Genomic DNA, 55,142 nt, shown 5'->3' on the forward strand with positions numbered 1-55,142 from the left:
CTGGTCAAGGAGGCGGGCATCTACCCGGCCGCCACCACCGCACAGACCGGCTCCGCGCTGGCCGTCCCCCCGGCGTTCTTCGCCAACCAGGCGGACTTCTACCCGAAGGCGGCCGAGATCGCCAAGGGCACCGCGGCCGCCGCCTGGGGGCCGAACGTCAACGTCGCCTACTCCACCTTCAAGGACGCCTTCGGCAAGGCCGCCCAGGACAAGGGCGACTTCTCGGCCGCGCTGACCGCGATGCAGCAGGCCACCGTCGCGGACCTGAAGAAGAACGGCTTCAAGACCGAAGGCTGACCGCCAAGTTGACCCAGGCCCGGGGCTGACCGAGCGTCAGTCCCGGGCGTCCTCCCGAACCCAAGGACCGCCATGGCGCCCCCGCAGCCCAGGCCGACCAGGCGACTCGCCCCGTACGCCTTCCTGGCCCCCGCCACCCTGCTGTTCTCGCTGTTCTTCGCCCTGCCGATCGGTTACGCGATCTACCTGAGCTTCCGCGCGGTGCGGGTCAAGGGCCTCGGCCTCGGCTCCGGTGCCCGCACCGAGATCTGGGCCGGCGTCGGCAACTACACCTCCGCGCTGAGCGACCCCGAACTGCTCGGCGGCGCCGGGCGGACCCTGGTCTACGGAGCGCTGCTGGTGCCCGCGATGCTCGGCGCCGCGCTGTTCTTCGCACTGCTGCTCGACACCCCGGCGATCCGGTTCGGCGCGTTCTCCCGGCTGGCGATCTTCCTGCCGTACGCGGTGCCCGGCATCGTGGCCTCGCTGCTCTGGGGCTTCCTCTACCTGCCGACCGTCAGCCCGGGCTACTTCCTGCTCACCAAGGCGGGGATGGACGGCCCGGATCTGCTGTCCGGCAACGGCCTCTTCGTGGCGCTGGCCAACATCGCGGTCTGGGGCGGCACCGGCTTCAACATGATCGTCATCTACACCTCGCTCCGGTCCATCCCGGTCGAGCTGTACGAGGCGGCCCGGCTGGACGGCTGCTCGGAGCTGAAGATCGCCCTGCAGATCAAGATCCCGATGGTGCTGCCCTCGCTGGTGCTGACCTTCTTCTTCTCGATGATCGCCACCCTGCAGGTCTTCAGCGAGCCGATGACGCTCAAGCCGATGACCAACGCGCTCAGCTCCACCTGGAGCCCACTGATGAAGGTCTACCGGGACGCCTTCATCCAGGGCGACATCCACTCCGCCGCCGCCACCTCGGTGGTGATCGCGGTCGCCACCCTGATCCTCTCCTTCGGCTTCCTCAAGCTGGTCAACAAGCGCACCGACGGGGGCAGCTGATGCGTACCAAGTCGACCCGGTGGATACCCACCCTGATCCTGCTGCTCGGCGCGGTCTACTGCCTGGTGCCGATCCTCTGGGTGCTGATGGCCTCCACCAAGAGCGGCCAGGAGCTGTTCACCACCTTCACCTTCGCCCCGGGCTCCGGCTTCCTGGACAACCTGGCCGAGCTGTCCTCCTACCGGGACGGCGTCTACTGGCGCTGGATGCTCAACTCCGCGCTGTACGCGGGCTTCGGCGCGCTGCTCTCCGCCGCGCTCTCCGGCGTCACCGGCTACGCGCTGGCCAAGTACCGCTTCCGGGGCCGGAACGCGCTGTTCAGCATCCTGCTCGCCGGGGTGCTGATGCCGCCGATCACGCTGGCCATCCCGCAGTACCTGCTGATGGCCGAGGCCGGTCTGGCCGACAGCTACTGGTCCGTCCTGCTGCCCAGCATCCTCAGCCCGTACGGCATCTACCTGGCCCGGATCTACGCCGCCGCCGCGATCCCGGACGAGGTGGTGGAGGCCGCCCGGGTGGACGGCGCACGAGAGTTCCGGCTGTTCCGCAGCGTGGCGCTGCCGATGATGGTGCCCGGTCTGGTGACCGTCTTCCTGTTCCAGTTCGTGGCGATCTGGAACAACTTCCTGCTGCCGTACATCATGCTCGGCGACGACTCGAAGTTCCCGGTCACGGTGGGTCTGTACTCGCTGCTCCAACAGGGCGCCAACGCCCCCGCGCTGTACACCCTGGTGATCACCGGGGCGCTGCTCTCGATCGTCCCGCTGATCGCACTCTTCCTGGGACTCCAGCGCTACTGGCGCATCGATCTGCTCTCCGGCGCCGTAAAGTCCTGACTGTCCGCCAGCTTCATCTGTTGAGGAACCACCCATGACGGAACCCGCGCCCCATGGCAGGACCGGCCGCACCCGGCGTCCGCCCACCATCCACGACGTCGCCGCCGAGGCCGGCGTCTCGCGCGGCACCGTCTCCCGCGTCCTCCAGGGCGGACACAACGTCAGCCCCGCTGCCCTGGAGGCCGTGAACGCGGCGATCAGGAAGCTCGGCTACGTGGTCAACCGGGCTGCCCGCAGCCTGGTCACCCAGCGCTCCGGCTCGGTCGCCTTCCTGCTCACCGAACCGCAGGAGCGCTTCTTCGAGGACCCCAACTTCGTGACGCTGCTGCGTGGTTGCACCGCCGCTCTGGCCGACCACGACATCCCGCTGATCCTGATGACGGCGGGCAACGAGGCCGAACGCCGCCGTGTCACCCGCTACCTGGCGGCCGGTCACGCCGACGGCGTCCTGCTGGTCTCCTCGCACGCGGGCAACCCGATCCTGGCCGAGCTCCGGCAGGCCGAACTCCCCGTCGTCTCCTGCGGAAAGCCGCTCGGCCACCGCGGCCGGCTCGCGTACGKGGCGGCCGACGACCGGGAGGGCGCCAAGGAGATGGTCCGTCACCTGCTGGACACCGGCCGCCGCCGGGTCGCCACCGTGACCGGCCCGCAGGACACCCCGGGCGGAGTGGAACGGCTGGCCGGCTACCGCGAGGTGCTGGCCGAGTACGGCATCCCGTACGACGACCGCCTGGTCGCCGAGGGCGACTACAGCCGCACCAGCGGCGAGACCGCCACCGACCGGCTGCTCACCCAGGCTCCGGACCTGGACGCCCTGTTCGTCGCCTCCGACCTGATGGCCGAAGGCGCCCTCACCGCCCTCACCCGAGCCGGCCGCACCGTCCCCGACGACGTGGCCGTCGGCGGCTTCGACGACTCCCCCGCCGCGCTCGCCGCCCGCCCCCCGCTCACGACGATAAGGCAGCCCTGGGACCGGATCAGCGAGGAGATGGTCCGCCTGCTGGTGGCCCAGATCGCCGGCGACGACCCCTCCACGGTGATCCTCCCGACCGAACTGGTGGTCCGCAGCTCCACCTGATCCGGCCAAACCTCGGATTCAGGGGCGGTTTTCGGACAGCGCGCGGTGTTGCGTGGCGGTAACACCTGTGTGCGGCAGGGGACTCACCAGGGAGGATCTGCGGGGCGGGGGTGGTTGGGCAGGATATTTTACGGCCGGTTCAGGTATGACGCGTGCACGCCGATGCTGCGTAGCCTCTCTGCTCGGCGGCCCCTCACCGCCCACCCCCACGGCTTCACCAGGAGAGCAGATGCGCCGTCCTGTCCTTTCCCTTGCCCACACCTCGAGCCGGCTGCTGAGCGTCGCCGCCATCGCCGGGCTGCTGACCGCAGGTCAGTTCGCCGTACCGTCCTCGATCGGTGCGCTGGGTGTGCCGAGTGCCGCCGCGTGCGCCTCCGACCAGGCCGGGGAGAACGCCTCGGCCCGCCAGGTCAAGGGCGGTCACGCCGCCGAGCCGAACGCGCTGACCGACGCCCAGGCCAAGGCGATGGACGCCGACCTGAACGCGAAGGTCACCCAGCTGCGGAAGTCGGCGCAGGGTCAGCAGCTGCTCGCGGGCGGCTCGCTGGCGGCCACCAGCATCCCGGTCTACTTCCACGTGGTGCACAGCGGCACCACCGGGAAGCTCACCTCGACGGACATCGGCAAGCAGATAGCCGTGCTGAACGCGGCCTACGGCGGCCAGGGCACCGGTAACACCGCGACCCCGTTCTCGTTCTCCCTGGTCGCCACCGACTACACCGACAACTCGAGCTGGTACAACGGCATCTCGCCGGGCTCCACGGCCGAGAAGAGCATGAAGAGCGCCCTGCGCAAGGGTGGCGCGAATGCCCTCAACATCTACACCGCCAGCCTCGGCCAGAGCCTGCTGGGCTGGGCCACCTTCCCGAGCTCGTACAACTCGAACCCGTCGGACGACGGCGTGGTCATGCTGGACACCTCACTGCCCGGCGGCTCGGCGACCAACTACAACGAGGGCGACACCGCCACCCACGAGGTCGGCCACTGGATGGGGCTCTACCACACCTTCCAGGGCGGCTGTAACGGCAACGGCGACTACGTCAGCGACACCCCCGCCGAGAAGAGCGCGGCCTTCGAGTGCCCGACCGGCCGTGACACCTGCACCAGCAAGCCGGGCCTGGACCCGATCAAGAACTTCATGGACTACACCTATGACTCCTGCATGACCCAGTTCACCCCGGGCCAGGTCACCCGGATGACCAACTCCTGGGCGTCGTACCGCGCCTGACCCTTCCGACGMCCGACGGGCGCCTCTCCTTCCGGAGGGGCGCCCGTCGGTCGTTGTTCGTTTCGCAGCCGTCTGACGGCCACCTTCGAAGGTCAGAGTTGTATGTACAACTTCTGCTCCGGAGGACGTTCCGATGACTCTTTCGCCGTACTGGCTGCGCGACAACTGCCCCTGCACCGACTGCCGCGATCCGCGCACGGGGCAGAAGCTGTTCCAGATCACCGATCTGCCCGCCGATCTGACGATCGGGCACTCGGCGGAGGCCGACGGGGTGCTGGCGGTGGAGTGGTCGGACGGGCACTCCTCGCGTTACCCGGCCGACTTCCTCGCGGGAGACGGCGGTGACGACGGGCGGACGGAGCAGGGCAAGCCGCTCTGGGCCGCCGCGGACTTCGCGGGCGGGCTGCCGGAGGCGGACTGGTCCGCGTACGTCGCCGAACCGGCCGAGCGGGCCGCGGTGCTGGGCGCGGTGCGGCGGTTCGGCTTCGCGCTGCTGCGGGAGGTGCCGGCGGTCGACCGGCAGGTGCTGGCGGTGGCCGGGACCTTCGGGTACGTCCGGGCGACCAACTACGGCGAGCTGTTCGACGTCCGGGTCGAGGCCGACGCCAACAACCTGGCCTTCACCAACGTGGCGATCGCCCCGCACACCGACAACCCCTACCGCGACCCGGTGCCCACCCTGCAGCTGCTGCACTGCCTGCGCAACGAGTCCGAGGGCGGCGACTCCGGCCTGGTGGACGGGTTCCGGGCGGCGGCCGCGCTGCGGACCGAGTCCCCGGCGGACTTCGCGGTGCTCACCGGTACGCCGGTGCCGTTCGTGTTCCGCGACCGGAGCACCGAGCTGCGGGCCGACCGGCCGCTGATCGAGGTCGACGCGCTGGGGCGGATCCGCGAGGTGCGGTTCAACAACCGTTCGATCGGCACCCTGCGGGGCGGTGACGTCGAGGCGTTCTACCGGGCGTACCGGCGGTTCGCGGAGATCACCCTGCGGCCGGAACTGCAGCTGGAGTTCCGGCTCGGGCCCGGCGACTGCCTGATCTTCGACAACACCCGCCTGCTGCACGCCAGGACCGCCTTCGAGCAGGACGGCGCCCGGCACCTCCAGGGCTGCTACGCCGACCTGGACTCGCTCGGCTCCACCCTCGCCCTGCTGGACCGGCGGGCCGCCGCGATCGACACGATCGCCGGGCTGTTCGCGGCCGAGGGCGCCGGGGAGTACCTCGGCGAGGCCGTCACGATGGCCGAGCACATGCTCCAGTGCGGCGCACTGGCCGAGGCGGCCGGCGCACCCGACCACCTGGTGGCCGCCGCCCTGCTGCACGACGTCGGCCACTTCGGCGGCTCCGGCCTCGAACTGATGGCGGGTCAGGACAACCGGCACAGCCACACCGGTGCGGACTGGCTCGCGCGGTGGTTCGGCCCCGAGGTGACCGGCCCGATCCAGCTGCACGTGGCCGCCAAGCGGTACCTGTGTGCGGTGGATCCCAGCTACCTGGCGCTGCTCTCCGAGGCCTCGGTCTTCACCCTCCAGGTCCAGGGCGGCCCGATGACGGAGGAGGAGGCCGCCGCTTTCGCCGCCCTTCCGGGGGCTGCCGACGCCGTCACCGTCCGCCGTTGGGACGACCAGGCGAAGGACGCCGACGCGGTCACCCCGGACTTCGACCACTTCCGGCCGCTGCTGGCCCGGCTGCTGGGCAGCTGAGAACCATTTACGGTCCAGGGGCTCGGGGCTCTGCTGACTTGCGGCTCCGCCGCGGGGCGAGGAGATCTGGCGCCGGGGTCACGTACGAAAGTGCCTGACCATTTACGTACGGATCACCTTGTACGGGTCGGCGTCGCCCCGCGGCGGAGCCGCCCACTAGCAGGGCCCCGAGCCCCTGGGTGGTGCACCTTGTGCCTAGTCGCTCTCGCGGGCGTGCCGTGAAAGGGCGGAGGAGGCCAGCGAGTTGTGGATGCTGAAGGCGACCGTGCCGGGGAGGTAGCGGTCCTGGGACCACTCGACCGGGGTGCCGGTGGGGTCGGTGGTGCGGCGCTTCTCGCGGAGCAGGGGGCTGCCGCGGCGGCAGGTGAGGAGGCGGGCGTCGTCGGCGTTGGCGGCGACCACGTCGATGGTGTGGTCGGCGTCGGTGAAGAGGACGCCGTGTTCGCGCAGGGGCTCGGTGTGGGAGACCACGTCCGGGGGGAGCTGGGCGACCAGCTCACCCACCAAGGGTGGGTAGACCGTCCGTTCCACCATCACGGGGGTGCCGGAGAGGGTGCGGAGCCGGAGCGTCACGTAGACCTCGGAGCCGGGCTCCAGGCGGAGCTGTTCGCGTTCGGCGGCGTCGGCGGGGCGGCGGACCAGGGACTCCAGCCGGCCGCCGGGCTCCTCGCCCATCGAGCGGGCCCAGTGGGTGAAGGAGAGCAGTTCGGAGAAGCTCTGCACCCGGGCGGTGCCGAGCACCACCCGGCGGGTGCCGCGACGGGAGGTGACCAGTCCGTCGGCGCGCAGCACGGCCAGGGCCTGCCGGACGGTGCCCCGGGAGACGCTGTACTGCTCGGCCAGGGCACCCTCGGCGGGCAGCCGGCCGGCGTCGCCGTAGGAGCCGGAGGTGATGGCTTCGCGCAGGTCGGCGGCCACCTTGCGGTAGAGCGAGCCGGCTGCGCGGTCCTGGTCGAGTGCCACGTGCGTCAAAGTCCTTCCTGGCGCGGTGTCCTGTCCACCCAGATGGTGCACGGACGCCACCGACTGTAGCCGCTGCCGATCACCGGACAGGGGTCGGCCGCCACCGTTCCCGCAGCCGCCCCCTGTACTGGGGCATCCGTTCACCTTCCCGTCACCGGACTCCGGCGTACTTACCTCCGGCAGCCAAGTTGGCTGGCCAACTTGGCACAGCGTCAGCTGGGCCCCCTCCCTCGCGAACTCCCCTTCCTCAGGAGATCCACCCGTGATCACGCACCGCTCCCGTGCCGCCGCCCTCGCGGCCGTGCTGACCGCCGCCGCGCTCTCCCTGTCGGCCTGCGGCTCGGCCGGCTCGACCGCCAAGTCCGGTGACGCCGCCCCGAAGGCGGGCACCAAGGAGGCCAAGGACGCCGCCTCCGCAGCCGACCTCGGCGGCCTGGACGCCCTGATCGCTGCCGCCAAGAAGGAGGGCAAGCTGCACGTCATCACGCTGCCCCGGGACTGGGCGAACTACGGCAAGATCATCGACGGCTTCAAGGCCAAGTACGGCATTGAGGTCGAGGAGGAGAACCCGGACGGCTCCAGCCAGGACGAGATCAACGCGATCACCTCCCGCAAGGGCCAGGACCGCGCCCCCGACGTGGTCGACCTGGGCAGCGCCTTCGCCATCCAGGCGGTCAAGGACGGCCTGCTGGCCCCGTACAAGGTGGCCACCTTCGACAAGGTCGCCGAGACCATGAAGGACCCGAGCGGCGCCCGGGTGAACGACTACGGCGGCTACATCTCGATCGGCTGCGACGCCAAGAAGATCCCGAACTGCCCGAAGACCTTCGCCGACCTGCTCAAGCCCGAGTACAAGGGCAAGGTCGCGCTGAACGGCAACCCGACCAAGTCCGGCTCGGCCTTCGGTGGCGTCATGGCGGCCGCGCTGGCCAACGGTGGTTCGCTGGACAACATCCAGCCCGGCATCGACTTCTTCGGCAAGCTGAAGGCGTCCGGCAACTTCAACCCGGTCGAGTCGACCCCGGCCACCATCGAGAAGGGTGAGACCCCGATCTCGATCGACTGGTCCTACCTGAACGCCGGTTACACCGACCAGTTCAAGCCCAAGGGCATCGAGTGGCAGGTCGCGATCCCGGTCGACGGCAGCTACGCCCAGTACTACAACCAGGGCATCAACAAGTTCGCCCCGCACCCGGCGGCCGCCCGCCTGTGGCAGGAGTACCTGTTCAGCGTCGAGGGCCAGAACCTCTTCCTGGGCGGCTACGCCAACCCGTCGCTGTTCGAGGCGATGAAGAAGGACGGCACCCTGGACGCCGCCGCCGCGGCGAAGCTGCCCGTGATCGAGAAGCCGTTCACCGTCTTCCCGACCCCGGAGCAGATCACGGCCGCGAAGAAGGTCGTGACCGAGAACTGGACCAAGGCGATCGCGGGCTGATCACCGAAATGACCACGGCTCCCACCCCGGTGCCGACCCCCGCCGCCACTGAGACGATCAGTCTTCCTGGTCGGCTTCGGCCTGCCCGCCGTCGCGATCGTGGTCGGCGCGTTCACCGCCTCCAGCGACGCCGAGGCCGGCGCCGGGGAGTTCACCACGGCGAACCTCACCGACTCGGTCCAGGGCGCGTACCAGACCGCCCTGTGGAGCAGCGTCAAGCTCTCCGCGCTGACCGCGCTGCTCGCCACCCTGATCGGCCTGCCGATCGCCCAGGCGGTCGTCACCTCCCGGTTCCGTGCGCTGCGCGAGGCGGTGCTCACCGCCTCCGGAGTGCTGGCCAACTTCGGCGGCCTGCCGCTGGCCTTCGCCTTCGTCGCCACCCTCGGCAACGCCGGTGAGATCACCGAGATGTTCGACCTGACCGACCACGGCTGGTCGCTCTACTCGTTCACCGGCCTGACCGTGGTGTACCTGTACTTCCTGGTGCCGCTGATGGTGCTCACCGTCACCCCGGCGCTGGACGGCCTGCGGGTGCAGTGGCGCGAGGCCGCGCAGAACAACCGGGCCACCGGCTTCCAGTACTGGCGGCACGTCGCGCTGCCGATCCTGTTCCCCTCGCTGCTCGGCGGCTTCGTGCTGCTGTTCGGCAGCGCCTTCGCCGCGTACGCCACGGCGGCCGCGATGGTCGGCGCCACCGTGCCGCTGATCAGCCGTTCGATCGCGGACGCGCTCTCCGGCAACGTGCTGGTCGGGCAGGGCAACCTGGCGCTCGCGCTCAGCCTGGACATGATCCTGGTCGCCGTCCTGGTGATGGCCGTCTATCTCCCCCTCCAGCGCCGGAGTGCCCGATGGCTCAGCTGACCCCGAAGAATCTCATGGGCCGTCTGCGCGTCTGGCGCGGCCTCGTCCTGCTGCTGGCCGGGGTGTACTTCCTGGTGCCGATGGGGGCCTCGGTCTGGTTCTCCCTCGACACCAACCACGGCATCGACTTCGCCGCCTACACCGGCCTGTTGAGTGCGCCGGGCTTCACCGACAGCCTGGTGCTCACGCTCGAGCTGGCCGCGGTCACGGTCGTGGTGCTGCTGCTCCTGCTGGTGCCCGCGCTGATCGCGGTCCGGCTCGGCTCGCCCCGGCTGCGCGCGGTGCTCGAAGTGGTCTGCACGCTCCCGCTGGTGGTCCCCCCGGTGGCACTCACCGCCGGTCTGATCGGGGTGCTGCGCTGGGGCCCGGACTACCTGATGGACACTCCGTTCTTCCAGACCATGGTGTTCATCCAGGACCCGAAGTTCCCGCTGGTGCTGGTGATCGCGTACGTGCTGATGTCGCTGCCGCTGGCCTACCGGGCGCTGGACGCCGGGCTGCGCGCGGTGGACGTCCGCACCCTGGTCGAGGCCGCCCGCAACTGCGGGGCGAGCTGGCCGCGCGCGGTGCTCACGGTCGTGCTGCCGAACCTGCGCGGCGCGCTGCTGAACGCCTCCTTCCTGACCCTGGCGCTGGTGCTCGGCGAGTTCACCGCCTCCTCGATCCTGGGCTACCAGCCCTTCGCGGTCTGGATCTACACCGTCGGCAACAGCCAGGGCCAGATGTCCGTCGCGGTCTCGGTGCTGAGCCTGCTGATCACCTGGGTGCTGCTGCTCCTGCTGTCCACGGCCGGCCGTGAGCGCCGTGGGGCCCTCCGGTAACCGGGGGACCCGAAAGACCACCACCCACTGACTCCTGCGGAGACAACCCCCATGAGCACCACCACTGTTGACAAGAAGACGGCCGTCGGCGCCACCGTCGAGTTCAAGGCGCTGCGCCGGTCCTTCGGGGCCACCACCGCGCTGGACGGTCTGGACCTGACCATCAACCCGGGCGAGCTGGTGGCTCTGCTGGGCCCGTCCGGCTGCGGCAAGACCACCGCGCTGCGCATCCTGGCCGGCTTCGAGTCGCACGACTCGGGCCAGGTGCTGGTGGACGGCGAGGACATCACCGGGGTGCCCGCGCACCGCCGGGACGCCGGCATGGTGTTCCAGTCCTACAGCCTCTTCCCGCACCTGAGCGCCGCCGACAACGTGGCCTTCGGCCTGCGGATGCGCGGTGCCGGCAAGGCCGAACGCCGCCGCCGGGCCCAGGAGTTGCTGGAGCTGGTCGGCCTGCCGCAGCACGCCGACCGCTACCCGCACCAGCTCTCCGGCGGTCAGCAGCAGCGGATCGCGCTGGCCCGCGCACTGGCCCTGCAGCCGCGCGTGCTGCTGCTGGACGAGCCGCTCTCCGCGCTGGACGCCAAGGTCCGGCTGAACCTGCGGGACGAGATCCGCCGCCTGCAGCAGGAGTTGGGCATCACCACCCTGTTCGTGACGCACGATCAGGAGGAGGCGCTGTCGATGGCCGACCGGGTCGCCGTGCTGCGGGCCGGGCGGCTGGAGCAGTGCGCCACCCCGTCCGAGCTGTACGCCCGTCCGGCCACCGCGTTCGTCGCGGAGTTCGTCGGCACCATGAGCCGGATCCCGTGCGTCCGCTCCGGCGACTCCGTGGTGCTGCTCGGCCGGCCGTTCGCGGTGGACGGCACCATGCCCTACGACGGCGAACTCGACGTCCTGGTCCGGCCGGAGAACGTCGGCCTGACCGCCTCGGCCACCGGCCCCGCGCTGGTGGTGTCCGCCTCGTTCCTGGGCAGCGTCACCCGGCTGACCGTACGGTTGGCCGACGGCACCGAGGTGAAGGCCGACCTGCCGACCGAGGCGGCCGCCGCGCTGCCGATCGGCAGCAACGCCGAACTCACCCTGCCCGACCGCCCGGTGCTGGTCGACCGCCGCACCGCCTGATCCACCACCGAAGGTACCGCCATGCCTGAAGCCCGTATTCCTGCTACCCCCGTCGCTGCTGTCGGCAAGCCCGTCCGCAAGCCCGCCGCCGTCCTGTTCGACATGGACGGCACCCTGGTCGACACCGAGCAGCTCTGGTGGCAGGCCGCCGTCGAGTGCGCGGCCGAGCTCGACCTGGTGCTGACCGACGCCGACCTGCCGGAGGTGCTCGGCCAGGCGGTCGAGCACACCGCGGCGCACCTGCACCGCACCAGCCGCACCACGCTCAGCGAGCTCGAGCTCGCGGTGCGGCTGAACGACTCGTTCACCGACAAGGTGGCCGCCGAGGTGATCCCCCGCCCCGGCGCGCTGGCCCTGCTGGCCGAACTGCGGGACGCCGCCGTGCCGACCGCGCTGGTCTCCGCCTCGCCCCGCCGGGTGGTCGACCTGGTGCTCGGCACGCTGGGGCGGGACTGGTTCGCCGTCACGCTGGCCGCCGAGGACACCCCGCGCACCAAGCCCGAGCCCGACCCGTACCTGGCCGCCGCCGCCCGGCTCGGCCTGGACCCGGCGGACTGCGTCGCGGTCGAGGACACCCCGACGGGGGTTGCCTCCGCGTACGCGGCGGGCTGCGCGGTGCTCGCCGTGCCGTCCGCCGTGCCGATCGCCGCCGCCGAGCGGATCACCCTGCTGGACAGCCTGGAGCAGGCCGACCTGGCCCTGCTGGCCGGGCTCACCGGGCCGCGCTGATGCCGTACCTGCTGCTGGCGCTGGCCATAGTCAGCGAGGTCTGCGCCACCAGCTGCCTCAAACTCACCGAGGGCTTCAGCCGGTTGTGGCCGAGCATCGGGGTGGGGCTCGGCTACACGCTCTCCTTCGTGCTGCTCGGCCGGGCGCTGAAGCACATCCCGGTCTCGGTGGCCTACGCCGTCTGGTCCGGCGCGGGCACCGCCGCCGTCGCGGCGATCGGTGTGGTGGCCTTCGGCGAGCAGCTCGGCAAGGCGCAGTGGATCGGTATCGCGCTGGTGATCATCGGCGTGGTGGTGCTCAACCTCCGGAGCAGTCACTGAGTTTGCGGTCTTCCCGTCGCTCCGCCATGTCCTGTTCACGTGAAGTCCCCCGGGACTAGAGTGAATTGGGTCAGTTGTACAGCCAACTCGACCCAGCCGCACCAGCGTTGGTGCGGCGGACAGGAGCTCCGTGGCGACCGGCAGCACGCTTGCACTCAGCACTCCGACCAGCCCTACCGAGGGTGACCGGCTCACCTTCCACTGGACCACCGATGTCCCCGACGCCAAGAACTGGGTCGGGATCTACGACGGCACCCGGCTCCCCGGCACCGGCTCCTCGCTGCTGTGGAAGTACACCCCGGGTGCCTCGGGTGACGTCCAGCTGGACACCTCGGCGCTGACCGGCGGCCCGTACACCGCGTACCTGCTGGCCAAGGACGGCTACGGCATCCTGGCGCAGAGCGCGCCGTTCAGTTTCAAGCCCAAGCCCGCCGCGGTCCGCCCGCACCTGGTGGTGGACGCGCTGACGGCCACCCCGGTCGCGCCCGGCGCGGCGGTCAGCGTGAAGCTCGGCGGCCTCTGGGTCAGAGCGGCCGGCGCGGTCACCTTCCGCCGTACCGGCGGGGTGTCCTGGCTGACCGTCAGCTCGGCCGGGCAGGTCACCGGCACCGCCCCGGCGGCCGCGCTCGCGGACCCGGCGGTGCTCACCGTCGAGGCCAAGGACACGGCGGGCAACACCGACACCCTCACCCTGCTGGTGCCGGTGCAGGCCGCCACCGCGCCGCTGCGGCTCAAGGTCGCGGCCTGGAACCTGGCCAACGCGGGCCTCGCCTTCACCGACCCGGTGGAGAAGCAGCTCCGGGTGGTGCTCACCCAGGGCCTGGACGTGGTCGCCCTGCAGGAGACGGCGGGCACCGCCGCGCAGACCCTGGCCACCGCACTCGGCTGGTACGTCCAGCAGACGGCCGGCAGCGTGGGCCTCCTCAGCCGCTACCCGCTGACCGCCGCGACCACCCCCGCACTGCCCGCCGTCGGCGTCACCGTCCAGCTGCCGGGCGGGCGTTCGGTCCGGCTCTGGGGCGCGCACCTGGACGAGACGGCCTACGGCCCGTACGCGATCCAGGACGGGCAGACGCCCGCTCAGGTGACGGCCGCCGAGGCCGCGTCCACCCGTGGCCAGCAGGCCACCGCGCTGGCCAACGCCGTCAAGGCCGACATCGCCACCGGCACCCCGGTGCTGCTGGCCGCCGGACTGGCCTCGCCCTCGCACCTGGACTGGACGGCCGCCACCGGACACCCCCTCGACTGGCCGGTGACGGTGGCCCTGCAGAACGCCGGGCTGACCGACGCCTACCGCGCCGTGCACCCCGACCCGGTGGCCTCCCCCGGCGCGACCTGGTCGCCGACCCGCAAGCAGCGCGGCAGCAAGCCCGAGCCGCAGGACCGGATCGACCAGGTCCAGTACGCGGGCCCGCTCACCCTGGTCGAGGCGCACACCCTGGCCACCGGCCGCCCGCAGCCCGACCCGGCCGTCACCGGCAACGAATGGCCCTCCGACACCGCCGCCGCCGTCGCGACCTTCGCCCTCTGAAAGGCCGTATCCGATGACCGAGTTCAGCCGTCGCACCTTCGTCGGGGCCACCGCGGCCGCCGGCGCCGCCGCCCTGGTCGGCCTGCCGACCGGTGAGGCCACCGCCGCCACCCCCGGCTCCGTCGGGCTCACCGGGACGGTCGCCGACATCCGGCACGTGGTGATCCTGATGCAGGAGAACCGCTCCTTCGACCACTACTTCGGCACCCTGAACGGTGTCCGGGGCTTCGACGACAAGCAGGCGCTGCAGTTCCCAGACGGCGGCAACGTGTTCCGCCAGCCCGACGCGGGCCGCAGCGACGGCGGCGTGATGCTGCCGTACCGGATGGACACCAGCAAGTACAACGCGCAGAACGCCGGCGGCCTCGCCCACGACTGGGCCACCGGCCACCAGGCGATCAACAACGGCGCCATGAACAAGTGGATCCCGGCCAAGGGCGAGCGGGCGATGGGGTACTTCACCCGCGCCGACGTGCCCTACCAGTACGCGCTGGCCGACGCGTTCACGCTCTGCGACGCCTACTTCACCTCGCTGGCCGGGCCGACCGACCCGAACCGGCTATACCTGTGGACCGGCACCTCGGGCCCCGGCGTGGACGGCACCACCGGGCCGTGGATCGACAACACCCCGGTCACCGACAACCCGGTGGCCGACTGGACCACCTATGCCGAGCGGCTGCAGGACGCCGGGGTGAGCTGGCGGGTCTACCACAACCCGAGCAAGGACGACCGGACCGGCGACTACGACGACAACGCGCTCTCCTACTTCAAGCAGTTCCACAACTTCCCGGCCACCGACCCGCGTTACATCAACGCGATGACCAAGTGGGACCTGACCGCCTTCGACCAGCACTGCAAGGCGGGCACCCTGCCCACGGTTTCCTGGCTGGTCGCCCCGTACCTGTTCAGCGAGCACCCGGCGGCCAACCCCAACTACGGGGCGCACTGGGTGAACACCGCGCTCCAGTCGCTGATGGCCAACCCGGAGGTGTGGAAGCACACCGCCTACGTGGTGATGTACGACGAGAACGACGGCTACTTCGACCACATGGTGCCGCCCACACCCGAGGCGGGCACCGCGAACGAGTTCACCCAGGGCCGGGCGATCGGTTTCGGCAACCGGGTGCCGTGCTGGGTCGCCTCGCCCTGGTCGCGCGGCGGCTGGGTCAACTCCCAGGTGTTCGACCACACTTCGGTGCTCCGGCTGCTCGAGGTGGTCACCGGCGTGCAGGAGCCGAACATCTCCGCCTGGCGACGGGCCGTCAGCGGCGACCTGACCAGCTGCTTCGACTTCGGCGCCCCCGACCTCTCGCTGCCCACCCTGCCGGACACCGCCGCGCTGATGGCCAAGGCGGACGCCGCCGCCAAACTGCCGTCCGTCCAACTCCCCGCCATCGGTGCCCAGTCGAAGCCCGTCCAGGAGCCCGGAGCCCGCCCGCACCGCCGCCTCCCGTACCGCCCGTGGGCCGACGTAACGGTCGACCGGTCCACCGGCAAGGTCACCTGTACGCTCGCCAACTCCGGTTCGGTGGCCTTCCCCTACATGGTCTACCCGAACATCGTTTACGCCTTCGCCGGCACCCCGTACACCGTCCCCGCCGGTGCCTCCGCGAACTACGTCTGGGACACCGCCGCCACCGACGGCCGGTACGACTTCACCGTGCACGGCCCGGACGGCTTCGTCCGCCGGTTCGCCGGTTCGGTGGTGCCGGCCGGGCAGGACGACGTGGCCGTCCCGGTGGTGACCGCCGCCGTCACGGGGTCCTCGCTGACCCTGACCCTGACCAACTCCGGCCGGACGCCCGCCTACCTCGCCGCCACGCCGAACGACTTCGGCACCCCGGCGCAGTCCGTCTGGGTCCCCGCTCAGTCCACCCGCACGCTGAACTGGGCGCTGGACCAGGGCCGTTACGACGTCACCGTGACCGCCGCGACCGGCACCCGCTTCACCCAGCGCTACGCGGGCACCCTGCACTGACGGCTAATCCGGGTGACCCGGCGAGCCCGGCCCACCTACGCTCGGCGGATGTACAGGACAGCCGGACTGCTGAACGTGGTGGACATCGAGGCGACCTGCTGGGAAGGCATGCCGCCGGTGGGCGCGGTGAGCGAGATCATCGAGATCGGGCTGACCGTGGTCGACCTGGACAGCGGGCAGCGGGTGGGGCGGCACCGAATCGTGGTGCGCCCCGCCCGCTCCTCGGTCAGCGCCTTCTGCACCCAACTGACCGGGCTGACCCAGGCCGAGGTGGACACCGGGGTGAGCTTCGCCGAGGCGTGCCGCCTGCTGGCCGCCGAGCACGACACCGGAGCGCTGCCCTGGGCGAGTTGGGGCGACTACGACCGGAAGCAGTTCACCCGCCAGTGCGGCTACCGGGTCGCCTACCCCTTCGGCCATCGGCACGTGAACGCCAAGGCGGTCTTCACCGAGGTGTACGGGCTGCGCAAGCGGCCGGGCATGGCGCAGGCCCTGGAGATCGCCGGCCTGCCACTGGAGGGGCGCCACCACCGGGGCGAGGACGACGCCTGGAACATCGGCGCACTGGTGCTCGACCTGGCGGCCCGGGGCGGCTGGCCCGACCCGCCGCAGGCGGGCTGATCCGCTTTCTGTCAGTGCCCCGCCGTACCATCCGCCACATGAGAGCTTCCGGCACCTTCACCGTAAAGAGCTTCGTCCCGGCCGAGCTGACGATCGATCCGGTCGTGAAGACCGCGCTGCCGGTCGGGGTCGCGATCATGGAGAAGCAGTTCGAGGGCGAGGCGGCGGGCCGTTCGACCACCGTGTTCACCGGCGCGTACGACCAGGCGGCCGGGGTCGGCACCTACCTGGCGATGGAGTCCTTCGAAGGCTCGTTGAACGGGCTGGTGGGCGCATTCAACTTCGTCCACTCGATGACCACCGCAGGTGGCGAGCCGACCGACCGGTTCTTCCTGATCGTGCCGTCCAGCGGCGCCGGTGAGCTGGCGGGCATCACCGGCGGCGGTGGTCTCCAGGTGGACGCCGACGGCACCCACCGGATCTGGTTCGACTACGAGATCGCCTGACCCCGGGCCAGGGCCGAGAGATCCTGCTCCGCCCCGCCGTCGGCCACGGCCGCCGCCACCGTACGAGCAGCGGCCTCGGCCACCGGCAGGGCGGGCCCGGCGGCCAGCGCGAGCCGGAGGTCCTTGGCGAGCACCGCGAGGGTGAAGTCGGCGTCCCCGTAGGACTCTTCGGTCAGCCGCTCGCGTTTGGCGGCGACCAGTCGGCCGAACTGACCGTCCGCCAGCAGGTCACCTCATGACTGGCCGTCACCAGGGCGGCGGCGAAGGCGGTTCCCATCCGGCCGAGCCCGCAGACGGTGACCTTCACGCGACCGGCTCCGGCACGACGGCGAACGCCTCGATCTCCAGCAGCAGTTCGGGCCGGAACAGCCCCGCAACCTGGACGGCCGAGCTGGCCGGGGCGTACGCCGGGTCGAGCGCCTCGTCCCAGGCGGTGCGGACGCCTTCCAGGTGGGCGATGTCGGTCACGAAGATGGTCAGCTTCGCCAGGTGCTCGAAGCCCGCCCCGGCGGCGGCCAGACAGTGGCCGAGGTTCGCGAAGACCTGCCGGGCCTGGGCCAACGCATCGCCCTCGCCGACCAGTTGACCCTTCTCGTCGAACGCCACCTGCCCGGCGACGAACACCTGCCGCCCGGCGCCGGAGACCACATGGCTGTAACGGCCGCTGGGAGCTACGCCGGCCGGGTCGCCGATTCGGTTGAGCTGGGACATGACGGGTCCTTCCGGAGGAGCCTACTGATACCGCGTCATCCTCGCCCCCGCACTGATCTTCCGGTAGCGAATATCCGGCAGCCCAGCCATGCGTCCACCGCACACCCTCCCGTGCATGGAACTCGCTGCCCTCCGCTCCTTCCGTGAGGTGTGCCGGCTCACCTCGATCAGCGCGGCCGCCCAGCCCCTGGGCTACAACCCAGTCCGCCGTGTCACGTCAGATCGCCGCACTGGAACGGCAGTTGGGCAGCTCCCTGCTGGAGCGGCACGCCCGGGGCGTCCGGCCGACCCCGGCCGGGCTGGTCCTGCTGGAGCACGCCCACGCGATCGTCACCCGGGCCGAACGGGCCGCCGAGGAGATCACCGCCGTCGGCCGCGACCAGGCCGCCCGGCTGCGGGTCGGCGCCGTCCCGACCGCAGCCGCCACCCTGCTGCCCCGCGCCCTCGCCCGCTACGCCCGGGACCGCCCCGGCGCCCGGGTCACCTTCGTCGAGGACGTCACACCCAAGCTGCTCCCCCGCCTACGCGAGGGCGAGCTGGACGTCGCGGTGGTCACCGACTACCCGCCGGGTCTGCCACGGCTTCCCGGGGTCGAGCTGGTCCGGCTCCTTGACGACCCCCCGACCCGCACCGTCCTGGCTGCCGTCCGGACCGGTGATCCGGCGCCCGCCACCCTCTTCCTGGACGCCCTGAAGGCAGTGGTGGCCGGCCGGTAGCCTGGGCCGATGGCGACCCTGCTGACCGACTACGACCTGGACCGCTCCACCGTCGTGGCGAACAGCACGATGAACCGCGAGCGGGCCCTGACCGGAGTCAACAGCTACCGGCGCAAACTCGGCTTCGACCCGGCCGAGTGGCTGCTCGGGGCCGGGCCCGGCCTCCTGGCTCGACCTGTGCAGCGGTGAGGGGCGCGCCCTGTTGCTCGCCGCCGACCGACTCCCGGCCGACGCGGTGCTGACCGGCGTGGACCTGGTGGGCCCGGTCGGCCACCGGTCCTCGGCCGCCACCGTCCGCTTGGTCACCGCCTCGCTCGCCGACTGGGCCCCCGGCCGCAGGTACGACCTGATCACCTGCGTGCACGGCCTGCACTACCTCGGCGACAAGCTCGGGCTGCTGGCCCGGATCGCCGACTGGCTGGGCCGGGACGGCCGGTTCGCCGCACAGTTCGACCCGGAGTCCGTCCGGCACTCCGACGGCGGCTCGCTGGCCCGCCCCGTGCTGGCGGCGCTCCGGGCAGCGGGCTTCGAGTACCGCGCCCGGCAACACCTGCTCACCCTGGACGGCGGACGCACCGTCAGGCTGCCGTTCGACTACCTCGGCGCGGACGACACCGCCGGACCCAACTACACCGGCCAGCCAGGCGTCGCCTCGTACTACCGCCCGTCAACTTGACCTGGCCCGGCCGCGCGTCAGGTCCGGCGCTCAGCCAGGGCGGCGGGCGGAACTCAGCTCTTGACGGCCTCCGCGATCTGCCGGGCAGCCTGGGCGGGTGTGAGGTGCGTGGTGTCGACGACCTCGGCCTCGGCGTGCAGCCAGCTACGGGCCGCCTCGGCGTAGGGCTCGAGGTACTTGAGGCGGAACCAGGAGTTGGGGCCGACAACAGTGTCGCCCGCGATGCGCTCGCGGAGAGTGTCCTGGTCGGCGTGGAGGACGAAGTGCCGTACCGGAATGGCGTGCTGAGCCAGGCCCGCGCTGATCTCGCGCCAGTACTGCTCGACCAGGACGGTCATGGGCATCACCAGAGTGCCGCCGGTGTAGTCGAGTACGCGGCGGGCGGTCTCGACCACGAGCGGCCGCCACGGCGGCCAGTGCTGGAAGTTGTCCGTCGCGGGCAGCCCCGGTGTGATGTCCATGAGTGTCTCGCCGACCTTCTCGGCGTCGAACACCCGTGAGTCCGGGATCAGCTGCTGCACGAGTGCACTGGTCGTCGTCTTCCCTGCACCGTGGGTGCCGTTGAGCCATACGATCATGGGGCCCAACGCTAGCGTGGCGCCGCCTCAGCTCGCCGGCCCGATCCCCTCCGGGAGGGCGGCCACCACGAGGGCGACGGCTTCCTCCGGCGTCTCGGTGCGCGCGACCAGCTCGCCGTCGTTCCGCACCCCGTACCGCTCCTCGTCGTACGGGCAGATGACGTGACCGGCCCGCGCCTTCCAGAACCCCTCGACACTGGTGGAGAACCAGAGGTTGAAGTGGCTGTTGACCGGCATCAGCCCGCGGAGCACCGGCTGGGCGTACGCCGCCGCCAACAGCGCGTGGGCGCGCGGGTGCCGGTCGTACGGCGGCATGTGGATGCGGTCGAGCTTGACACGCCACGTCAACTCGACGGCACCGAACGGCTCCCGCTCGTGGGCGAGGGCCCAGGGCCTGAACCGGACGAACGGGGCGCACACCCGGGTCTCCTCGAGCCCCGCGCCGCCCGCCCACGCCGCCGTCGCCCTGACCACCTCGGCCAGGTCCGCGGTCCACCCGCAGGCCAGGGTCGGACCGTTCGCCCGCAGGCTCACCTGGAAGGTCTGCCGCCGCTCGCCGGGCGGATACACCATCACGCGCCGACCGCTTCCCGCGTCGACGTACTCCGCGAGGCGCCCCCACCTCTCATCCGACTCGGGCAGGGCGAGCCCGCACTCCTCGGCCGTACGCTTCAGCGCAGCCCGGAGGACCCCGTCATCGTCCCAGCCACCCCCGCCAAGCCCCACCCTGAAGTCCATCACCCCTCCCTACTGGTCCAGTACTCCCACGACCAGGTCACTCCTGCACCGCAGCCTGCGCCTCGCGGAGGGTGGTGGCGATAAGTGTCATGTGCTTCCGGAAGCTCACGAGGTCGAGCACCGGGGAGACAGGGCTGATGCCCCCTTCCGGATGAAGCCGGACCCTTGCATTCGGCATCACGTCCGGTACTCCGCGAGGGTAGCCAGGATGACGGCGAGCACCGGGGAGTCGGCGGGCAGGGCGGCGGCGGCCTCGGTGGCGAGGGGCTCCAGCAGGGCCAGGGCGGCGGGGTGGCCCTCGGTGGCTCCGACGGCTTGGGCGTGGGCGTTGCGGAGCTGGAAGGTCAGGGGGTGGGTGCGACCCAGGGAGTCGGCGGCGTCGGTGGCAATGGCATGCAGGAGTGCGGTGGCCTGTGGCTGGTGCCAGGGCTGGCGGCGGTGCCGGACGGCGAACTGGCGGTAGGCGAAGGCCGCTCTGGCCCGCAGGCCCGGCTCGGTTCGGGCCGTGCCGTACGCCCGGTTGCGGGCCAGAGCCAGGCTGCCGCTGGCGTCGACCGTACGTTGAATCGGGATCGGCGCCACGTAGGCGGGTGACCGCTTCGCGGGCAACTGACTCAGATTGACCGCCAGTTGGCGGTAGATCAGGTCCAAATCGAGGCACGAACCGGCGTCCGGCACACCCTCCTCGAACAGCCGCAGCAACTCCTCGGCGAACCGGGTCAGCCCGAGCTCCTGGTTGAACAGCGCCTTGCGGCTCCGGTCCACCGCGGTGAGCAGGTGCAGATCCGCAGCGGCCGGCTCGTCCAGGGCCAGACCGGCGAAGCAGCAGTCGAGCACCGCCACCCGGTGGGTGGCCCGCTGCCCCATCGCGGCGAACAGCGCGTCGGCGGAGAGTGCGGTCCGTCTCAGCACGCCGGACTGGTCGACGGTACCGGGCAGCGCGAAATGCAGCCGCTCGGCACCACCACCGGTCACGCCGTGACCCGCGTAGTAGACGAACAGCGTGCTCGTCGCCTGGCCGGCCGCCCAGGCGATCCGGTCGGTCACCTCCCGGGCGCTCTGCGGATCGAACACCCGGATCACCCGATCAGGCTCGAACACCCCGTCGGGGCCGCCGAGATGATCGGCCAGCAGCTCGGCCGACCGGACCGCCTCCGGCATCGCCGACAGCTCCGCGTACGCCCCGACGGCGATCAGTACCGCCCAGGAGGAGGCCCGGTCGGGAAGCAGCGGCAAGGCGCTCACTCCGCCAGGAACTCCGCGACCTGGTCGAGCAGTTCGGCACTGTCCCGGGTGGAGTCGGCAGAGATCCGCAGCTCGGTGCCGTCCGGGCGGCGCAGCTCCAGCGACACGCCGCTGCGGCGCAGCCGGGCCTCCAGCCAGACGCAGAACGGGCCGATCACCAGCGGCCCGAGGTCGGCGGCGTACTGGACCGCGTCGGCGATGCCGCCCTGCTCACCCGGGCGGGGCGGGCGGATCCGACTGTCGGTCAGACCACGCAACTCGCTGTCCCGGTCGAGGTGTTGGTGGAGCGCCTCGGCATCCTCCCGGACGTCGTCGTCGGTGCCGTCGAAGGCGATGGTGAACTGGGACACGAGCAAGGACCTTTCAGAGCAGAGGGGAGAGACCGGGCAGCGGGCCGCCCTGGGTCGATCGTGGCGGTAGCGGCCCGGGCGGCGGCCGCTCGAACAGTCGGACGGCGCGCCCGGTGAACTCGTACGGGAGCCGAAACGCGGCCGCCGCCTCCTGACGGTCGACCAGTCCTGACAGCTCCTGCTCGACGTCGCCCCAGTCGCCCGGGTCCACCGGCGGACGGTGCGTGAGGGGCAGCGGGTCGAGCGCGAGGGTGGTGAAGTTCCGCCAGGCCAGGCCGCGTTCGGACAGGTCCGGGGTCAGCACCGCCCCGCCGACCTGGTCGGCGGCCAGCTGCGCGAGCCCGGCCGGCAGCGGCCCGGCGGCCGCCAGGGTGATCCGCAGCCGGAAGACCGGGCCGAGGTAGCGGCGGATCGCGTCGTCGAAGAAGTCGCGGCCCGCCTCGGCCGCCGGATCGCCCCGGCGGGCGCCCTGCCAGAGCGGGTTCCCGTCCACCGGGGCGGCCAGCCGGGCGTACAGCTCGGCGAACTGGTGGAACAACAGCCCGGCCTCGGGGAGTAGTTGGACCGGCTCCAGGGCCACCGAGAGTGCGGTGGGCACCGGCTGCCGGGCCAGCTCGGTCCAGAGCAGTTCCCAGGACCGGCCGCTCGGAAGGAGCGGTGCGGCGGTGGCGGCCTGGCGGCGGGGCGAGCTCGGCCGGGCGATGGTCCGGACGTCGATCCGCTTCCGGATCTCCCGCAGGTCCACCGCGGCGGGCGGGCTGCCGTCCGCCGTCAGCGCGGTCAACTCGACTGCCACATCGGCCGGTTCACCCGTCACATGGGCGGGCAGCATCCCCGCCACGTCCTTGGCGGCGGCCACCGCCACTGCCGGGGTCGGCGCGTCCGCCCTGGTCAGCAGGACGGCCCGGATCGGATCTGCGGGACCACCGGTGCAGCGCAGTTCGAACCGGCCGCCGGGGCGGCACAGGCCGGACAGCCAGGCCAGTTCGGCCGCCTCGGTCTCGGCCCGACGCTGCTCCTCACCGAGCCCGGTGTAGGCCCGGTGCTCGGCCAGCCCCGGCGCCGGAGCGATCCGCTGGGCGGTCCAGGCGGCGTACCCGCCCGAACCGTCGGCGCGGACCAGGACGCCGGGGCCCCACTGATCCACCGTCACCCCTGGCCGACCGGACCACCGGACCAGGTACCGGGCGGCCCGACCGGCGGCGCGGGAGGAGCAGGCGGGGCGACCGGGCCGTACGACGGGGCGGGCGAAGGCGGCGGCTGCTGAACCGGGAAGCTCCCGGTGGCACCCGGCGCCGGAACCCCAGCAACCGGAGCACCCGAAATCGGCACACCCGCCTGCTTGACCAGCGGGATCCGCCCGTCCGGGAACCCCGCACTCAGCGGCACCTGACGCCCCTCGATCGCCACCACCAGCCCCTCCCGGCAGGCCGCGTGCACGGCCTCGCGCATGGCACGGACCTGCTCGGTCCTGGCCATCGCCCACTGCAGGTCGGCCTTGCCGGTGAAGTTGCCGACGATGTCCCGGACGTACTGGCCGATCAGCTTGCTCGACCGCCGCGAACGCCACATCTGCCAGCCCAGGTACAGGCCGTTGCCGTAGGTGAAGACCGCGATGTGCGCGGTGCAGTCCCCCTGGCTCAGCACCAGCCGCTTCACCAGGTCACGGCCGCCGGGGCCGGCCGCCGTCCACTCGTCCTGGTGGGCCAGCGGGTAGCCGCGCTGCAGCACCACCATCCGGATCTGCGCGTACGCCGAATCACTGTCGGCCCGCTCGTGCAGCAGCACCCGCCACTCGGCGATCGGTTCGATCACCCGCTGGAACAGCAGCACCAGCAGGAAGGCGACCCACGAGGCGGGGATGGCCGACATCAGCAGGAAGACGCCGAAGCCGCTGCCGCCCTCGCTTTCGCCGTACCGGCTGCCGTAGCTGCTGACGGCGGAGTCGAACTCGCCCCCGGTCGACGCGATCAGCAGGCCCAGCACGCTGAGGCTCACCGCGACAACCGTGCCGACGATCCAGGCGGGCGCCACCAGGCCGAGCAGGGTCCGCAGGCCGACCCGGTCGTCGAGTGCCGTTTCGACCGGGGCATGGCGCAGGGTCTTGTCCAGATACGCGCTGTTGCCGTCGCCGCCGTCCCAACCGGGCATGGGCTGAGGCGTGCCTGTTCTGATCATGCGAGTCCCCCTGGCTGATCATCAGTTCTCTTTGGCGGTGGACATGTTCGCACATGGACGAGCCGTTGTCAGACGAACCAACCTCCCTGTCGGGACCGGTTGGTGACACCTGCCCCAGGCGTCCGGGACCGCGGGCTCCGCACGATGGGGGCAGTACAAAAACCCGACCGAACACCCGAGGAGGAGAGCGGCATGCGGCCGACCCCCACCACCACGGAAGTCGAGTACGCCGACGAGCTGATCGTCGCGGCACCCGGCGGTGCCTCCGACGTGTACGCGATGCACGGCGGCCTGGCCGTCGCGCGCTGGAAGTGCCTGGCCCGCAGGCTCGGCCTGGACGGCACCTGGGAGGCGATCGAGATCTCCACCCTGCCGCCCGGCGCGGAGTGCGGCGTGCACCACCACAGCCGGACCGAGGAGCTGTATTTCGTGGTCTCCGGCCAGGGGGAGCTGCTGCTCGACGGCGAGCTGCACCCGGTCGGGCCCGGCACCCTGATCACCAACCCGGTCGGGACCCGGCACCGGCTGAACAACCCGGGCTCCGAGGACCTCGACTGGATCGTCATCGAAGTCATCAGCCCGCCCGTCGCCGCCACACTCACGGGCGATCCGAGTCACTCCGGAAGGCACCTCATGAGCACCGCCACCGTCATCGACCTCGAAGCGCACGGTCCGGCCGACCTGACCACCCTGCTCAGCGGCCCGCTCCGGGAGGCCCGGCTGGTCACGCTGGAGCCCGGCGAGCAGGAGACCTTCCGGTCGGACGACCGCGAGCACACCCTGTTCGTGCTGAACGGCACCGGCCTGGCCAAGGCCGGGAAGACCGAGGTGGTACTGGCGCCCGGTACGGGTGTCACCCTGCCGCTCGGCAGCCAGGTCACTCTGCAGGCCGACGGGCTGCCGCTGCGGTTCTTCACCGCCAGTCTGGGGGTGCCGAACGCCAGGGACGGCCGCCGGCTGGACAACGGGTCGGCCGACGGGAGCGCAGCATGATCATCTCGCGGACGGGGCGCGCCCCGCTCACCCTGCGCGACAGCGCCGTACGCAGCACCGGGCAGTCACTGGCCCGCCGGGGCTTCTTCCACAGCGAGACGGAGGCGGTGGACCACCTGGTGCTTACCCCCGGCAGCCGGATCGACGCCCGGGGGCGGGCCGGCACCGAGGAGATCTGGTTCGTGGTCAGCGGCGGCGGCCGCCTGGTCTCCCCCGACGGCAGCACCCTGCCGCTGCGCCGGAACGCGCTGGCGGTCTGCCCGCTGGACAGCGGCGCGGTGCTGCACGCCGGGCCCGACGGGCTCAGCGCGCTGCTGATCGCGGTGGTGCCGCCGACCCTGACCGAAGCGATGCCGATCAGATTCCCGGCCGGCGGTTGACACCGGAAAGGGCCGGCCCGGGGCTCCCACCGCCCCGGGCCGCAGCAGCGCGGTCAGCGCCAGGTCGGGGTACGGCCGGCCGCGACCCGCCTCGGCCGGACAGAGCGTCAGGTCGGCGACCGACTGCCAGCCGAGCGCGTCCAGGATCCGGTCCTGGGTGGCCCGGGAGAAGCCGGTGGTGAGCACCACCTTGCGGCCCGAGGCGCGCAGTTCGGCGATCGCCTCGGCCGCGCCCGGCAGTGCCGCGCAGTGGCCCTCGTCGACCAGCCGGTGGTAGGCGGCCTCGAAGTCCAGGTTGGCCTGCTGGGCCCGCTCCTCCGCGCCGAACAGGTGGCGGAAGACCGAGATCTTCGACTCGCCCATGGTGGCCCGGACGTGCTCCAGCATCCGCTGGTGCTGGGCGCTGCCCGCCTCGACGCCCTGCCCGTCGGCGGCGGCCTGGAAGGCCCGCTCGACCAGACCGTCGTCGGCCACGGTGGTGCCGGCCATGTCGAGTACGACCAGAGAGATGTCAGTCATTGCAGAACTACCCTTACAGGTTGGCGAGTTGGGCGGTGGTCTCGGCGATCGCGGGCGAGCAGGTCATACCGCGCCCACCGGGCCCGGTGACCAGCCAGACGCCGCTGCGCAGCTGCTCCCGGTGCACCACCCGGGTGGTGTCGACGCACTGCGCGTACACCCCGGCCCAGCGGTGCCTGATCCGGGGCAGCGGCCGGCCGAGCAGCTCCTCGGCCACGGCGGCCAGGTGCTCGTACGGCTCCTCGACCACGTCGAAGTTGAACGGCTGGTCGTACTCGTGGGTGTCACCGATGGTCAGGCCGCCGTCCTGGCGCTGGACCATCAGCAGCTGCATCTTGTGCTCGGCCGCCACCGGGCCCTGCGGCTGGGCCGCACGCAGCTCCTCCAGTGCAGGTCCGGCGAAGGCGGGGTAGTAGCGGAAGCTGTCGCCGTCGGCCACCGAGGTGGGCAGCGACTCGCCCAGCGGATCGGTCTGCATCATCTGCAACCGGACCTTGCGGACCGGCAGTTCGGGGGCCAGCTCGCGGACCAGGCCGCCGAGCCAGGCGCCGGTGCAGAGGATCACCAGGTCGCCCTGGTGGGTCTGGCCGTGGTCGTCCCGGACGGCGTTCTCGCCGACCACCTCCCGGACCTCGCGCCCGGGCAGGAAGGTGTAGCGGCCGGTGGCCTCCAGCGCGGCGCGCAGCGCGGGCTGGGCGATCCGGGGTTCGACGGCGGCGTCCCGGTCGCAGTGCAGCGCGCCGAGCAGCTTGCCGCGCAGGGCCGGGTTGGCCGCCCTGGTCTGCTCGGCGTCCAGCAGCCGGTAGCCCCGGGTCTCGGCGTCGTCCCGCAGCAGGGCCTGCTCGGCCACCGCGAGTTCGGCCTCGGTACGGACCACGGTGAGCGAGCCGTTGCCCCGGAAGTGCAGCCCGGGCACCTTGGCGCCGATGCCCTCCCAGAGCTCGCGGGCCCGGAGCGCGACCGCCAGCTCCTCCCCGGCGGCCCGGCCGCTGACCCAGACCAGGCCGAAGTTGCGCACCGAGGCGCCGCGCGCCTCGCTCTCGCGCTCCAGGTGGACGACTTCGTGGCCGCGCTCGACGGCCTGCCAGGCGTGCATGGTCCCCAGCACGCCCGCTCCTACGACGATGACTCTCATGGCGGCCAGACTGAAGCCTCCAGGTGTCCTACGGACGTCCGACCGGCGGCGCGGAGATTAACCGCCCCTCAAGAGTTGTACAGACAACATCGGGCCGAACGGGCCGCTGCGGGCCCGGTCCACCAGCGGAGCGGCGCGGGCCGCCGCCAGCGCGAGCGGGATCGCCACCAGGATGCCGACCAGCGCACCGGCCACCACGTCGTGCGGGTAGTGCACCCCGATCCAGACCCGGGAGGCGGCCATCAGCAGCGCAGCCACCCCGCACACCAGGCCGAGCGTCCGCCAGGCGAACCAGAGCGCGGTCGCGGTGGCGAAGGCGATCACCGCGTGGTTGCTCGGGAAGGACCAGTCCCCCGGCACCGGACAGGCCTCCAGCGTGATGCTGCCGGGGATCTGCCGACAGGGTCTCTCCTCCTCCACCAGGCTCTTCAGCGCCAGGTTCACCAGGTAGGCGGCGGCCACGATCAGCGGGGCCGCCAGCACCCGGGCCATCACCACCGGGTCGGCCCCCCTGGCCCGCCACCAGCCGTAGAGCATGAAGAGCGCGAAGACCACCAGGCCGAGGTCCGACCAGGCCTCGACCAGCCGGTCGAACCAGTGCGGGGCGTCCTGCGCCCAGCCGGTGACCGTGGTGTAGAGGCCGCCGTCGATCCCGCTGCCGTCGTAGGCGAGCGGCGCGGACCTGAACGTCTCCTGAACAAATGGGATCACAGAGACAACTACTACCAGACGCCGAAGAAGATCCTGATTTCGGATCAAACTCTGACAGATCGTCTCCATACCGAACGGTCGAAAGATTTGCCAAGCCCCCCAATCAAGGGGCCGACGGTCGTAACCTGTCTCGGGACACCACGGGACGGGGAGGCACCGGTTTGCTGGAGAGTCATCGCGCGGTCCCGCAGCCTCGCCGGACCCCGGAGGCCCTCGACCTGGACCGCCAGCACGACCGGACGATGTCGGGAGACCCCGGCGCCCCCGAGCCCAGACCGGAGATCGGGGACTCCTGGGAGCGGCTGCGCCGGCTCGGGCTCGACCCGGAGCGAGGCCGGAACGCGTACCGGCTGAGCCCGGCCGAGGTCGAACACCGCCGCCGGGAGACCCACCTGTCCGAGATCCTCCCGGTGCTCCGCTCCACCCTGCTGCTCCCCACCAGCGGAATCCCGCTGATCCTGGCGATCAGCGACGGTGAGGGCCATGTGCTCTGGCACGAGGGGGAACGCCCGCTGCTGCGCGTCGCCGACGGCATAGGCTTCGAGACCGGCGCCCGCTGGGTCGAGGACGAGGTGGGCACCAACGGGATCGGGATGGCGCTGCGGGTCCGCCGCCCGATGCAGGTGCACTCCGCCGAGCACTACCTGCGCAGCCACCACGACTGGACCTGCGTGGCCGCCCCGATCCACGACCCGCGCACCGGGCAGCTGCTCGGCGCGGTCAACCTCAGCGGCCCCGCCCGCACCATGGCGCCCTACCTGCTGCCGCTCGCCGCCACCGCCGCCCGGCTGGCCGAGGCCGAGCTGAAGGCCCGTCAGCTGGAGGCGCTGCACCAGCTGCGCACGGTGGCCATTCCACTGCTGGCCCGGGTCGACCAGCCCGCCATGGTGGTGGACAGCGCGGGCTGGACGGCCGCCGCGATCGGCCTGCCGCCGGTCCCCCGGCTGCGGCTGCCCGCCGAGGGGCTCGGCTCCTCGCCCCGGCTCTGGCTGCCCACCATCGGCGAGTGCGCGGTCGAACCGCTGGCCGACGGCTGGCTGATCCGCCCGCTGCGCGGTGGCACCGACCCGGACGGTCTGGCCGAGCAGACCGAGGGCGCCACGATCACCCTGGACCTGCGCCGCAGCACCCGGCCCGAGCTGGGCGTCCGCGGCGCGGTGGGCAGTTGGTCGCACGCACTCAGCCCCCGGCACGCCGAGCTCGTGCTGCTGCTCGCGGTGCACCGGGACGGGCTGAGCGCCGCCCAGCTCGCCGAGGCGCTGTTCGGCGACCGGGCCAGGACGGTCACCGTCCGGGCCGAGGTCTCCCGGCTGCGGCGCTACCTGGGCGGGCTGCTGGACCACCGGCCCTACCGGCTCAGCCGGTCCGCCGAGGTCTCGGTGCTGCCTCCCGGCGACCCGTACGACCTGCTGCCGACCTCCTCCGCCCCGGCCGTCCGGAAGCTGCGGGCCGACCTGCTGCGCGGAGTGCTCAGATGGCCGGGGGCCGGGTGCGTCGGCTCCTGCCTGCCCGGAGAGTCTCAGCCCTCGGCGAGCAGTGCGGCGAGCTGGTCGTCGGTCGGCCCGGCGGCCGCCTCGTCCGCGGCCGAGACACAGGCGTAGGTGCGGTCCAGCCAGTCCTTCACCCTCGGCTTGGAGACCTCCAACAGGGCCTGCCCGTGCGGTGATTCGAGCGCCAGGTGCAGGGTCGAGCCGTGGCAGGGGCAGTACGCGGGCCAGAGCTTGACGTCGCCCTGGCCGCTCAAGGTCTGCAGACCGTCCCGGAGCAGGTCACGGGAGAACACCCAGTCCGCCTCGTCCGAGCGGCCCAGGTGGAAGGTGAGCAGCACCTCGTAAGGCCGGTCCGGGTCGTACCTGAACCGGGTGCGCACCTCGCCCACTGAGTCCTCGTCAAGTGCGATCCGCAGCATCAGGATCTCCTCCACCGGCCCGGGCTCGTCGGGTCGGACCGCCTCGTCGCCCGTGGGGGTGGCGGCGAACGGCGGGTTCGAGGCTGCTGACAGTGGGTCGCGCGGCATGACGATCTCTCCGAGGCGGCTGGGGTTCTGCCCAGACTGCGGCAGTGCGCCCCCCGCTGCAACGGTTGCAAAGAGGTTGCAACGGCCGGCCGAGCACCCGTCAACCGCCTTCGGGGCCGCCGGAACTGACGGAGCAGAAGTGTCATCAAGCCGTTTCGCACCGGGCCTGGCGAACCGTCAGGTGACCGCTGGTAGTCTCTCCAGCACTCTGCCCGCGCGTGGGTGGTGTCATGCCCGGACGGTGGGGAGGGGGGCAAGTTGATGCTCCGCGAGAAGAGCGGGACGGTGCGGGTCGCCGAGCCCGACCAGCGGCAGGCCAGGCACGGCCGGCCGAAACCGGTGGGCGCCCGCTTCCGGCTGCCCGGCTTCCGGTTCTCCGGCGCCGCGATGGCGATGTCCACCGTGGTCGGCATCAGCGTGGCCACCACCTGGCTGGTCAGCCAGCAGCAGAACGTCGGCCGGCCGCCCGGGCTCATCAACGTCGGCGCCAGCCCGCCCGGGCCGAGCCCCGACGCCGTCCCGCAGCAGGTCGCGAGCAACTCGCCCGCCCCCAGCGCGACGACCACCACGCCCGGCCCGTCCGTCAAGACCGGGAACCCGACCACCAGAACCAGCCAGCCCCCGGCCCGCCCGGTCACCGCAGGGCCGACGCCGTCCCGGAGCTCCGCGCCGCCGTCGCCCGTCACCGGGGCCCCCGTCGCGCCGTCGGGCTCCCCGAGCCCGTCCGAGTCCGAGTCCGCCGTGCCGTCGGCCGGTCCGTCCCTCGGCCCGCCGACCGGCCACGGCCCCAGCCAGCCGCCGATCGCCGCCGCACAGCCCGCCGGCGGCGTCCCGGCCGACAGTGTCCCGGCCGCCAAGGCGCCGGAGGTGCTGACCGGCCTGGCCGAATGCCGGCCGCTCGGCCTCTCGGGCACCCGGCACACCCTGGAGCTGACGGTGGTCGCGCCGGTCACCGCGCTGCAGGTCGAGTTCCGCCTCGAGCGGCCGACCGCACTGCCCGGCACCCTGCCCTGGAGCAACCTGCCGGGCACGGTGGTGACGGTCCTTCAGGAGCGCGGCACGGTGATCTACCGCTTCACCCTCACCCCGGGTCTGGACGTCGAGCCCGGCGCGTACGTCTTCGCCGTGCACGGTGCCACTTCCCTGGTGGACCCGCTCGCCACGCGCCCGAGCCTCGCCCCCGAGGAGACCTGGACCGCCTCGGCGTTCAGCCTGCTGGACGAGCCGCGCGCGGTGGCCGTCCGGGGCCTGTTCGGCTGATCCGTACGCGGTGGCCCGGGGGCATCCCCCGGGCTCAGGGGTGGACCGGCCGGCCGGGAACAGGCTGCTCGCGAGCAGCCGGGCGGTGATGTCGCCGCGCTTTCCGCCCGACGGGATCTCGGCGAAGTACCGCTCCAGATAGGCGCTCTGCAGCTGCTCCGAGCCCGACTGCCAGAACCCCTGGGCGGTCGCGTTCAACTGCGCGTTGGAGAGCCCGCCGGCCGGGTCGAACAGCAGCGCCCAGGCCCTCGCCTTGTCCTCGGCGCCGGGCAGCGCGGCCCGGGCCCGGGCAGCGCCCTCGGCCGCCGTGAGCCCGGGGTCGGCGGCCAGCTCGACCGCGATCCGCTCCTCGCCGATCACGCCCTGCGCCGCCAGCCGGAGCAGCGCGGCCCAGCGCAGCGAGGCGCTGAGCTCCGCCCCGTACGCCCCGTCGGCCAGCCAGTGCTCCAGCTCGGTGAGCTGCCCGGTGCCGGTCGCGTTCTCGATCGCGGACTTCAGTGCGGCCAGCCGCAGCCCCTGGTCCACCTCCGGCCGGGCCAGCAACTCCCGTGCCACCGTGGCGAGTCGGGCTTCGGCGGCCGGCCGGTCGGCCGGTGCCAGGCAGGGCAGCAGGCGGAGCCGGGAGTAGGTCAGCACCGCCTCCACGATGGCGTCCACCGGCTCGCCCGGCAGGTGCGCGGCGACCAGGTCCAGGTAGGCGGCGGGCGGCAGTTCGCCGTCCCGGGTGAGGTCCCGGGCGTGCTCCCAGAGCACCGCGCGGGTCAGCGGGTCCTCGATCAGCGAGAGCGAGGAGCTGACGGTCCGCCAGGAGTGCTCGTCCAGCCGGATCTTGGCCCAGCTGAGGTCGCCGAAGTTGGGCAGCAGCAGGGCCGGGCGCGGTGCACCGGCCAGCTGCGGCAGGGCGGTCGGCCGGCCCGGCTCGACCTCCACCTCGAAGGACTCGCGCAGCACCGGCCGCCCGTCGGCGTCCAGATCGAAGACACCCAGACCGACCAGGTGCGGACGGCTGCCGTCCGGCATCAGCTCGGCCGAGACGATCCGGTCGCCGTCGTCCTGGTACGAGACCGCCAGGCGCAGGGTGTCGACGCCGCTGGTGCGCAGCCAGCGCTCCGCCCAGCCGTGCACGTCCCGGCCGCTGCTCTGCGCCAACACCTCCAGGAAATCGGAGAGTTCGGCGTTGCCGAACCGGTGCCGGGCGAAGTGCTCGTTGATGCCCGCGAAGAACGCCTCGTCGCCCAGCCAGGCGACCAGCTGGCGCAGCGCGGCGGCGCCCTTGGCGTAGGAGATGCCGTCGAAGTTGCTCATCGCCTCGGCGACGCTCTCCAGCCCGTTCGCGGCGATCGGGTGGGTACTGGCGCGCTGGTCGGCGTCGTAGCCCCAGCCCTTTCGCTTGACCGCGAAGCCGCTCCAGGAGTTGGTGAACCGGGTGGCCTCCGCCGCCACCCGGTAACCCAGGTACTCGGCGAAGGACTCGTTCAGCCAGATGTCGTCCCACCAGCGCAGGGTGACCAGGTCACCGAACCACATGTGGGCCATCTCGTGCGCCACCACCATGGCCCGGGAGGCCCGTTCGGCCTCGGTAGGCGCGGAGTGGAAGAGCATCTCCTCGGCGAACACCACGCAGCCCGGGTTCTCCATCGCGCCCCAGTTGAACTCGGGCACGAAAGCCTGCTCGTAGCGGCCGAACGGGTAGCGCTGGTCGAAGAGTTCGTGCAGCCGGTCGAGCGAGGCGCGGGTCACCTCGAACAGCTCCGCGGCCTCCCGGTCCAGGTCGGCGGCCAGCGCCCGGCGGCCGTGCAGGCCGAGCGGGATGCCGTCGTGCTCGGCGTACACCGAGTGCAGCGGGCCCGCCACCACGGTGAACAGGTAGGTGGAGATCGGCAGCGTCGGCTCGAACTCCCAGCGCCCCTCGGCGACCTGCTTGCCCGCACCGTTGCCGAGCACCGTCCAGCCGGCCGGAGCGGTGGCGGTGATGGTCAGCGGTGCCTTGAGGTCCGGCTGGTCGAAGCAGGGGAAGACCAGCGGGGCCAGGTCGGGGCCGCAGGTCGCGTACAGGTAGACCTCGCCGTCGGCGGGGTCGGTGTAGCGGTGCAGGCCCTCGCCGGTGCTGGAGTAGTTCTGGTCGGTCTCCAGCCGCAGCTCGTTCTCGGCCAGCAGGCCGGTGAGCTGCAGCCGGTTGCCGTCCAGAGCGGCCGGGTCGAGTTCGGTGCCGTTCAGCACGGCCCGGTGCAGGGTCTGCGGGCGGAGGTCGAGGAAGGTCCCGGCTCCGGCCTCGGCGCTGCCGAACCGGATCACGGTGGTGCAGCCGAACACCGTCTCGCCCCGGGTCAGGTCGAGGTCGATGGCGTAGCCGTGCACCTGCAGGAGCTGGGCACGGGTGCGTGCCTCGGTACGTTGAAGAGCTGGCATCCCTGCATGCTTCCCCAGCCCGGCACCCCGTTCAAGACCATTTCGCAGCATTCCGCTCAGAGCGGCACTGCGCGGCACTGCGCCGCGGACTGCTGTCGCCACACGGCGCCGAGCCGGGTCGGACGGGCCGTCGGTTGGTTAGGCTCAGGGCCAGGCACACCAGCCAGTTGAGCGCGCATCAGGAGGAGCACAGTGACGACGGTCCTGACTCAGGGCGGCAACGCGCCGTTGACCGCGGCCCGGGTGACGGTCGAGGTGACCGCGCCCAAGGCGCTGGACGTCTCGGGGCTGCTGCTGACCGAGTCGGGCAAGGTCCGCTCGGACGCCGACTTCGTCTTCTTCAACGCGCCGAACGGGCCCGGGGTGACGCACCGTCCGGCGGCGGGCGGCGTACCCGACGCGATCACCGTGGACACCGGCGCGGTACCGGCCGGGATCGACAAGATCGTGGTGACGGCCAGTCTGGACGACGCGGGGGCCACCTTCGCGGGCACCGAGCCGACCGCCACCCTGCGGGACGCCGACACCGGCGCCGTACTGCTCACCTTCACCCCGCCCCGGCTGACCCGGGAGACCGCCCTGGTGGTGGTCGAGGTCTACCGGCGGGCCGGCGCCTGGAAGGTCCGCGCGGTGGGCCAGGGCTACGCCAACGGGCTGGCCGGGATCGCCACCGACTTCGGCGTCTCGGTGGACGACTCGCCCGCGCCGCCGCCGATGCCGACGTCCGCTCCCACCCCTGCCGCCCCGGCCACTGCCACGCCCCCGAGGCCGGTCACCCCGCCCGCCGTCCCGGCCTCGCTCACCAAGGTCACCCTGGACAAGGGCAAGGTCAGCCTGGCCAAGGGCGGCTCGGTCTCGCTGGAGAAGGCCGGCAAGCCGTTCCTCTCCGCGATCCGGATGGGCCTCGGCTGGGAGCCGGCCGGCCGCGGCCGCAACGTCGACCTGGACGCCTCCTGCATCGCCTTCGACGCCCAGCGGAACAAGATCGAGACCGCCTGGTTCATGAAGCTCTCGATCTTCAACGGCGCGATCGCGCACTCCGGCGACAACCTCACCGGCGAGGGCGCGGGCGACGACGAGTCGATCACCGTCCATCTGGAGGGCCTGCCGCCGGAGGTCTGCGGCCTGGTCTTCGTGGTCAACTCCTTCTCCGGCCAGAAGTTCACCGACGTCAAGAACGCCTACTGCCGCCTGCTGGACGCCGGTTCGGGCCAGGAGCTGGTCCGCTTCGACCTCACCACCTCCGAGCCGCAGACCGGCGTGGTGATGTGCAAGCTGGTCCGCCAGTACTCCGGCGAGTGGGTGATGACCGCCATCGGCGAGTACGTCAGCGCCAAGACCGCCCGCGCCATGGTCAAGCCCGCGGGCGCGATGCTCTGACCGGACGCCGAAGGGGSCGGGGGCGGGTTGCCGCCTCCGGCCCCTTCCGGTGTCACCCGTCAGCCTCGGGTGGCCATCGCGCGGAGGAAGAAGGTCAGGTTGGCCGGGCGCTCGGCCAGGCGGCGCATGAAGTAGCCGTACCACTCCTGGCCGTACGGGAGGTAGACCCGCATGGTGTTGCCGGCCTCGGCGAGCCGGAGCTGCTCCTCGGGGCGGATGCCGAAGAGCATCTGGTACTCGAAGCTGTCCCGGCCGCGGTGGTGCCACTCGGCCAGCTGCCCGGCGATCTTGATCATGTTCGGGTCGTGCGAGGCGACCATCGGGTAGCCCTCGCCGTTCATCAGGACCTTGAGGGCCCGGACGTACGCCAGGTCGACGTCGCGCTTGCCCTGGAAGGCGACCGACTCGGGCTCCTTGTAGGCGCCCTTGCAGATCCGCACCCGGGACCCGGCGGTGGCGAGGTCGCGGCAGTCCGCCTCGGTGCGGCGCAGGTACGCCTGGAGCACCACGCCGAGCCACGGGAAGTCGGCGCGCAGCTCGCGGGCGATCGACAGGGTGGAGTCGGTGGTGGTGTGGTCCTCCATGTCCAGGGTGACCGTGGTGCCCGCCTCGGCGGCCGCGGCGCAGATCCGCCGGGCGTTCTCCAGCGCGATCTTCTCGCCGTCGACCGGGAGGAACTGACCGACCGCCGAGAGCTTGACCGAGACCTCGGCGTCGGCGGCCAGGCCGGTGTCCGTGAGCGCGGAGAGCAGGTGCTCGTACGCCTCGGCGGTGCCGGCCGCCTGCTCGGCGTCCTTGGTGTCCTCGCCCAGGTGATCCAGGGTCACCTTGCGGCCGGTGGCGATCAGTTCGTCGGTGGCGGAGACCGCCTGGTCGAGCTGCTCACCGGCGACGAAGCGCTCGACTATCGCGTGGGTGGGCGGGAACTTCTCGACGACGGTACGCACCTGCGGGGAGCGGGAGGCGGCGAGGAGGGCGGAACGGAGCATCGGTACTCCTGGCGATGATTCAGCGGGGGAAGAAGGGGGTGGGGCGGCGGCTGAGGGTGTTTGCCGCCGCCCCATGAGCACTCAGGGCTGGGTCAGCCCATGTGCGGGTAGCGGTAGTCCGTCGGCGGGACGAACGTCTCCTTGATGGAGCGGGTCGAGGTCCAGCGCATCAGGTTCTGCTTGGCGCCGGCCTTGTCGTTGGTGCCGGAGGCCCGGGCACCGCCGAAGGGCTGCTGGCCGACCACGGCGCCGGTCGGCTTGTCGTTGATGTAGAAGTTGCCCGCCGCGTTACGGAGCTTCAGCATCGCGTGCTGGACGGCCTCGCGGTCCTGGGAGATGATCGCGCCGGTCAGCGCGTAGCTGGACACCGACTCCATCTGGGTCAGCATCGCGTCGTACTCGTCGTCCTGGTAGACGAGGACCGACAGGATCGGACCGAAGTACTCGTCCTTGAAGTACTCGGAGGCCGGGTCGGAGCAGACCAGCACGGTCGGGCGGACGAACCAGCCGACCGAGTCGTCGTACGTGCCACCGGCCAGCACCTCGACCGAGGGGTCGGCCTGGGCGCGGTCGATCGCGGCCTTGTTCTTGGCGAACGAGCGGTCGTCGATGACGGCGCTCATGAAGTTCGTCAGGTCGGTGACGTCACCCATCGTCAGGCCGTCCACCTCGTCCCGGAAGTCGTCCTTGATCTGGGCCCAGAGCGAGGCCGGGACGTAGGCGCGGGAGAGCGCCGAGCACTTCTGGCCCTGGAACTCGAAGGCCCCGCGGGTCATCGCGGTCTTCAGCACGGCCGGGTCGGCGGACGGGTGGGCGACCAGGAAGTCCTTGCCGCCGGTCTCGCCGACGATCCGCGGGTAGGAGCGGTAGTTGGCGATGTTCGCGCCGACCTCGCGCCACAGGTGCTGGAACGTCGCGGTGGAGCCGGTGAAGTGAATGCCCGCCAGCTCGGGGCGCTTGAGCGCGACCTCGGAGACGTCCCTGCCGTCACCGGTGACCATGTTGATGACGCCCTTGGGCAGACCGGCGGCCTCCAGCAGCTGCATCAGCAGGTGCGCGGAGAACTGCTGGGTCGGGGAGGGCTTCCACAGCACCACGTTGCCCATCAGGGCCGGGGCGGTGGGCAGGTTGAGGGCGATCGCGGTGAAGTTGAAGGGCGTGATCGCGTAGACGAAGCCCTCCAGCGCACGGTGGTCGCTACGGTTCCAGACGCCCTCGGAGGAGATCGGCTGCTCGGCGATGATCTGCCGGGCGAAGTGCACGTTGAAGCGCAGGAAGTCGACCAGCTCGCAGGGGGTGTCGATCTCCGCCTGCTGCGCGGTCTTGGACTGGCCGAGCATGGTGGCGGCGGCCAGCGTCTCGCGCCAGGGGCCGGCCAGCAGGTCGGCGGCCTTGAGGAAGATCGCGGCGCGGGAGTCGAAGGAGAGCGCCTGCCAGGCCGGGGCGGCGGCCAGGGCAGTGTCGATGGCCTCGCGCGCGTCGTCCTGGGTGGCGTTGCGCAGCGTGCCGAGCCGAGCCGCGTGGTTGTGCGGCTGGACGACGTGGAACTCGGAGCCGCCGCCCATGCGGCGCTCCCCGTTGATCGTCATGGTCAGCTGGACCGGCTCCTGGCCGCCCAGCTCCTTCAGCTTGGCCTCCAGCCGGGCCCGTTCGGGGCTCCCGGGGGCATAGCTGTGGACCGGCTCGTTAACCGGCGCGGGGACCTGGGTCACAGCATCCATGGCGCACGCTCTCCTTCTCGTCATGGGAAGGCCGGTGAGGGTCGCACTCCGGCCATGACGAAACGCTAGCCCGCCCGCCCCATGCAGCAGATTGGCCGGGCGGCCAAAGTCATCCGTTCGGAGTTGTCGGACCGGATGAACAGCTGTCCGGAACGCGACTAAAGTCGGTTCCGTTCCCACCGGAAGAGGAGGCCGCAGGTGACCACCCCCGGGCTGCCGCTGCGCCAACTGCTGATGGCGCTGGGCGAGCCGCTGGTCGAGTTGCAGGCCGCGCCGGCCGGTCTGGACGTACCGGTCCGGGACGTGGCGATCCTGGATCCGGAGGACCCGGCGACCGCGCAGCCCGGCGAGCTGGTGCTGGCGATCGGGGCCCGCGGCCGGGCCGCGCTGCCCGCGCTGCGGGCGGCCGGGCGGGCGAAGGCGGCGGCGGTCGCGGTGAAGCTGGACGGCCCCGGCCAGGCGGACGCGCTGCGCGAGGCGGCCACCGAGGCGGGCGTGGCGCTGCTGAGCGTGCGGCGGGAGACCCGCTGGGAGCACCTGGACTCACTGGCCCGGGCGATCATCGCCGGCCCCGACGCCCCGGAGAGCGGCGAGTACAACACCGGCGACCTGTTCTCGCTGGCCCAGACGGTGGCCGCACTGACCGGCGGGATCGTCAGCATCGAGGACACCTCCAGCCGGGTGCTGGCGTACTCGCGCTCCTCGGACAGCGACGAGGTGGACGACCTGCGGCGGCTCTCCATCCTGGGCTGGCAGGGGCCCGAGCCGTATCTGTCCAAGCTTCGCGAGTGGGGCATCTTCCAGCACCTGCGCAGCTCGGACACGGTGATCCGGATCGACCCGCACCCCGAGCTCGGCATCCGGCGCCGGCTGGCGATCGGCATCCGGGCCGGGGCGCAGCCGCTGGGCACCATCTGGGTCCAGGAGGGCGCCCGGCCGCTGGCCCCGCTGGCGGACCAGGCACTGGTCGGCGCGGCCCGGGTGGCGGCCGCCCAACTGGTGCGGCGGCGGCGGGAGTTGTCGGCCGACGTGCGGCTCACCCAGACCCTGCTGACCGGCCTGCTGGAGGGCTCCACCGGGCCGCAGTCACTGGCCACCCACCTCGGCCTGGAGCTCCGCCGCCCGGCCACCGTGCTGGCGTACGCGGCGAGTTCGCCCTCCGAGGGCTCCGACCTGGAGCTCACCCGGGCCGAGGTGACCGGCCTGATCTCGGTGCACACGGCCGCCAGGCACCGCTCCGCGCTGCTCGCGCCGATCGACTCCCGGGTGTACGTGCTGCTGCCCGAACTGCCCGCCGGGCTGGCGATGGTCACCGTCCGGGACTGGGCGCAGGAGGTGGTGGTGGCGGCCCGCGAGCACCTCGGGGTGCAGCTGCGGGCGGCGATCGGCTCGACCGTGGACGGGCTGGCGGCGGTGCCCGAGTCCCGGGCCCAGGCCGACCGGATCCTGGACGCGATGGGGCGCGGCGGGGTGGCCACCGAGGTCGCGGCGCTGATCGACGTGCAGGCCGAGGTGCTGGTGAGCGAGGTGCTGGCGCTGCTCCAGGAGCGCGGCGGCCTGCGCGACCCCCGGCTGACCGCGCTCAGCGAGTACGACCTGCGGCACGGCACCCGGCTGGCCGAGTCGGTGCTCGCCTGGCTGGACGCGCTCGGCGAGGTCCGGGTGGCGGCCGACGCCCTGCACATCCACCCCAACACCCTGCGCTACCGGGTGCGCCGGGCCGAGCAGTTGACCGGCATCGACCTGGCCCAGCCCCAGCAGCGCCTGCTGGCGATGCTTCAGCTCCGGCTCCCGGCCGAGCCGGACCAGGGGCACGCCTGAAACGACGGCTGCCCCCCCGCCGGGGCGGGGGGGGGGGGGGGGCCGACGCCCTGCACATCCACCCCAACACCCTGCGCTACCGGGTGCCGATGTTCAGGTCGTTGCGGGCGATCGGGTAGGTGAGGCCGTCCTCGGTGGTGCCGAAGAGGTGCGACACGCCCTCGCCGTCCTCGGCGATGACCAGGCCGCCGTACGGGGAGACGGTGATGTTGTCCGGGCCGTCGTAGTTGCCGTGGTCGCCCATCACGTCGGTGTTGACGCCGAGCAGCACCTTGAGGGTGATGGTGCGTCGGGCCGGGTCGTAGAACCAGACCTGGCCGTCGTGCTGCACCGGGCTCTCGGTGCGGGCGAAGCTGGCGACGAAGTAGAAGCCGCCGTCACCCCACCACATGCCCTCGAGCTTGCGGGAGCGGGTGACCTCGCCGTCCTTGAACTGCTTGCGGACGGAGACCGTCTTGGCGTCGCGGTCCGGGACGTTGACCCAGTCCACGCCGTACGTGGTGCCGATCTTGACGGCACGGGAGAGGTCGTCGACGAAGGTGCCGTGCGAGTCGAAGACCTTGAAGGCCTCCAGCTTGCCCGCGTCGTCGGCCAGGGTGCGCAGCTTGCCCTTGCCGTGCTTGAAGCCGGCCGGCGGGGTCCAGCGGTAGAGCAGGCCGTTCGGGCCGGCGGCGTCCTCGGTGAGGTAGGCGTGACCGCGCCGCGGGTCGATCACCACGGCCTCGTGCGGGTAGCGGCCGAAGGCCTTGACCGGCTTCGGGTCGCGGTTGGCCTCCTGGTCGTACGGGTCGACCTCGAAGATGTAGCCGTGGTCCTTGGTGAAGCCGTACTTGCCGGCCTTGTCCTCGGTCTCCTCGCCACTCAGCCAGGTGCCCCAAGGAGTCGCGCCACCGGCGCAGTTGGTCGCGGTGCCGGCGATGCCGACCCACTCCCTGACCTCCTTGCCGTTCTTGCGGACCTCGACCACGGTGCAGCCGCCGGCCGCGCCCGGGTCGTAGACGTGACCCTCCAACAGCGGGACGGGGTGCGGCCAGTCGGAGCGCGGGCCGCGCAGCTCGTGGTTGTTCACCAGCAGGGTGCCGCCACGCGGGCCCTGGAAGGCCGCGGTGCCGTCGTGGTTGCTGGGGGTGCTCTCACCGGTGACCAGCTTGGTCTTCCCGGTGTAGGTGATCACCTGGTACTGGAAGCCGCGGGGCAGCGCGAGGATGCCGTCCGGGTCCGGGAGCAGCTCGCCGTAGCCGGTGGCGCAGCGGGCCGCCTCGACCGACTCGGCCGCCGGGGCCTCGCCGCCGGACGGCGCGGCGATGGCGCCGGGGGCGGTCGCCAGCACCTCGGCGCTGCCGGCGATCAGGACGCCGGCCCCGATGGCGGTGGAACGGTTGACGAAGTCCCGACGGGACAGCGACATGTAGTCACTCCTGAGAGGTGGGGCCGCTGTCCGGATGCTCCCGGCCACGGCGTACTCGGTGACGGCGGGGTGGGCCGCCGCCGACCAGCAGACTCCGCGCCCGCGATGAACCCGAGGTGAACCCGACACCGCCACCGGGTGGTGATTTGCGGACCGTATCCGAACAAACGGACGGGACACCGTCAGATCGGATACGGCCCGTCAGCGCTCGACCCGCTCCACCCGCCACTGCTCCCAGGCCGTCAGCCAGGCCTCCTCGGTCACCGGTGCGGTGCCCGGAGTACGCGGGGCGCCGCCCAACCAGAGGCGCTCCCAAGCCCGTTGGGCCGGCAGGCTGGGCACCTCACTGGCGAACGCGGTGAACCGGATGACCTCCTCGACGGCGGCCTGGCCCTCCGGCGTGCCGATCGCCCAGTCGGTGTTCTGGGCCAGCCGGGTCAGGTGGTTGACCATCGCGGTGACCGCGTCGCCCGCCTCGTCCCTGGTCTCCGAGGCCAGCCGCATCTGCTGCCGGACAGCCGCCTCCCAGCGCACCGCGCCCGCCTCGCCGCGCAGCCGCCGGGGCAGCCTCGGCACCCGCCGGGCCCGGGCCTGCGCGGCCAGCAGCACCGCCTCGTGCACCGCGTGCTCGACCACCTCCCGGTGCGCCTCGAGACCTGCCACCGGCGGGAGTTCGCGCTCCTCCAGGATGGCCCGCTGGGCCTGCTGGCGGGCCAGCTTGCGCATCAGGTCGGTGCGGCCGAGCACGTACTTCTCGAAGTCCTCGATCCGGCGCAGCTCGACCCCGCCCGGCGGGACGCCGCGCCCGGTCACCTGGACGGTCACGCCGTCCACCCGCAGCCGGCCCGCCCAGACCGGGGCCGGGGTGTCGCCCTCGGGGCGTCTGTCCTCGTGGATCTGCACTGCCCGGGGCTCGCCCTCGACCGTGATCCACTCGCGCAGCGCCCGGACCGCGCCGGGGCCGTCGCCCTCGTCGATCTCCAACTGCTCGTAGACCCGGTCGCGTTCGTCCTCGACCACGTCCTCCAGCTCCGGCAGCGGCCGCTGCTCGGCGCCGGGGCGGTAGGTACGGACCGTCACATAGGGGCCCTCGGCGGAACTCCAGTCGCCCGAGCGGACCTCGACCCAGCCCACCCGGCCGTTCTGCACCTCGTACTCGGCGAGCGCGTCGCTGTCCTCCGGCGGATCGGGGGCCGGCCGGGGCGCGCTCTCGTCGCCGCGCGCCGGGTCGGCCCGGTGCAGGCCAGGACCGCGCTCCGAACGGTCGACCCCGTACACCGGGAAGTCCGCGTCCGCGAGCACCTGACGGCTGTGCTCCTCGTGGTCGGCGTAGTAGTCCTCGGGCTCCTGGGGCCTGGTCGCGTTCTGCCTCGTCATCCTCTGCCGCACCCCCGCGTGCTCGCCTGACCGTCGTTCACGACCCACCGCACCGGGCCTGGCCCGGCACCCCGCGCCGCGTCCGCCCCACGATACGGGGCCAGGGGTCTGCTGGGCCATCAGCTTCGCTCGTACGGTTGGCAGCCCGGCGTCCCGGCCCCGTCCGGCCCGGATTGTCAGTAGCCTTGCCTACTCTGGGAGGTATGACCGCAGCCACTCCGGCCTTCCCCGCCCGGATCAGCATCGTCACCCTCGGGGTGACCGACCTGGCCGCCAGCACCGCCTTCTACCAGGCGCTCGGCTGGTCCCGCTCCGCCGCCTCCAACGACAACATCGTCTGGTTCCGCACCGCCGACTCGGCGCTCGGCCTCTTCCCCACCGAGGAGCTGGCCGCCGACGCGGGCGTCCCGGCGATCGGCGAGCCGTCCTTCCGCGGCGTCACCCTGGCGGTGAATCTGGAGTCCACCGCACAGGTGGACGCCGCTCTGAAGGTCGCGATCGAGGCCGGTGCCACCGTGGTCAAGCCCCCGGCCGCCACCGACTGGGGCGGCTACTCGGGCTACTTCGAGGACCCGGACGGCCACCTCTGGGAGCTGGCGCACAACCCGTTCTTCCCGTTCACCGAGAGCGGCCAGCTCGACCTGCCGTAGGCTCCGGGCCGTGGATGCCAACCACTATCTGCTGACCTCGGTCTGGCGGCTGACCGCCGAGCCGTCCCGGGTCTACCGCACCCTCCAGGACGTCGAGCAGTACCCGAAGTGGTGGCCACAGGTCCGGTCGGCGCACCGGCTGACCGACCACAGCGGCGAGCTGCTGATCCGCTCCGTACTGCCGTACCGGCTCCGGCTGACCGCCACCGAGCGCGAGCAGGACGGGACCGCCCTGACCCTGACCCTGACCGCAGACCTGACCGGCGACCTGGTCGGCTGGTCCCGCTGGACGGTCCACCCCGAGGGCACCGGCAGCCGGGCGGTCTTCCAGGAGGAGGTCCGCCCGGCCAAACTGCTGATGCGCCGACTGGCCCCGGTCGCCCGCCCGCTCTTCCTGGCCAACCACGCGGCCATGATGCGCGGCGGCCACCGCGGGCTCCGCCGGCTGCTGGCCGGGCCCTGACCCGCCGTCAGCCGTTCTGTTGCGAGCGTGCCTTGAACGCGGCCTTCCTGGCCTCCTTGGCCACCGTACGGTTCAGGTGCAGCTCGCCGATCGCCTCCAGCACGTCCGCCGTGTACGGGTGCCTGACCCGCCACAGCTCGCCGAAGTAGCTGGCCGGGTTGTCGGTCACCGGCAGCTCGGAGATCAGCCGGTGCAGCACCTCCGCCTCGCCCTCGCTGGTCAGCAGCTGGGCCGCGAAGCCGTCCACCATCGTCCACAGCACCATGCCGCGCTCCGGTGCCGTCACCTCCTGGCCCTGCTCGCGCAGCCAGACCCGGACCGCCCCGCCCAGCTCCGGGTCGTCCAGCACCTCGACCGCGGCCGGGCGGGCCGCCTCGCCGATCGTCTCCAGCGCCTGCACGCTGAGCAGCCGCCGGACCGGGCTGTACGGGTCGGTGCCCCGGGAGGCCGCCAGCAGCTCCCGCGCGGCGGTCTCCGGGTCACGTCCGGCCAGCCAGACCAGCACCTCGCGCTCGGGCAGCACGTTCGCGGTCTCGGAGACCGCACGCAGCAGCGCCTCGGCGTCGCCCTGCGCCAACTCGCCCACCAGCGGGGCGTCGTAGCCCTCCTCGAGCAGCCACTGCCGGACCCCGTACTGGCCCAGCGGGGTCAGCCGGACCAGCCCGAAGCGGGCCGACTCCTCGTCGCTCAGCTCGCCGTCGCCGACCGGGGAGTCCTCCTCCTCGAACAGCTCGGGGTCGATCGGCTGGTACTCCAGCAGGCCCATCTCCGCCAGATCACCCAGCATCGGGTCCAGAGCGATCATCAGATCGGTGATGTCGCCGAGCAGTTCCTCGTCCGGCTCCTCGCCCTCCGGGACCACCAGCAGCGCGGCCAGCACGCCCAGCGGCACGGTCTCCTCGCCCGGCTCGGCGAAGGCGGTGGTCTCGTAGAGCACCTGGAGCGCCTCGTCCAGCAGCTCGGCCGCCGCCTTGCGGGACTCCTCCACCGCCGCGAGCCGCTCCTCGTCGTCCTCCTCGGCCTCGGCCTCCTCGTCCGCCAGGTCCAGCGAGTCCGCCTCGGTGGCCAGCTCCCGGACGATCCCGGCGGCGGTCAGCCAGAGCTCGAGCACGGTCTCCTCGTCACCCGCCTCGGCCGGCTCCAGGTCCGGGCCCGGGATCGCCACGTGCTCGCCCGCCTCGGTGGTACCGATCTCCACCAGGTCCAGGTCGCAGGCCAGCGACCAGGACCGCATCGCCTCGACCTCGGCATCCTCGCCCGTCCCGAGACCGAGCAGCTCGGCGGCCGGCGCCCGGTCCTCGCCGACCAGGTCGCCGAACTCGTCCACCGGGCGGTGCGGAGCGGCCCAGCGGGCCAGCTTCAGCGCCTGTGCGATCAGCGGCACCGCGAGCGCGGCCTCGGCCAGCTCCCGCTCGGAGGGCAGCTGGATCGGGGGCACCAGCACCGCCGCGTCGTCCTCGTCCTCGTCCTGCCCGTGCGCGGCGAACGCGCCGTACAGGTCGGCCAGGTCGTAGTCGGCGGGCAGCAGGCGCTCGGCAGCCGCGCGGTCCGACCCGGAGCTGGCCGACGGGTTGTCAGGGGTGCTGCTGCTGGGTCCGGACATCGTTGCGAGGTCTCCCGTGGTGGCGGTGGTCACTGCCCGAGGGACCGTCTGGGTGGCGGTCCATCAGCTCAGCGTATCCGTACCGGCCACCGCCTGCCGGAGCCGCACGCCGGAAGTCACCGCGTCGCCGTCCCATCTGACACAGTCCGTCCGCCACCTGCCGACGTGGCGCAGCCGACACCGGGGACCGGCCTGGGGCACGCCCCTGACCACGTATCCTGCATCAGGAACGGTGCACAACCCTGGTACCGGCCATCGGGCAACGAAGCCCGCCCCGCACACCCCGCCCCACCAGGGCTCACCGTCTCGGCCACCACCCCCGGCCAGGTCCGGCCCTCGGTGGTGCCCGGCCACAGGAGACCCCTGACATGGCGGACCTCTCCCCCGCCGGCGCCCGACTGTCCCCCGCACAGTTCGAAGGACGCCGACTCTCGGAGGCCCTGCTCCCCCTGGAGCTCGCACCACGCACGCAGCTCCAGCTCGCCGCGATCAGCCGCTGGAACGCGCTCCGCGGCATCCGGGTCGGCCTGGTGGCCGCCGCCCTGCTGTTCCTGCTGATCGGCGCCAACCTGGCCACCCCGATCTACCCGGTGCTCCAGCGGCAGCTCGGCCTGACCGCGCTCGACACCACCATCCTCTTCACCGTGTACGTCTTCGCCCTGGTCCCGGTGCTGGCCGCGGTCGGCCACTGGTCCGACCACCTCGGACGGCGCGCGATGATCCTGCCCGCCGTGGCCCTGGCGGCCGGCGGCGACGTGCTGTTCGCCACCGCGGGCAGCTTCTGGCAACTGGCCCTCGGCCGGGCCGTCCAGGGCATCGCGGTCGGCTTCGCCACCGGCGCCGCCGGAGCCGCGCTCGGCGACCTGCTGCCCGACCACCCGACGCTGGCCGCCAAGCTCACCCTGGCCTGCTCGGCCGGCGGCGTGGCGCTGGGCCCGGTGGTCGGCGCCACCCTCTCCTCCGGCGAGCACCCGCTGCTGACGCCCTTCCTGCTGCACGCCATCGCGCTGCTGGCGCTCTGCGTCCCGCTCGCCCTGGTGCACCCCCGGATGCCCGGACGCCGACGTGCGCCCGCCGCACCGCCGCGCATCACCACCCCCGCCCACCTGCGCCCGCAGCGCCTGCGGCTGCCGCGCACCGGCCGCCGCGAGTTCCTGCTCGCCTCCGGCGCGGGCTTCGTCTCGTACGCGGTCTTCGGGGTCTACCTCAGCCTGGCCCCGGCCTTCTCCGCCAAGCTGCTGGACACCACCTCCTCGCTGACCGGCGCGGTGGTCGCCGCCCTGCTGCTCGGCTCCTCCGCCACCGCCCAGCTGCTGGTGCCGCCGACCGCCGACCGCCTGGTGATCGCCCTCGGCATGGCCGGCCTGGCCGCCGGCCTGGCCCTGGTGGTCACCGCGCTCTTCACCGGCACCCCGGCTCTGCTCTTCCTGGGCAGCGTGCTCGGCGGCTGCTGCCAGGGCGTGGCCTTCCGCTCGCTCTTCACCACCGCCGTCGCCGCGATGAACCCGGAGCGACGCGGCAGCGAGCTCTCCACCCTCTGGGTGATCGTCTACCTCGGCTCCTCCCTCCCGATCGTCGCCGTCGGCGCCCTGACCCAGCGCTACGGCCTGCTCCCGGCCGTCAGCGGCTTCGTCTGCGTCGCGGCCCTGGCCTGCCTCGGTCTGGCCGGAGCGGTGCTCCGCAAGAGCAGGTAGGGCATACGGCAAGGGCCCGGCACTCCGTGGTGGAGTGCCGGGCCCTGCTGTGTGACGGCTGATCAGACGTTGAAGCCGAGCGCGCGGAGCTGGTCGCGGCCGTCGTCGGTGATCTTGTCCGGGCCCCACGGCGGCATCCAGACCCAGTTGATCCGGAGATCCTGGACCAGGCCGTCGGTGGCGGTCTTGGCCTGGTCCTCGATCACGTCGGTGAGCGGGCAGGCCGCCGAGGTGAGGGTCATGTCGATGGTGGCCACGTCGGACGCGTCGATGTGGATGCCGTAGATCAGGCCCAGGTTGACGACGTCGATGCCCAGCTCGGGGTCGACGACGTCCATCAGGGCCTCGGTCAGGTCCTCGACGGAGACGGTGCCGGCCGTGGTGCCGACGATCACGGTCGGGCCCTCGGTCGAGGGCGCCGCCGCCTCGGCCGGCGTGCCGGTCTCGGTGTCGCTCATGAGTGCTTCCTTAAAGGTCGTCAGACGGCGGGGTGTTCGGCGAGCGCCTTGGCGGTGGCGTCCTTCCAGGCCATCCAGCTCAGCAGCGCGCACTTGACCCGGGCCGGGAACTTGGAGACACCGGCGAACGCGACCGCGTCCTCCAGTACGTCCTCGTCGCCGACGCCCTTGCCCTTGCTCTGCATGAGCTCCAGGAAGGCCTCCTGGATCGCCTGCGCCTCGCCCACGGTCTTGCCGACCACCAGGTCGTTCAGCACCGAGGCGCTGGCCTGGCTGATCGAACAGCCCTGGGACTCGTAGGAGACGTCGGCCACCACTGCGCCGTCGAGCCGCACCCGCAGGGTGATCTCGTCGCCGCAGGTCGGGTTGACGTGGTGCACCTCGGCGTCGCCGTCCCGCAGCCCCTTGCCGTGGGGGTTCTTGTAGTGCTCCAGGATGATCTCCTGGTACATCGAGTCGAGCTTCATTCCGCGCTCACCCCTCAGCCGAAGAAGTTCCGGACGTGGTGCAGGCCGTCGATCAGTGCGTCGACATCGGCCGGCGTCGAGTACAGGTAGAACGACGCCCTGGTGGTCGCCGGAATTCCGTACCTCAGGCAGACCGGCCGCGCGCAGTGGTGGCCGACCCGGACCGCGATGCCCTGCTCGTCGAGCACCTGGCCGACATCGTGCGGGTGGATGTCGCCGAGCACGAACGAGATCGCCGCACCCCGGTCGACAGCCGTGCGCGGGCCGATGATCCGCAGGTCGGGGACCTCGAGCAGCCGCTGCACCGCGTACTCGGTGAGGGTGTGCTCGTGCGCGGCGATCCGGTCCATGCCGATGGCCGACAGGTAGTCGATGGCCGCACCGAGCCCGACCGCCTGGGCGATCGGCGGGGTACCCGCCTCGAACTTGTGCGGCGCCGGGGCGTAGGTCGAGGCGCCCATGGTGACGGTCTCGATCATCTCGCCGCCACCGAGGAACGGCGGGAGGTCCTCCAGCAGCTCCTGACGGCCCCACAGCACGCCGATGCCCGTCGGGCCCAGCATCTTGTGGCCGGTGAAGGCGACGAAGTCGGCGCCCAGCTCCTGCACGTCCAGCACCATGTGCGGGACGGCCTGCGAGGCGTCGATCAGCACCAGCGCGCCGACGTCCTGGGCGCGCCGGACGATGGCCTCGACCGGGTTGATCGTGCCCATCAGGTTGGAGACCAGCGTGAAGGAGACGATCTTCGTCTTCTCGGTGATCAGCTCGTTGATGTTCGACAGGTCGAGCCGGCCCTCGTCGGTCAGGCCGAACCACTTCAGCTTCGCGCCGGTGCGCTGCGAGAGCAGCTGCCACGGCACGATGTTGGAGTGGTGCTCCATCTCGGTGATGACCACCTCGGCGTCGGCGTCGACGCGGTACGGCTCATCGGCCCAACCCAGCATGTTGGCAACGAGGTTGAGCGACTCCGAGGCGTTCTTGGTGAAGATCACCTCGTCCCGGCTCGGCGCGTTGATGAACGCCGCGACCTTGTCGCGGGCGCCCTCGTACAGCGCCGTGGCCTCTTCGGCCAGCACGTGCACGCCGCGGTGCACGTTGGCGTTGTGCCGCTCGTAGTAGCCGTTCAGCGCGTCGAGCACCTGCTGGGGCTTCTGCGAGGTCGCCGCGTTGTCCAGGTAGACCAGGGGCTTGTCGTCGTGCAGCACGCGCTGCAGGATCGGGAAGTCCTTGCGGATCGTCTCGCCGAACTCCTGTGCCTCGGCCAGCGCCGAGTCATGGGTTGTCACTCGGAAGCGCCACCCTTCACATAGGCCGCGTAGCCCTCGTTCTCCAGCTTGTCGGCGAGCTCGGCGCCACCGGACTCGACGATCCGGCCGGCCGAGAAGACGTGCACGAAGTCGGGCTTGATGTACTTCAGGATCCGGGTGTAGTGGGTCACCAGCAGGGTGCCCACCTCGCCGGAGGAGGCGACCCGGTTGATGCCCTCGGAGACCTGACGGAGCGCGTCGACGTCGAGGCCGGAGTCGGTCTCGTCGAGGATCGCGATCTTCGGCTTGAGCAGCTCCAGCTGGAGGATCTCGTGGCGCTTCTTCTCGCCGCCGGAGAAGCCCTCGTTCACGTTGCGCTCGGCGAAGGCCGGGTCCATCTGGAGGGTGGCCATCGCCTCCTTGACCTCCTTGACCCAGGTCCGCAGCTTGGGGGCCTCGCCGCGGATGGCGGTCGCGGCGGTGCGCAGGAAGTTGGAGACCGAGACGCCGGGGACCTCGACCGGGTACTGCATGGCCAGGAAGACGCCGGCCCGGGCGCGCTCGTCGACGGTCATCTCCAGCACGTTCTCGCCGTCCAGCAGCACCGAGCCGCTGGTGACGGTGTACTTCGGGTGACCGGCCAGCGTGTACGCCAGGGTGGACTTGCCGGAGCCGTTCGGGCCCATGATGGCGTGGGTCTCACCCTGCTTGACCGTCAGGTCGACGCCCTTGAGGATCTCGCGGGGACCGCTCTCGGTCTCGACGGAGACGTGCAGGTCACGGATTTCAAGCGTTGCCATATGTACTCAGGACTCCTGGTTGACGGAGACGAGCACATCGTCCCCTTCGATCTTTACGGGGTAGACGGGGACCGGCTTGGTCGCGGGCAGGCCCGAGGGCTTGCCGCTGCGCAGGTCGAAGCTGGAGCCGTGCAGCCAGCACTCGATCGCGCAGTCCTCGACCTCGCCCTCGGAGAGCGAGACGTTCGCGTGCGAGCAGATGTCGTTGATCGCGAACACCTCGCCCTCGGTGCGGACGATCGAGACCGGGACGCCGTTCAGCTCGACTCGCTTGGGAGTGTCCTCCGCCAAGTCGGCCAGCGCGCAGGCTCGGAGAAAGGTCATCGGGTCAGACCGTCGCTTCCAGCTCGGCCTCGATCTTCTCCATGAGCTGGTCCTGGATCTCGGCGACGCCGATCTGCTGGACCAGCTCGGCGAAGAAGCCGCGGACCACCAGACGGCGGGCGTCGTCGGCCGGGATGCCACGGGACTGCAGGTAGAAGAGCTGCTCGTCGTCGAAGCGGCCGGTCGCGGAGGCGTGGCCCGCACCGACGATCTCGCCGGTCTCGATCTCCAGGTTCGGGATCGAGTCGACCCGGGCGCCGTCGGTGAGCACCAGGTTGCGGTTGTGCTCGTAGGTGTCGGTGCCCTCGGCGGCGGCGCGGATCAGCACGTCGCCGACCCAGACCGCGTGCGCGTCCTGGCCCTGCAGGGCGCCCTTGTAGACCACGTTCGACCGGCAGTGCGGGGTGTCGTGGTCGATCACCAGGCGGTGCTCGAGGTGCTGGCCGGCGTCGGCGAAGTACAGGCCGTACAGCTCGGCCTCGCCGCCGGGGCCCGCGTAGTTGACCCGCGGGTGCAGCCGGACCAGGTCGCCGCCGAAGGTGACCACGACGGACTTGAGCGAGGCGTCCCGGCCGATCAGCGCGGTCTGCTGGGCGGCGTGCACCGCGTCCCGGTCCCAGTCCTGGATCGAGACGAAGGTGAGCTTGGCGCCGTCGCCGAGCAGCAGCTCGACGTTGGCGGCGCGGACGCCGGTGCCGGTGTGGTTGAGCACCACGACCGCCTCGGCGAACGGCTTGACCTCGATCAGCACGTGGGCGAAGGCGACGCCGCCCTCACCGTGCACGTCGATCTTCACCGGCTCGGTGAGCACGGTGTCCTTGGGCACCGTGACGACCAGCGCCTGGGTGAAGGCGCTGTACGCCTGCGCGGCGACCCGGTCGACCGGCTTGCCGGCCTTGCCGAGCCGGGCGTCCTCGCGGCCGACGGTCTCGGCGGTGACGCCCTCGGGCAGCCCGAGCTCGACCTTGTCGGTACCCGACGCACCGTCGGCCGCGGTGCCGTCGTGCAGGCCGAGGAGGCGGTGCATCGGCGTGAACCGCCAGTCCTCCTCGCGGCCGTGCGGCACCGGGAAGTCGGTCACGTCGTACGAGGGCTTGACCGCGACGCGGGCGTCGATCGGCTGCTGCACGGTGGCCCGGCCGGTACCGGGACCGGCCAGCTGCGCACCGGCGCCGGCGGTGCCGACCTCGATCGAACCGGCGGTCGTGGAGCCGGTGGTGTTCTGAACGTCAGCCATAGCTGTCGTAGTGCTCTCTTTCTGGAAAACGGACTGGACCTCGAGCGGCTGGCGTCAGCCGACGGAGCCCTCCATCTGCAGCTCGATCAGCCGGTTGAGCTCCAGCGCGTACTCCATCGGCAGCTCACGCGCGATCGGCTCGACAAAGCCACGGACGATCATCGCCATCGCCTCGAACTCGGTCATGCCACGGCTCATCAGGTAGAAGAGCTGGTCCTCGCTGACCTTGGAGACGGTGGCCTCGTGGCCCATCGACACGTCGTCCTCGCGGACGTCCACGTACGGGTACGTGTCCGAGCGGGAGATGGTGTCGACCAGCAGCGCGTCGCAGAGCACGTTGGACTTGGCGCCCTTGGAGCCCTCGCCGATCTCGATCAGACCGCGGTACGACGTCCGGCCGCCGCCACGCGCCACCGACTTGGAGACGATGTTGGAGGAGGTGTTCGGCGCCATGTGCACCATCTTGGCGCCGGCGTCCTGGTGCTGGCCCTCGCCCGCGAAGGCGATCGACAGGGTCTCGCCCTTGGCGTGCTCACCCATCAGGTAGACGGCCGGGTACTTCATGGTGACCTTGGAGCCGATGTTGCCGTCGACCCACTCCATGGTCGCGCCCTCGTACGCCACGGCGCGCTTGGTGACCAGGTTGTAGACGTTGTTCGACCAGTTCTGGATGGTCGTATAGCGGCAACGACCACCCTTCTTGACGATGATCTCGACCACGGCGCTGTGCAGCGAGTCCGAGGAGTAGATCGGGGCGGTGCAGCCCTCGACGTAGTGGACGTAGGCGTCCTCGTCGACGATGATCAGCGTCCGCTCGAACTGGCCCATGTTCTCGGTGTTGATCCGGAAGTAGGCCTGCAGCGGGATCTCGACGTGCACGCCCTTCGGCACGTAGATGAACGAGCCGCCGGACCAGACCGCCGTGTTCAGCGCGGCGAACTTGTTGTCACCGGTCGGGATGACGGTGCCGAAGTACTCCTTGAAGAGCTCCGGGTGCTCCTTGAGCGCCGTGTCGGTGTCCATGAAGATCACACCCTGAGCCTCGAGCTCTTCGTTGATCTGGTGGTACACCACCTCGGACTCGTACTGAGCCGCGACACCGGCGACCAGGCGCTGCTTCTCCGCCTCCGGGATGCCGAGCTTGTCGTACGTCGCCTTGATGTCGGCGGGCAGGTCCTCCCAGGACTCGGCCTGCTTCTCGGTGGAGCGGACGAAGTACTTGATGTTGTCGAAGTCGATGCCGGTGAGGTCCGAGCCCCAGGTCGGCATGGGCTTCTTGCCGAACAGCTTCAGGCCCTTGAGACGCAGGTTGAGCATCCACTCCGTCTCGGACTTCTTCGCCGAGATGTCGCGGACGACCTCCTCGCTCAGCCCGCGCTTTGCGGCGGCACCGGCGGCGTCCGGGTCGGACCAGCCGTACTCGTAGGTGCCCAGACCATCGAGCTCGGGGTGCGAAACGGTGTCAGTCATGCGAGGTTCCTCCGCGCGGACGCAGGTTCGGATGGAGTAGACGTACCGGCAGTCGGCACTGCACCGGGCAGCGGGCGGACGCCTGCTGACGATGCGGCACCGGGTGCCGGCACATAGGTGGTGCAGACCCCGTCGCCGTGGGCGATGGTGGCCAGCCTTTGCACATGGGTGCCCAGGAGCTGGGAGAAGACCTCGGTCTCCGCCTCGCAGAGCTGTGGGAACTGCTCGGCGATGTGCGCGACCGGGCAGTGGTGCTGACAGAGTTGGGCGCCGACCGGGGCCGCCGGAGAGGCTCCCGAGGGCACTCGCCGCACGGTTGCAGCGTACCCGTCGGCACTCAGCGCCTGCGCGAGTGCCTCGGTGCGGGACTCCGCCCCGGCCTGCTCCAGCGCGTCGCGGTAGCGGTCGCCCTGGCGCCCGAACCGGGCCCGGGCGAAGGCGGTGACCGCCTCCTCGCCCGCCTTGCCGCCGCCGACCGCCTCGGAGATCCAGCGCAGCGCGTCGGCCGCGAGCTGGTCGTAGGCCTGGTAGAAGGCGTCCCGGCCGGACTCGGTGAGCGCGAAGACCTTGGCCGGGCGGCCGCGCCCGCGGCTGCCGTAGACCCGCTGTTCACGGGCGTCGACCAGACCTGCGGCGGCCAGACCGTCCAGGTGCCGGCGGACGGCGGCGGAGGTCAGACCGAGCCGGGTGGCCAGGTCTGCGGCAGAGGAGGGGCCGTGGTCGAGGATCGACCGGGCGACCCTGTCCCGGGTGGCGCGGTGGCCGTCCCCCTCGGCTGCGGGCAGCACAGAACCGGGGGCCGACTCGGCCTCCGGCAGCTGGGCATACTCGCGCATGTATTTCACAACACGATTGTTGCGTAATTCATTCCGTGGCGACAACCCGTGATCCACGACGCATCGGTGGCGTCAATCACGCAGGCAAGGCTTACCTCACTTCTTGCCTGACCTGCGCAAACGATCAACCTGGCCCACGGCAGGGGTGGTAGGGGTCGCCTCATAGACTCCGGGGCATGGATAGCGAACCTGCGGTCGAGGTGACCGGCCTGGTGAAGCGGTACGGGCCGAAGACGGCGGTGGACGGGCTGGACCTGACCATCGCGCGCGGCACCGTGACCGCCGTGCTCGGGCCGAACGGCGCCGGGAAGACCACCACGATCGAGACCTGCGAGGGCTTCCGCCGCCCGGACGCGGGGACGGTCCGGGTGCTCGGCCTCGACCCGGTCGCCGATGCCGCCGCGCTCCGGCCCCGGGTCGGCGTGATGCTCCAGTCCGGCGGCGTCTACCCCGGCGCCCGCGCGGTCGAGATGCTCCGGCACACCGCGAAGCTGCACGCCCACCCGCTGGACGTGGACGCGCTGGTGGAACGGCTCGGCCTCGGCTCCTGCGGCCGGACCGCCTACCGCCGGCTCTCCGGCGGCCAGCAGCAGCGGCTGGCGATGGCGATGGCCGTGGTCGGCCGGCCCGAGCTGGTCTTCCTGGACGAGCCCACCGCCGGGCTCGACCCGCAGGCTCGCCGGGCCACCTGGGAGCTGGTCCGCGACCTGCGCCGGGACGGCGTCACCGTGGTGCTGACCACCCATCACCTGGACGAGGCCGAGCAACTGGCCGACCGGGTGGCCGTCGTGGACGGCGGAAAGGTGATCGCCGAGGGCAGCGTCGAGGAGCTCTGCCGGGGCGGCTCGGAGAGCAGCCTGCACTTCGACGGCCCGGCCGGGCTCGACCTCGGTTCGCTGCACAAGGTGCTGCCGGACGGCGCCGCGGCCACCGAGCCGAGCCCCGGCTCGTACCGGGTGGACGCCCCGCTCGACCCGGCCCTGCTCGCCACCGTCACCGCCTGGTGCGCCTCGGTCGGGGTGCTGCCCGAGCGCCTGACGGTGCGTCGGCGCAGCCTCGAAGACGTCTTCCTCGAACTGACCGGCCGGGAGCTCCGATGACCACGTACGAACCCAGGCCCGGCGCCGCGCCGGTCGGCCGGATGCTGCTGGCGCAGACCGCGTTCGAGACGAAGATGCTGCTGCGCAACGGTGAGCAGCTGCTGCTCACCGTGGTGATCCCGACCGTGCTGCTGGTGCTGTTCAGCGCCGTGGACGTGGTCGACGTGACGGGGCCCGGCAAGCGGGTCGACTTCCTGGCGCCGGGGCTGCTGGCGCTGGCGGTGATGTCCACCGCGTTCACCGGGCAGGCGATCGCCACCGGCTTCGAGCGGCGGTACGGCGTGCTCAAGCGGCTCGGCGCCTCGCCGCTGCCGCGCTGGGCGCTGCTGACCGCGAAGACCGGCTGCGTGCTGGTCACCGAGCTGCTCCAGGTGACGCTGCTCGCGGTGATCGCGCTCGGCCTCGGCTGGTCGCCGCAGGGCAGCCCGCTCGCGGTGGCGGCGCTGCTGGTACTGGGCACGGCCGCGTTCTCCGGCCTCGGGCTGCTGATGGCGGGCACCCTCAAGGCGGAGGCCACGCTGGC

The 55,142-nt window shown here is 71.8% G+C and carries 55 protein-coding genes and 1 pseudogene (2 of these 56 cut by a window edge); 28 read left to right on the forward strand and 28 right to left on the reverse strand.

Annotation, left to right across the window (positions count from 1 at the left end; genetic code table 11):
- The 6 genes from ACXJMZ_RS19575 to tmpA form a co-directional block, all read left to right on the forward strand.
- A protein-coding gene (locus tag ACXJMZ_RS19575; protein ID WP_457031339.1) for an ABC transporter substrate-binding protein crosses the window boundary here: on the forward strand, positions 1–297 show its 3' end. It extends 1,017 nt beyond the left edge of the window; only the last 297 of its 1,314 coding nucleotides appear in the window; the start codon falls outside the window, past its left edge; its stop codon occupies positions 295–297.
- Between the two features lie 72 nt (positions 298–369).
- The gene (locus ACXJMZ_RS19580; RefSeq protein WP_457031340.1) at positions 370–1,284 is read left to right on the forward strand and encodes a carbohydrate ABC transporter permease; all 915 of its coding nucleotides are present in this window, start codon (positions 370–372) and stop codon (positions 1,282–1,284) included.
- Complete coding sequence (locus ACXJMZ_RS19585) at positions 1,284–2,120, forward strand: carbohydrate ABC transporter permease (RefSeq protein ID WP_457031341.1); 837 nt, start codon at positions 1,284–1,286, stop codon at positions 2,118–2,120. Before ACXJMZ_RS19580 ends, ACXJMZ_RS19585 begins: the two co-directional genes overlap by 1 nt.
- A 34-nt stretch (positions 2,121–2,154) precedes the next feature.
- Positions 2,155–3,198, forward strand: coding sequence for a LacI family DNA-binding transcriptional regulator (locus ACXJMZ_RS19590; protein WP_457031342.1), 1,044 nt, complete (start codon positions 2,155–2,157; stop codon positions 3,196–3,198).
- Between the two features lie 229 nt (positions 3,199–3,427).
- Positions 3,428–4,426, forward strand: coding sequence for a zinc metalloprotease (locus ACXJMZ_RS19595; RefSeq protein ID WP_457031343.1), 999 nt, complete (start codon positions 3,428–3,430; stop codon positions 4,424–4,426).
- A gap of 133 nt (positions 4,427–4,559) precedes the next feature.
- Positions 4,560–6,128, forward strand: a complete 1,569-nt coding sequence (tmpA, locus tag ACXJMZ_RS19600) for a 2-trimethylaminoethylphosphonate dioxygenase (RefSeq protein ID WP_457031344.1) — start codon at positions 4,560–4,562, stop codon at positions 6,126–6,128.
- Positions 6,129–6,323: 195 nt separating this feature from the next.
- Here the strand turns inward: tmpA and ACXJMZ_RS19605 are convergent, their stop codons facing one another.
- The gene (locus tag ACXJMZ_RS19605; protein WP_457031345.1) at positions 6,324–7,091 is read right to left on the reverse strand and encodes a GntR family transcriptional regulator; all 768 of its coding nucleotides are present in this window, start codon (positions 7,089–7,091) and stop codon (positions 6,324–6,326) included.
- A gap of 262 nt (positions 7,092–7,353) precedes the next feature.
- Between ACXJMZ_RS19605 and ACXJMZ_RS19610 the strand changes: the two genes are divergently transcribed.
- From ACXJMZ_RS19610 to ACXJMZ_RS19655, 10 genes and pseudogenes are all read left to right on the forward strand, one after another.
- Positions 7,354–8,526: an ABC transporter substrate-binding protein gene (locus ACXJMZ_RS19610; protein WP_457031346.1), complete on the forward strand. Its 1,173-nt coding sequence runs from the start codon at positions 7,354–7,356 to the stop codon at positions 8,524–8,526.
- 69 nt (positions 8,527–8,595) lie between these two features.
- Positions 8,596–9,387: pseudogene (locus tag ACXJMZ_RS19615) on the forward strand (ABC transporter permease); the annotation flags it as partial.
- Positions 9,375–10,208 (forward strand): ABC transporter permease subunit, encoded by an 834-nt coding sequence (locus ACXJMZ_RS19620; protein ID WP_457031347.1) that lies wholly within the window; start codon positions 9,375–9,377, stop codon positions 10,206–10,208. The pseudogene ACXJMZ_RS19615 and the gene ACXJMZ_RS19620, both read left to right, overlap by 13 nt.
- Before the next feature lie 51 nt (positions 10,209–10,259).
- Positions 10,260–11,333, forward strand: coding sequence for an ABC transporter ATP-binding protein (locus tag ACXJMZ_RS19625; RefSeq protein ID WP_457031348.1), 1,074 nt, complete (start codon positions 10,260–10,262; stop codon positions 11,331–11,333).
- A 21-nt stretch (positions 11,334–11,354) separates the two neighbouring features.
- A complete protein-coding gene (locus ACXJMZ_RS19630) occupies positions 11,355–12,062 on the forward strand; it encodes an HAD family hydrolase (protein WP_457031349.1) in 708 nt (235 codons plus the stop codon).
- A complete protein-coding gene (locus ACXJMZ_RS19635) occupies positions 12,062–12,382 on the forward strand; it encodes a DMT family transporter (RefSeq protein ID WP_457031350.1) in 321 nt (106 codons plus the stop codon). Before ACXJMZ_RS19630 ends, ACXJMZ_RS19635 begins: the two co-directional genes overlap by 1 nt.
- A gap of 130 nt (positions 12,383–12,512) precedes the next feature.
- Positions 12,513–13,913, forward strand: coding sequence for an endonuclease/exonuclease/phosphatase family protein (locus ACXJMZ_RS19640; protein WP_457031351.1), 1,401 nt, complete (start codon positions 12,513–12,515; stop codon positions 13,911–13,913).
- Between the two features lie 13 nt (positions 13,914–13,926).
- The gene (locus ACXJMZ_RS19645) at positions 13,927–15,891 is read left to right on the forward strand and encodes a phosphocholine-specific phospholipase C (RefSeq protein WP_457031352.1); all 1,965 of its coding nucleotides are present in this window, start codon (positions 13,927–13,929) and stop codon (positions 15,889–15,891) included.
- Positions 15,892–15,939: 48 nt separating this feature from the next.
- The gene (locus ACXJMZ_RS19650) at positions 15,940–16,512 is read left to right on the forward strand and encodes an exonuclease domain-containing protein (RefSeq protein ID WP_457031353.1); all 573 of its coding nucleotides are present in this window, start codon (positions 15,940–15,942) and stop codon (positions 16,510–16,512) included.
- 38 nt (positions 16,513–16,550) lie between these two features.
- Positions 16,551–16,958: a DUF3224 domain-containing protein gene (locus ACXJMZ_RS19655; protein WP_457031354.1), complete on the forward strand. Its 408-nt coding sequence runs from the start codon at positions 16,551–16,553 to the stop codon at positions 16,956–16,958.
- Here ACXJMZ_RS19655 and ACXJMZ_RS19660 read toward each other — a convergent pair.
- From ACXJMZ_RS19660 to ACXJMZ_RS19670, 3 genes are read right to left on the reverse strand one after another with little or no spacing between them, the layout of a single operon-like run.
- On the reverse strand, positions 16,943–17,092 hold the full coding sequence (locus ACXJMZ_RS19660) for a hypothetical protein (protein WP_457031355.1): 150 nt from the start codon (positions 17,090–17,092) through the stop codon (positions 16,943–16,945). The two genes, ACXJMZ_RS19655 and ACXJMZ_RS19660, sit on opposite strands and share 16 nt — an antisense overlap.
- 38 nt (positions 17,093–17,130) lie before the next feature.
- On the reverse strand, positions 17,131–17,265 hold the full coding sequence (locus ACXJMZ_RS19665; RefSeq protein WP_457031356.1) for an NAD(P)-binding domain-containing protein: 135 nt from the start codon (positions 17,263–17,265) through the stop codon (positions 17,131–17,133).
- Positions 17,262–17,669, reverse strand: a complete 408-nt coding sequence (locus ACXJMZ_RS19670) for a RidA family protein (RefSeq protein WP_457031357.1) — start codon at positions 17,667–17,669, stop codon at positions 17,262–17,264. Before ACXJMZ_RS19670 ends, ACXJMZ_RS19665 begins: the two co-directional genes overlap by 4 nt.
- A 209-nt stretch (positions 17,670–17,878) precedes the next feature.
- On the opposite strand from ACXJMZ_RS19670, the gene ACXJMZ_RS19675 reads away from it, so the two are divergent.
- Genes ACXJMZ_RS19675 through ACXJMZ_RS19685 form a run of 3 tightly spaced genes read left to right on the forward strand, consistent with a single transcriptional unit; the run spans position 17,879 to position 19,061 of the window.
- Complete coding sequence (locus tag ACXJMZ_RS19675) at positions 17,879–18,385, forward strand: LysR family transcriptional regulator (protein ID WP_457031358.1); 507 nt, start codon at positions 17,879–17,881, stop codon at positions 18,383–18,385.
- A gap of 9 nt (positions 18,386–18,394) precedes the next feature.
- Positions 18,395–18,574, forward strand: coding sequence for a hypothetical protein (locus ACXJMZ_RS19680; RefSeq protein WP_457031359.1), 180 nt, complete (start codon positions 18,395–18,397; stop codon positions 18,572–18,574).
- Between the two features lie 13 nt (positions 18,575–18,587).
- Complete coding sequence (locus ACXJMZ_RS19685) at positions 18,588–19,061, forward strand: class I SAM-dependent methyltransferase (protein WP_457031360.1); 474 nt, start codon at positions 18,588–18,590, stop codon at positions 19,059–19,061.
- A gap of 53 nt (positions 19,062–19,114) precedes the next feature.
- Here the strand turns inward: ACXJMZ_RS19685 and ACXJMZ_RS19690 are convergent, their stop codons facing one another.
- From ACXJMZ_RS19690 to ACXJMZ_RS19715, 6 genes are all read right to left on the reverse strand, one after another.
- Positions 19,115–19,639 carry an AAA family ATPase gene (locus ACXJMZ_RS19690; protein ID WP_457031361.1) on the reverse strand — a complete coding sequence of 175 codons (525 nt, stop codon included), beginning with the start codon at positions 19,637–19,639 and terminating at the stop codon, positions 19,115–19,117.
- 27 nt (positions 19,640–19,666) lie between these two features.
- Entirely contained in the window at positions 19,667–20,212 is a 546-nt protein-coding gene (locus ACXJMZ_RS19695; RefSeq protein WP_457031362.1) for a DUF6193 family natural product biosynthesis protein, read from the reverse strand.
- Between the two features lie 342 nt (positions 20,213–20,554).
- The gene (locus ACXJMZ_RS19700; protein ID WP_457031363.1) at positions 20,555–21,622 is read right to left on the reverse strand and encodes a caspase, EACC1-associated type; all 1,068 of its coding nucleotides are present in this window, start codon (positions 21,620–21,622) and stop codon (positions 20,555–20,557) included.
- The gene (locus ACXJMZ_RS19705; RefSeq protein ID WP_457031364.1) at positions 21,619–21,972 is read right to left on the reverse strand and encodes an effector-associated constant component EACC1; all 354 of its coding nucleotides are present in this window, start codon (positions 21,970–21,972) and stop codon (positions 21,619–21,621) included. The genes ACXJMZ_RS19700 and ACXJMZ_RS19705 overlap by 4 nt, the downstream gene beginning before the upstream one ends.
- Positions 21,973–21,985: 13 nt before the next feature.
- Positions 21,986–23,119: a hypothetical protein gene (locus ACXJMZ_RS19710; protein WP_457031365.1), complete on the reverse strand. Its 1,134-nt coding sequence runs from the start codon at positions 23,117–23,119 to the stop codon at positions 21,986–21,988.
- Positions 23,120–23,121: 2 nt separating this feature from the next.
- Positions 23,122–24,123 carry a hypothetical protein gene (locus tag ACXJMZ_RS19715; RefSeq protein ID WP_457031366.1) on the reverse strand — a complete coding sequence of 334 codons (1,002 nt, stop codon included), beginning with the start codon at positions 24,121–24,123 and terminating at the stop codon, positions 23,122–23,124.
- Between the two features lie 219 nt (positions 24,124–24,342).
- Here ACXJMZ_RS19715 and ACXJMZ_RS19720 point away from each other — a divergent pair, with 219 nt between their 5' ends.
- Entirely contained in the window at positions 24,343–25,143 is an 801-nt protein-coding gene (locus ACXJMZ_RS19720) for a cupin domain-containing protein (protein ID WP_457031367.1), read from the forward strand.
- A 65-nt stretch (positions 25,144–25,208) separates the two neighbouring features.
- Here the strand turns inward: ACXJMZ_RS19720 and ACXJMZ_RS19725 are convergent, their stop codons facing one another.
- Genes ACXJMZ_RS19725 through ACXJMZ_RS19735 form a run of 3 tightly spaced genes read right to left on the reverse strand, consistent with a single transcriptional unit; the run spans position 25,209 to position 27,888 of the window.
- Entirely contained in the window at positions 25,209–26,042 is an 834-nt protein-coding gene (locus tag ACXJMZ_RS19725) for an HAD family hydrolase (RefSeq protein WP_457031368.1), read from the reverse strand.
- Between the two features lie 13 nt (positions 26,043–26,055).
- Positions 26,056–27,177: a TIGR03364 family FAD-dependent oxidoreductase gene (locus ACXJMZ_RS19730; RefSeq protein ID WP_457031369.1), complete on the reverse strand. Its 1,122-nt coding sequence runs from the start codon at positions 27,175–27,177 to the stop codon at positions 26,056–26,058.
- Between the two features lie 57 nt (positions 27,178–27,234).
- Positions 27,235–27,888 (reverse strand): phosphatase PAP2 family protein, encoded by a 654-nt coding sequence (locus ACXJMZ_RS19735; protein WP_457031370.1) that lies wholly within the window; start codon positions 27,886–27,888, stop codon positions 27,235–27,237.
- Between the two features lie 161 nt (positions 27,889–28,049).
- Between ACXJMZ_RS19735 and ACXJMZ_RS19740 the strand changes: the two genes are divergently transcribed.
- Positions 28,050–29,489, forward strand: coding sequence for a GAF domain-containing protein (locus ACXJMZ_RS19740; RefSeq protein ID WP_457031371.1), 1,440 nt, complete (start codon positions 28,050–28,052; stop codon positions 29,487–29,489).
- Here the strand turns inward: ACXJMZ_RS19740 and ACXJMZ_RS19745 are convergent.
- Positions 29,408–29,905 carry an SsgA family sporulation/cell division regulator gene (locus tag ACXJMZ_RS19745; protein ID WP_457031372.1) on the reverse strand — a complete coding sequence of 166 codons (498 nt, stop codon included), beginning with the start codon at positions 29,903–29,905 and terminating at the stop codon, positions 29,408–29,410. The genes ACXJMZ_RS19740 and ACXJMZ_RS19745 overlap by 82 nt on opposite strands.
- Before the next feature lie 228 nt (positions 29,906–30,133).
- The gene (gene pepN, locus ACXJMZ_RS19750) at positions 30,134–33,574 is read right to left on the reverse strand and encodes an aminopeptidase N (RefSeq protein WP_457031373.1); all 3,441 of its coding nucleotides are present in this window, start codon (positions 33,572–33,574) and stop codon (positions 30,134–30,136) included.
- A 204-nt stretch (positions 33,575–33,778) separates the two neighbouring features.
- Between pepN and ACXJMZ_RS19755 the strand changes: the two genes are divergently transcribed.
- The gene (locus ACXJMZ_RS19755) at positions 33,779–34,954 is read left to right on the forward strand and encodes a TerD family protein (protein ID WP_457031444.1); all 1,176 of its coding nucleotides are present in this window, start codon (positions 33,779–33,781) and stop codon (positions 34,952–34,954) included.
- A gap of 59 nt (positions 34,955–35,013) precedes the next feature.
- Here the strand turns inward: ACXJMZ_RS19755 and ACXJMZ_RS19760 are convergent, their stop codons facing one another.
- Positions 35,014–35,943 (reverse strand): proline dehydrogenase family protein, encoded by a 930-nt coding sequence (locus tag ACXJMZ_RS19760; RefSeq protein ID WP_457031374.1) that lies wholly within the window; start codon positions 35,941–35,943, stop codon positions 35,014–35,016.
- Between the two features lie 92 nt (positions 35,944–36,035).
- A complete protein-coding gene (gene pruA, locus ACXJMZ_RS19765) occupies positions 36,036–37,664 on the reverse strand; it encodes an L-glutamate gamma-semialdehyde dehydrogenase (protein ID WP_457031375.1) in 1,629 nt (542 codons plus the stop codon).
- Between the two features lie 198 nt (positions 37,665–37,862).
- Here pruA and ACXJMZ_RS19770 point away from each other — a divergent pair, with 198 nt between their 5' ends.
- Positions 37,863–39,485, forward strand: coding sequence for a PucR family transcriptional regulator (locus ACXJMZ_RS19770; protein WP_457031376.1), 1,623 nt, complete (start codon positions 37,863–37,865; stop codon positions 39,483–39,485).
- Positions 39,486–39,561: 76 nt separating this feature from the next.
- On the opposite strand, the gene ACXJMZ_RS19775 is transcribed toward ACXJMZ_RS19770, so the two are convergent.
- Positions 39,562–40,893: an alkaline phosphatase PhoX gene (locus ACXJMZ_RS19775; protein WP_457031377.1), complete on the reverse strand. Its 1,332-nt coding sequence runs from the start codon at positions 40,891–40,893 to the stop codon at positions 39,562–39,564.
- Positions 40,894–41,094: 201 nt separating this feature from the next.
- Positions 41,095–42,270, reverse strand: a complete 1,176-nt coding sequence (locus tag ACXJMZ_RS19780) for a hypothetical protein (RefSeq protein WP_457031378.1) — start codon at positions 42,268–42,270, stop codon at positions 41,095–41,097.
- Between the two features lie 203 nt (positions 42,271–42,473).
- Between ACXJMZ_RS19780 and ACXJMZ_RS19785 the strand changes: the two genes are divergently transcribed.
- Positions 42,474–42,920: a VOC family protein gene (locus tag ACXJMZ_RS19785; RefSeq protein ID WP_457031379.1), complete on the forward strand. Its 447-nt coding sequence runs from the start codon at positions 42,474–42,476 to the stop codon at positions 42,918–42,920.
- 10 nt (positions 42,921–42,930) lie between these two features.
- A complete protein-coding gene (locus tag ACXJMZ_RS19790) occupies positions 42,931–43,383 on the forward strand; it encodes an SRPBCC family protein (RefSeq protein WP_457031380.1) in 453 nt (150 codons plus the stop codon).
- A gap of 7 nt (positions 43,384–43,390) precedes the next feature.
- Here ACXJMZ_RS19790 and ACXJMZ_RS19795 read toward each other — a convergent pair whose 3' ends face one another.
- Entirely contained in the window at positions 43,391–44,986 is a 1,596-nt protein-coding gene (locus ACXJMZ_RS19795) for a hypothetical protein (RefSeq protein WP_457031381.1), read from the reverse strand.
- 368 nt (positions 44,987–45,354) lie between these two features.
- Here ACXJMZ_RS19795 and ACXJMZ_RS19800 point away from each other — a divergent pair, with 368 nt between their 5' ends.
- The gene (locus ACXJMZ_RS19800; RefSeq protein ID WP_457031382.1) at positions 45,355–46,680 is read left to right on the forward strand and encodes an MFS transporter; all 1,326 of its coding nucleotides are present in this window, start codon (positions 45,355–45,357) and stop codon (positions 46,678–46,680) included.
- A gap of 62 nt (positions 46,681–46,742) precedes the next feature.
- Here ACXJMZ_RS19800 and ACXJMZ_RS19805 read toward each other — a convergent pair whose 3' ends face one another.
- From ACXJMZ_RS19805 to ACXJMZ_RS19840, 8 genes are read right to left on the reverse strand one after another with little or no spacing between them, the layout of a single operon-like run.
- Entirely contained in the window at positions 46,743–47,138 is a 396-nt protein-coding gene (locus ACXJMZ_RS19805; protein ID WP_457031383.1) for a metal-sulfur cluster assembly factor, read from the reverse strand.
- A 20-nt stretch (positions 47,139–47,158) separates the two neighbouring features.
- Complete coding sequence (gene sufU / locus ACXJMZ_RS19810; protein WP_457031384.1) at positions 47,159–47,605, reverse strand: Fe-S cluster assembly sulfur transfer protein SufU; 447 nt, start codon at positions 47,603–47,605, stop codon at positions 47,159–47,161.
- A gap of 14 nt (positions 47,606–47,619) precedes the next feature.
- On the reverse strand, positions 47,620–48,870 hold the full coding sequence (locus ACXJMZ_RS19815; RefSeq protein WP_457031445.1) for a cysteine desulfurase: 1,251 nt from the start codon (positions 48,868–48,870) through the stop codon (positions 47,620–47,622).
- A gap of 17 nt (positions 48,871–48,887) precedes the next feature.
- On the reverse strand, positions 48,888–49,652 hold the full coding sequence (gene sufC, locus ACXJMZ_RS19820) for a Fe-S cluster assembly ATPase SufC (RefSeq protein WP_457031385.1): 765 nt from the start codon (positions 49,650–49,652) through the stop codon (positions 48,888–48,890).
- Positions 49,653–49,658: 6 nt separating this feature from the next.
- Complete coding sequence (locus ACXJMZ_RS19825; protein ID WP_457031386.1) at positions 49,659–49,976, reverse strand: bifunctional 3-phenylpropionate/cinnamic acid dioxygenase ferredoxin subunit; 318 nt, start codon at positions 49,974–49,976, stop codon at positions 49,659–49,661.
- Positions 49,977–49,980: 4 nt separating this feature from the next.
- Positions 49,981–51,213 (reverse strand): Fe-S cluster assembly protein SufD, encoded by a 1,233-nt coding sequence (gene sufD, locus ACXJMZ_RS19830; RefSeq protein WP_457031387.1) that lies wholly within the window; start codon positions 51,211–51,213, stop codon positions 49,981–49,983.
- 54 nt (positions 51,214–51,267) lie between these two features.
- On the reverse strand, positions 51,268–52,683 hold the full coding sequence (gene sufB, locus ACXJMZ_RS19835; RefSeq protein ID WP_457031388.1) for a Fe-S cluster assembly protein SufB: 1,416 nt from the start codon (positions 52,681–52,683) through the stop codon (positions 51,268–51,270).
- Entirely contained in the window at positions 52,680–53,528 is an 849-nt protein-coding gene (locus ACXJMZ_RS19840; RefSeq protein WP_457031389.1) for a helix-turn-helix transcriptional regulator, read from the reverse strand. The genes sufB and ACXJMZ_RS19840 overlap by 4 nt, the downstream gene beginning before the upstream one ends.
- Before the next feature lie 167 nt (positions 53,529–53,695).
- Between ACXJMZ_RS19840 and ACXJMZ_RS19845 the strand changes: the two genes are divergently transcribed.
- The gene (locus ACXJMZ_RS19845) at positions 53,696–54,619 is read left to right on the forward strand and encodes an ABC transporter ATP-binding protein (RefSeq protein WP_457031390.1); all 924 of its coding nucleotides are present in this window, start codon (positions 53,696–53,698) and stop codon (positions 54,617–54,619) included.
- On the forward strand, positions 54,616–55,142 hold the 5' portion of the coding sequence (locus ACXJMZ_RS19850) for an ABC transporter permease (protein WP_457031391.1). 238 nt of this gene lie beyond the right edge of the window; the window shows 527 of its 765 coding nt (coding positions 1–527); the start codon lies at positions 54,616–54,618; the stop codon falls past the right edge of the window. The genes ACXJMZ_RS19845 and ACXJMZ_RS19850 overlap by 4 nt, the downstream gene beginning before the upstream one ends.

The organism is Kitasatospora sp. P5_F3, from assembly GCF_054049135.1.

Coding starts and splice junctions, on each gene's coding strand:
- ACXJMZ_RS19595 (WP_457031343.1), top strand. CDS start 3,428: ATGCGCCGTCCTGTCCTTTCCCTTGCCCACACCTCGAGCCGGCTGCTG.
- ACXJMZ_RS19800 (WP_457031382.1), top strand. CDS start 45,355: ATGGCGGACCTCTCCCCCGCCGGCGCCCGACTGTCCCCCGCACAGTTC.
- ACXJMZ_RS19745 (WP_457031372.1), bottom strand. CDS start 29,905: ATGCCGCGCGACCCACTGTCAGCAGCCTCGAACCCGCCGTTCGCCGCC.
- ACXJMZ_RS19580 (WP_457031340.1), top strand. CDS start 370: ATGGCGCCCCCGCAGCCCAGGCCGACCAGGCGACTCGCCCCGTACGCC.
- sufD (WP_457031387.1), bottom strand. CDS start 51,213: ATGGCTGACGTTCAGAACACCACCGGCTCCACGACCGCCGGTTCGATC.
- ACXJMZ_RS19780 (WP_457031378.1), bottom strand. CDS start 42,270: ATGACGAGGCAGAACGCGACCAGGCCCCAGGAGCCCGAGGACTACTAC.
- ACXJMZ_RS19725 (WP_457031368.1), bottom strand. CDS start 26,042: ATGACTGACATCTCTCTGGTCGTACTCGACATGGCCGGCACCACCGTG.
- ACXJMZ_RS19845 (WP_457031390.1), top strand. CDS start 53,696: ATGGATAGCGAACCTGCGGTCGAGGTGACCGGCCTGGTGAAGCGGTAC.
- ACXJMZ_RS19760 (WP_457031374.1), bottom strand. CDS start 35,943: ATGCTCCGTTCCGCCCTCCTCGCCGCCTCCCGCTCCCCGCAGGTGCGT.
- ACXJMZ_RS19625 (WP_457031348.1), top strand. CDS start 10,260: ATGAGCACCACCACTGTTGACAAGAAGACGGCCGTCGGCGCCACCGTC.
- ACXJMZ_RS19785 (WP_457031379.1), top strand. CDS start 42,474: ATGACCGCAGCCACTCCGGCCTTCCCCGCCCGGATCAGCATCGTCACC.
- ACXJMZ_RS19775 (WP_457031377.1), bottom strand. CDS start 40,893: ATGTCGCTGTCCCGTCGGGACTTCGTCAACCGTTCCACCGCCATCGGG.
- ACXJMZ_RS19645 (WP_457031352.1), top strand. CDS start 13,927: ATGACCGAGTTCAGCCGTCGCACCTTCGTCGGGGCCACCGCGGCCGCC.
- ACXJMZ_RS19715 (WP_457031366.1), bottom strand. CDS start 24,123: ATGCCCGGTTGGGACGGCGGCGACGGCAACAGCGCGTATCTGGACAAG.
- sufU (WP_457031384.1), bottom strand. CDS start 47,605: ATGAAGCTCGACTCGATGTACCAGGAGATCATCCTGGAGCACTACAAG.
- ACXJMZ_RS19795 (WP_457031381.1), bottom strand. CDS start 44,986: ATGTCCGGACCCAGCAGCAGCACCCCTGACAACCCGTCGGCCAGCTCC.
- ACXJMZ_RS19690 (WP_457031361.1), bottom strand. CDS start 19,639: ATGATCGTATGGCTCAACGGCACCCACGGTGCAGGGAAGACGACGACC.
- ACXJMZ_RS19620 (WP_457031347.1), top strand. CDS start 9,375: ATGGCTCAGCTGACCCCGAAGAATCTCATGGGCCGTCTGCGCGTCTGG.
- ACXJMZ_RS19670 (WP_457031357.1), bottom strand. CDS start 17,669: ATGTCCCAGCTCAACCGAATCGGCGACCCGGCCGGCGTAGCTCCCAGC.
- ACXJMZ_RS19635 (WP_457031350.1), top strand. CDS start 12,062: ATGCCGTACCTGCTGCTGGCGCTGGCCATAGTCAGCGAGGTCTGCGCC.
- ACXJMZ_RS19730 (WP_457031369.1), bottom strand. CDS start 27,177: ATGAGAGTCATCGTCGTAGGAGCGGGCGTGCTGGGGACCATGCACGCC.
- ACXJMZ_RS19695 (WP_457031362.1), bottom strand. CDS start 20,212: ATGGTGTATCCGCCCGGCGAGCGGCGGCAGACCTTCCAGGTGAGCCTG.
- ACXJMZ_RS19720 (WP_457031367.1), top strand. CDS start 24,343: ATGCGGCCGACCCCCACCACCACGGAAGTCGAGTACGCCGACGAGCTG.
- ACXJMZ_RS19630 (WP_457031349.1), top strand. CDS start 11,355: ATGCCTGAAGCCCGTATTCCTGCTACCCCCGTCGCTGCTGTCGGCAAG.
- ACXJMZ_RS19655 (WP_457031354.1), top strand. CDS start 16,551: ATGAGAGCTTCCGGCACCTTCACCGTAAAGAGCTTCGTCCCGGCCGAG.
- ACXJMZ_RS19825 (WP_457031386.1), bottom strand. CDS start 49,976: ATGACCTTTCTCCGAGCCTGCGCGCTGGCCGACTTGGCGGAGGACACT.
- ACXJMZ_RS19585 (WP_457031341.1), top strand. CDS start 1,284: ATGCGTACCAAGTCGACCCGGTGGATACCCACCCTGATCCTGCTGCTC.
- ACXJMZ_RS19650 (WP_457031353.1), top strand. CDS start 15,940: ATGTACAGGACAGCCGGACTGCTGAACGTGGTGGACATCGAGGCGACC.
- sufB (WP_457031388.1), bottom strand. CDS start 52,683: ATGACTGACACCGTTTCGCACCCCGAGCTCGATGGTCTGGGCACCTAC.
- pepN (WP_457031373.1), bottom strand. CDS start 33,574: ATGCCAGCTCTTCAACGTACCGAGGCACGCACCCGTGCCCAGCTCCTG.
- ACXJMZ_RS19680 (WP_457031359.1), top strand. CDS start 18,395: ATGGCGACCCTGCTGACCGACTACGACCTGGACCGCTCCACCGTCGTG.
- tmpA (WP_457031344.1), top strand. CDS start 4,560: ATGACTCTTTCGCCGTACTGGCTGCGCGACAACTGCCCCTGCACCGAC.
- ACXJMZ_RS19805 (WP_457031383.1), bottom strand. CDS start 47,138: ATGAGCGACACCGAGACCGGCACGCCGGCCGAGGCGGCGGCGCCCTCG.
- sufC (WP_457031385.1), bottom strand. CDS start 49,652: ATGGCAACGCTTGAAATCCGTGACCTGCACGTCTCCGTCGAGACCGAG.
- pruA (WP_457031375.1), bottom strand. CDS start 37,664: ATGGATGCTGTGACCCAGGTCCCCGCGCCGGTTAACGAGCCGGTCCAC.